The following is a 57,671-nucleotide window of genomic DNA, read 5'->3' as shown; positions in this document are numbered from 1 at the left end:
GAACGATTTATTCAATTGGTGGGCAGTGATATTCAAACTAAGCCCATTAAAGGTACACGTCCAAGGTTTACCGACCCGGTAGAGGATAAAGAGTCGGCAGTAGCGCTGTCCCATTCACCCAAAGATCGCGCAGAAAACCTGATGATCGTCGATCTCCTGCGTAATGACATAGGTAAGGTGGCACAAGCAGGCTCAGTGAATGTGCCTCATCTGTTTAACATTGAAACCTTCCCTGCGGTTCACCATTTGGTCAGTACAATTACAGCGAAACTCGCCTCACCATACCAAGCAAGCGATCTTTTGAAAGCGACATTTCCTGGTGGATCGATCACCGGCGCCCCAAAAATTCGTGCAATGGAGATCATTGAGGAACTTGAACCCTCTCGGCGTAGCCTATACTGTGGTTCTATTGGATACATAAGCCAAGATGGTCAAATGGATACCAGTATCACCATCAGAACGTTAGTGGCGCAATCTAATCGTATCTATTGTTGGGCTGGGGGCGGTATTGTTGCAGACTCTGTCGCGAACGAGGAATATCAGGAAACCTACGATAAAGTGAGCAAAATCCTGCCAATCCTTAAAAATATGTAATTAAAGTCAAACGGGGGAGAAAATTGAATTTACCAGAATTAAGAGTCAGGTATAACTTTCAGCCTTTAGCCGAACTAATCAGTCCGAACATATCGACCAGATTACGTCAGGCAGCCGTATTGATAGCATTTACTCAAGTCGACAACGACACGCATGTTATTTTAACCCGAAGGCCCATGCATCTTCGCAGTCACCCCGGACAGATAAGCTTTCCGGGGGGCAAGGTAGAGAAATCTGATACTGATCTCATCGCCACAGCATTAAGGGAAGCAGAAGAGGAGATCGCACTCAAAATTACCAATGTGGAAGTGATGGGGCAACATCCAAAATATAAAACTTTCACAGGATTTGAAATCACACCAGTATTTGGCATCGTCAAAAACAGTTTTATTCCTGTGCTGGATCCGGGGGAAGTCGACGACCTATTTACTATCCCTCTAGCCTTCTTGCTCAACAAAAATAACCGTCAGCATTATCTCTATCGACGCCAGGGCCAACAACACCCAGTCCACTTTATCCAATACAAGCAACATATGATTTGGGGGGCAACAGCTGCCATCATCGAACAACTCTGTCAGCAGCTTACCCGGCGATGATCACGGCTTTAATATCACTACACCACAAAGCGAACATACAAACCCGCAGCTAATGACGCCATTAATAACAGTGGAATGTTAAACCAATATTCCATTTTACTATGGTTAGCAAAATAGTAATTAAATGCCAAACTAACAAAACTTATCGCAGCACAAGACCAGATAACATACTCGAGCTCAATCGTTTGAGTTTGATCCCAGCCTAAGCGAACCGACTCCCCCTTACTTAAGTAATACCCAACCGCCCTTTCAGGTCTGGCTTTATCAAAAACTAGCAATGCATAGACAGCCAAAGACCATCCACATACCGATAGGAATGACAATAGGAGTTGAAACATCTTGACTCTTTTCATACAACCTCCCCAACAAATTCCCATACATTGGTACAACAATATGATATTGCGCCGCAGGTTTCAGCAACTTCTTGCATTTTATTGATAGAAAAATGACCGTTTTAATCATCTATCTTTTTTAATCTGCAATATATCCGAACTTTTCCCTCTTTTTACACTTGAGAAAAGCCCTCAGCAAGGTAATATAAACATCCAGTTTTTTTATAACAAGTTTCGTTGGAGAACTAAGCAGCAATGAGCATTACATCTGTCGCTTCTGTATTTAAAGGTGAGTTTGCGATCGGTTCGCAAGTTACTGTTCGTGGTTGGGTAAGATCTCGCCGAGATTCTAAGGCCGGCATCTCTTTTCTTGCCGTTTATGACGGTTCCTGCTTTGATCCTATTCAGGGTGTAGTGCCTAATAGCGTCGCTAATTATAATGACGAAATCCTAAAGCTTACTGCTGGTTGTTCAGTTGTGATGACAGGTGAAGTCGTAGAGTCTCCAGGTAAAGGCCAAGCATTTGAACTTCAAGTCACCAATGTTGAAGTTGCTGGTTGGGTTGAAGATCCAGATACTTACCCGATGGCTGCTAAACGTCACTCTATTGAGCATTTAAGAGAGTTAGCCCACTTACGCCCACGTACCAATATCATTGGTGCTGTTGCTCGTGTAAGAAACAGCTTATCTCAAGCTATTCACCGTTTTTACCATGAAGAAGGTTTTATCTGGGTATCGACACCGCTTATCACAGCATCTGACTGTGAAGGTGCGGGTGAGATGTTCCGCGTTTCAACTTTGGACATGGAAAACTTACCGCGCACTGACGCTGGTAAAGTAGACTACAGCGAAGATTTCTTTGGTAAAGAGTCTTTCTTAACCGTGTCAGGTCAGCTTAACGCTGAAACTTACGCTTGTGCATTGTCTAAGGTTTATACTTTTGGTCCGACATTCCGCGCTGAAAACTCTAACACTAGCCGTCACTTAGCTGAGTTTTGGATGGTAGAACCTGAAGTGGCTTTTGCTAACCTTGACGATGTAGCTGGACTTGCAGAGCAGATGCTTAAATTCTGTTTTAAAGCAGTGCTTGAAGAGTGTCGCGATGATCTTGAGTTTTTTGCTCAACGTGTTGATAAGACAGTTATCGATCGTCTTGAATCGTTTGTGAGCAGTGATTTTGCTCAAGTTGATTACACTGATGCCATTGAAATTCTTAAGGCTTGTGACAAGAGTTTCGAGTACAAGGTTGAATGGGGTATTGATTTACATTCAGAGCATGAGCGTTATCTTGCTGAAGAGCACTTTAAAGCCCCTGTCGTAGTGAAAAACTACCCTAAAGACATTAAAGCTTTCTATATGCGCCTTAATGACGATGGTAAAACCGTTGCAGCGATGGATGTCCTTGCGCCAGGCATTGGTGAGATCATCGGTGGTGCGCAGCGTGAAGAGCGGTTAGATGTTCTTGATGCCCGTCTTGCAGAGATGGAGCTTAGCCAAGAAGATTACTGGTGGTATCGTGATCTTCGTCGTTATGGCACCGTCCCTCATTCAGGCTTCGGTTTAGGCTTCGAGCGTTTAGTGTCTTATGTTACTGGTGTTTCAAACATCCGCGACGTGATCCCATTCCCTCGAGCACCAAAATCAGCGAGTTTCTAAAGTAACCAAGCTGTTTAAATGAGCTGATTACTTAAATAAAAAACGCCCTTATGGGCGTTTTTTTATGGCAAAAATAATCTGTAAGCTAGTTCACTGACATCGCTTTGTTATCGTGACGAGTGATCCAAGCGTAACCGAGTCGCTCCAAAATTCGATAGATATTGGATATCTCGTAATTAACCCCAAACGACTCTGAGATATAGCGTTGAATATCACAACCATGTAATGGATCCGTACTGCGACTGCACGTTCGTGCTTTGATAAAATGGGTCAATTGTTCTATCTGTGTGTCATTTAACGCCGCGGGTCTGCCTGTGTGCTTTTTCTCTTTGAGCCCTTCAAGACCAGCAGTTAAGTAGTTGGCAATCCATTTGTTGACACTGGTACGACTGACTTTTAAATATTCTGCAATTTGGTATCTTGATCGTCCCTCCTGAAAATGGAGTAACGCAAGTAACTTTAACCTCATTCGCGCATTAGTCTCTTTGCGAATAAGTCGCATTAAATCCTTTGGCTTACACACATTATCAGCCGTCACGTCGCTCTCCCCATCCCCCCCGATAAACAACAGAAATAGCGAACCAACTCTAATGAAAAACCCTGTATCTCGGTTTCACGACATTTTACAATTTCTGTTCTACTGGGATATTTGTAAATTCTGTACTGAGAAAATTTCTGATTATGATTTATATCAGGTATTTACTCTAAAAATTGCACACCCAACTTAATATGTAGTACAAAATATTCATCGTGACAAACTTATTCACCATAAATGCGCACAAATGACAGTGAATAACCCTAGTTCCCTTTACCAGCCTAGGCACCTAAGGACTAAAAAGTAAAACCAACTTGGGCAATAACGGCATCAACTTGCTCAAACAAAGCTAATTCAGCTAACTGCCCCACTCTTTCTGCACCATTATCTAAGGGTTTATGTTGATATAGCTCCAATCGATAAGAAATATTGAAGCCATCAGGAAGCTTATGACCAAATTTAACGCCAAAGGTATAGGTATCAAGCGCACCTAACCTGCTGTCAGCACTGCCATAAACAGGCTCTTTTGCTGTATCAAGTAGAAAAGTATGATAGAAGTCCGCAGCTGATTGACGGTAATACCGTAAATGGAGCTGCCCATAGAAAGTTGAAGTGAATTGATAACGATAGTGAGTTTCAAATGTATGAGATTTTATGCCCCAATCATCGAGACTATATCGATACGAAAAATCAACAACTCCCGTATCTAACGCACCTTTCGTCAATAGGTACACACTGTTTTTAAGCCGACTATCGGGTCTATGCTCATAACGATAACCTTGAGCTGTTCCCGTGTAATCAACGAGGCTGATGATTTTGTAGGGATCGGTCATGTAGCCATTAAGGTATGAGACACTGTAATTTCCCTGTACTAACCAATATCGATTCAGCAGTTGAGTAAAACCAAAACTGATATCGAGCGTCTGTTTTTCAGCACTTGATTCTTGCCGCGTTTTATCAAATTCATCTTCAAACTCAACTTGCGAGCTAAAATCCTCTCGGTATAACATTGGCGCCCACGCAACGGGTCGGCCTCCAACGGGATCAACAATATCGTAGTAGTACCCCAAAGCGGTATTGACTGAGCTATTACCTCGATTAAAGGAATGTTCAGCGCCAGTGTTCAAACCAAGAGAGGTGTAGTCATACTCTCTTGAAAGGTGAAAACCGAAATTAACTTTATCTGCGCTCGATAGTGTTTCAACCCAACTGCCATTGATCTGCAAACGCGTATCTTTGAAGGTATCGTCCAAGGGTGTGTCACCATTGACAGCATGATACACTCCATTACCAGAAGGACGAGTAAAGGTTTGTTGTTGTAACTGTGGCACCGCGCCATTAGGTGAAGCGCCGCTTAACGTATCAAGAAGTAACTTACCATCCAATACACTTTTATCGCCATATGAGGCTTGTAGATTAACAATTCCCTCAGCAGCAGTGACTCTATTCGGCTCTTGATAATAGAGCAGCGCCATGTCTATTTTTGTCACCTCAAGTTGCTTCCCGCCAAAGCTCTCCGCTGACTTTTTCTTTTCGCTTTCGGTGATGTTATTAACAAGTTCGCTGCCAGAGTTCTCTTGTACCGTATCTCCAGCAAAGGAGGGAGAGGAAAACAGAGCCAAACTCGCTATAGTTAAACTTTTACTGATGTTTTTATAGCGCTTAGGTTTAGCGCATTCCAGTAAACTCGATAATTCAAGGCAAGACGAGTTATCTTGTTTAGCTTGAATTTTAGCGTCTTCAGACATTCGGGTTAATTGCACCCACATCCTCCACCACCCTGTGAACGACCACCACTTGTCCCTTCTTTACTGAAGTAGATGTGGTCATCCAAGGTTAAATCCAGTTTTTCATTATCTAATGCCATATCTTCTCGGGCAAATTGATCTCGCTCCCAGGGTTGCACACCCAAAGTTGAGCAGCCGCTGAGCGTCAGCATCAAAAATAGAGAAGCTATATAAGTAATGCGTGAATCAATGCTCAGTTTCATTTTTTACTCTCATTTAATAAGCGAACCAATTCAGCTTCATATTCCAGCAAGTTTTCGCTAAAAAAACCAACATGGGTATTCACTAGCTCCCCTTCTCGATTAAACAGATAACTCGATGGCATACCGAGTATGCTAAATTCATTGGCCACTTTATGGTCCACATCATAAGCAATGGTGAAATTTGCAGGAGTCTGTTGCAGAAACTGTGTTGCTAACGCAGTATCGAAATCTAAGTTAACTGCGATGACCTTAAGTCCTTGATCAGCATATTTACTGTGCATTTGATCCATCCAAGGAAATGACTTTCGACAGGGACCGCACCAGGAAGCCCAGAAATCAAGATACACCACTTGTCCCTTCAGTTCTGACAGTGAATAAACATTGCCATCGCCGTCCTTAACTTCAACATCCAGTTTAGGCCCAGCCCACGCTACATTCATCCCAAGTAGGAGAGTAGCCATGTACGCCAATCTAATCAAACGATTATAATTAAAGATATTTCTCATCTTATTTAGGCTTTTAAAAATATTGATATAGTTCATTTATACACTGAGAACACCGTCAGTAAAAGAGTTGTTAAACAACTTTGTCATAACAGTTACTAGGACATCGTTTTAAACTCGCATAAACCGATAGAAAGCCAGACTCTCGACAATTAAGTCTGAAATATAGCTTACAAGAAGAGGGACATATTCATTATGATAAACAGTGTTATACTTGCAAAAAAATAATGAGTGAAAGGGATTTTAATGGAGCTAGCAAAGCTTAACAGTATACCAAAAACATCCTCATTATTGTTTCAACTTGCAGGTATCGTGACTGTCGCGATATATGTGCTCTATCGCATCAGTATAGAAGATTATGTGCTCGCAGGATTCTTTGCTGTTTCCATGCTCCCACTCGCACTGTCTATGTATCTTGAATGGCACAACAAGGCTAATCTTGCACAAAAAAAGCTGACTTTAATTTTAATCTGTATTGCTATCAGCTACAGCTGTTTTACCTTAGGTTATAAAGGACTTATCTATCTATTCCCCACTATTTTTGTCATCTATTTCTTATTTAGCCTTAAAGAAGCCGCTGTTTTATCGTTAATTTATTCTGTCATCAGCTTGTTGTTAGCACTTAATATCGAAGAGACATTTGTGGTCACTCGCTTCTCATTAGCCGTAGTAGATTGTCTCATCTTCGGTGCCATTTTTTCCCACGTCATCACCAAACAGAAACTTGCCCTACTCTATTTTGCGAATACAGATGAATTGACCGGAGTATCCAATCGAAAGCGTCTTATGGGCTCATTAACCCATGCACTGCAACATCACATATCTAAAGGAATTCAGTCCACTATCTTGTTACTTGACCTTGATCATTTCAAACAGGTTAATGATAAATATGGCCACCTTACTGGTGATAAGGTACTGCGGCAAGTCGCGCAAATCATTAAAAGCGTGGCACCCAATCAGGCTGAAGTCATTCGATATGGGGGCGAGGAGTTTCTTATCATATTAACTGGGCTTGATACCACTGAGGCTGCTGATATCGCACAGCAATTAATTCACAATATCGCAGCAATGCAGCTTGTGGAGATAGAGGAACCTATCACCTGCAGTATTGGGATTAACTCTCTTCCTGCGGCGAGTATCGATCATTGGCTGGCTGAGTGCGATAAAGCACTCTATAAAGCAAAGCTAGCTGGTAGAAACAGAGCAATTATCGCAACACAGTGTTAAGCCGAATTAAGCTCAGAATTGATATAAAATAGAGCAAGTCAAACTGATTGGTATTACTCATCGATTGCCAAGGGCTGCAGCAGATCCAGCCAATCATTTCCTGTCATCTCTGTGACGGATTGAGCTTCATGATCATAGATACTTTGTGCTAAGTTAAACTTCGACTCCTGCAGTCTTTGTATCCGCTCTTCCACTGTATCTTTACAGATCAATTTATACACGAACACTGATTTGTCCTGACCAATCCGATATGCCCTATCACTAGCTTGTTGCTCCGCCGCTGGATTCCACCAAGGATCCGTGTGGATCACCACATCGGCAGCGGTCAAATTCAAACCAGACCCTCCCGCTTTTAAGCTAATGAGAAAAACGGGCACCTCTTGATCCTGAAAGCGTTTAACTAGGCTTGCCCGATCACGGCTTTTCCCCGTCAGCTCAACGTGTGCAATAGACAACTTATCCAGTAGTTGTGAGATTAAAGTTAACATGCTGGTAAAAGAGGAAAAAATAAGCACCCGTCTGCCCTCTTCAATCATGCTGGGCAACTTATCAGCCAACCAGTTGAGCTTACCTGAACTCGTCACACCCGCATCATTAACTGGCTTATTGCCGATTTTAACAACCAACCTTTCTTTATCGCCAATGGAGTCCATTGACTCAGATGACAGCGAAGTATGTTCGCCGTCTATCGCTTTATCGGCAATAAGATCTAATTTAAGTAACTCTGGGTGACAGCACACTTGGCGTAACTTAAGCAGTGCGTTACTGATCGCTAAACGGTTTCGCTTCATCCCTGACTGAGATACCGCTTTTCTCAATTCATCAGACATGGTTAAACGGATCGTCTCATAGAGATCGCCCTGAACCTGAGTCAAGCTAATGTATTCATTGATCACCGTTTTAGCGGGGAGCTCAGTTGCCACATCAAATTTCATTCGTCGCAATAAAAAAGGGCTGATCCTTTGAACTAAAGCATGGCGTTTTACTTCATCATCCTCTTTCTCTATTGGAGCCTGATATAAACGGTTAAATTGCGTTGAATTACCTAAAAAACCGGGCATTAAAAAATTAAACAGTGACCATAACTCACCTAAGTGATTTTCAAGAGGAGTGCCCGTTAAACATAACTTGTGCGTCGATGTTAGACTGCCGACCACTCTGGCAATACGACTCCGGGCATTTTTAATATTCTGCGCTTCATCAAGCACAATAAGGTGAAAATGGGTATCAGCCCAAAACAGCGCATCTTGTTGCAGCGTGCCATAGCTACTTATCACGACATCAGTGTGTTTAATCTGGTTTGCATTTTTATGGCGTTTACCTCCAGACCACAAGAGTACGTTCAAATCTGGAGTAAAGGATTGTGCTTCGTTCAACCAGTTGGCTAGTAAACTGGTCGGTGCGACAATCAGACACGGTTTATTTAATCGACCAGACTCTTTATCAAGTAGAATACTCGCCAAGGTTTGAATGGTTTTCCCTAACCCCATGTCATCAGCTAATATGCCACAAAAACCTTGTTTTTTAAGAAACTGCAGCCAATTCAATCCTTGCTGTTGATACTCTCTGAGCTCTGCATTAAGGCCAACAGGAGGCTTAACAATATGAGCCTTAGCGCCAGCATGTTCTAAATAGGCGTAAACCTTTTCAGCCTTCTTCCTAAGTAAGCTACTGCCCTGCCACTCGAACTCACCACCAACTTTAATTGATGACAACTCGGCAACTCTCGTGAGCTGATGCAGGGGTAAGCTCACGGTATCGGTGGCTGTCAGAGGCTTTTTCTCATACAACTCAACCAATACCGTTAATATTTTCTTAATCCTAATGGCGGGAAGTGCGAGTCGCTCTCCGCTATCAAGATCCATGAGAATTGTGGTTTGATTATCAATATTTTCCACTAGACCTTGGCGTATTGCTTTGACTAGATAGGGCAACAGGTTCACTTTTTCCCCGTTAACTTCAACACCAATCTCTAGATCGAACCAACTTTTATCACTATCGCTATTATGTACATCCCCATACCAATGTTGAGCATGGATGACTTCGAACCGATTTTTAAGGTCATACGTAATTCCCCACCCCGCAAGTGATAACCGGCGAAGCATGATCATCTGCTCACTTAACTCTTGGGGGAGCAACCGCGTTCCAATGGGGAACATCGACCACACAGTCGATTCAAACATCGAGGTTAGAAGCGGCAAGCCTGCTAGCTGGATATTAAGTTCGGCAACGTGTTTCATCACCTCCGGTGCATCATAGGCAGATGAGAATACCTCGGCTAACTCTATGGTTAGATCAGCATGAATTAATGAGAAATTAGCGACTTCAAGTTCTAAACTGGATTTTTCATCCCATGAAAATTCAATATCATGTCGACTGACAGTAAGCTGAGGCGACCAATCGAGAGTGGAATCAAACAATGGACCGTCAATATCTTCAGAAGAAGGGGCAATGACTAAGCTCATGCTTGCCAAGTCTATGTACCCGTTATCTCCAATTGAAATGAACGCATCAGCATCGATATAATCATGGTGATAGTGAGTCTCAAGCCTAATGGGCGATTTCTCGCAGCTCATCCAAAAGCAGCGCTGAGTCGCACATAAGGTTTTAATAAAATCAAGCGATGTAAAATCAGCAATGTCCAGTGAGATCACTTCTTGTTGGGCTGCTCTTTGCACATCATCTAATGCTAGAGAACACTCTTTGAGCTGATTTAACAGATAAAGGTCTGCCTGAGTAACGTATTTAGGTTGGGAGGATTTAGTTGAAAAACCAAAGCCAATATCCTGCTTAATCGAATATTTGCCCTTTTTACTGATATAACCTTTATGAGCGGTTAAATGTAAACCTTGCTCACCTTTAGACAGCAGATAAACAATGCGGTGACGAGCCATATTTGGATAAGGATCAAAACGCTGATTAAATTCAGTTTTAAGCAATCTAATTGCAGTATCTGCGCGTTTATTTTCACTCAAGTAAGGAGTAATTGGATCTTGCTTTGCAATGTAATCAATCGCCAGAGCGGCTAAATGCTCACAAGGCGAGTCTGCATGACATGAGCAAAAACAGTGTTCAGATCCAACCACGGGACCTGCTGTCCAATCGAGTCGAACATGCACTTCATTTTTGACACTATCTTGAGCATTCTGATGACTTTGTGATTCAAACTTCCCACTCAATAACCAAGTGGAATAATCACAGTGAATTAACTCACCAGCAAACAGCAACTGCATTGCATTAAAGATTGTTGCTTGACTAAAATATGCTTCTAGCTTGACCAATGATTACGCCTTTCGCTGACTAAGTTAACTGATCTTATGCTGCCGATACTCAGACCATAAGCATTAAACCGAAAGCGAGAACTATAGCATTCTTACCCCATCACATCAGTTCTTTTAATGCGGTAATAAATCAAAAAATAATCAAGCGAGTCAAACATCTAATCAATGGCGCATTTTAAGAACAATCCAAGCGCATCATCACGTCTGTAATTGCTTTACAGAATAACGGATGAAGAATTAAAGACAAAAAAAAGAGAGCCATACTGTGGCTCTCTTTTTTGTACGTGGTGCCTACTCCTTATCTTGAGTTGGCCCAGTGATTCTTTTAATCCCCGAAAACATAGCAGAAATAATGCCAGGTTGATGTTTGCGTTCAGCCTGTATCACCGCTATAACATGAAACAAAATCAGTAAAAGTAAGAAGTAAGCGCCATAAAGATGAACTTGTCCTGCAACGCTTTTATAGGGTTTCACCTCATCTAGTTTTTGCTTATCAACGCCGGTTTCATCATAAGGTTTAATGCTACTTGCATCGACACCATCTTGGGCAATATACTCGGCCACCGCATGACCAAATGGGGGGTAATAAATATCAGTACCTGCCCGAAATAGACCTGTCACCAACATCACGGTTAACGTGAGCATGATGACGAACACTGCCAGTTTTCCGATAGGATTGTGTCCAATATATTGTGGGTTTTCACCTCGGTCTAATGCAGACTTATATCCCTTTATCGCACTAAAGCTGGGAATATTATTGGCAAATCTAGCGAAGTGACTACCGATAAAGCCCCATAAAATTCTGAATAGTAGATTAGCAGCAAAAAGATAACCAATGACCACATGCAGCTCTTTCAACTTAATTTTTGCTTCAAGCCCGGTAATGCCTAAATCTCTGCGAAACAACATCAATAACCCGACAAATACCAAACTCAATACCAACAACACATTGATCCAGTGAAATAGTCGACTCGGTTTGTCCCAAACCCGATAGTTTGTCGTCTCATTAGCCTGCTCATTAGCTAACTTCATATTCATCCCCTTGCATCTTAATCTATTACTGAAGGGTTATAGACTACTCCTTTTAAGCTTATTTTCAGTTAAGATTGCTTCATTCTGCCAAGTTGATGATTAATGACTCAATCCAATAACCGTAATAAGGATGCTTTGGTCATAGGTCGATAAAAATAAAATCCCTGCACCGCTTCAATTTCTGCCGTCCTGACAAACTCAAGCTCTTCTACTGACTCAACCCCTTCAGCAACAACATTGAGATCCAGCGCATGACTTAAGGTCGTTATGGCTTTCACTAATGCCTGTTGTTTTATTGAATGATCTGAATTTTGAATAAAGCTCTTATCTATCTTTATTTGATCTATGGGGAAGTGACTTAAATAAGAGAGAGAAGAATAACCAGTCCCGAAGTCATCAACCGCAATCTTAATTCCCATATTTCTGAGTTTTTGTAATGAAGCGATTAAATGGTTATGTTGTTTCATCAAAAGAGACTCTGTGATTTCGATGGTGAGCATGTCAAAAGGAAAAGGTTCAGCAGTCAAATTAAGTGCGATATTTAAAATGGAATTAATCAAATTATCTTGCAAAGAATGAGACCAAAACTCATACATAGAAACATTGATTGACAATCCAATATCCGGCGAGGTTTCTTGAAGTGTTAATAGAAATGACATCGACTCTTGTCGCACCCAATGACCCAAGTCAACAATTAACCCACTGCTTTCCGCTAAAGGAATAAACTCTTCAGGAGAAACGAATTTGCCCTCATGTTCCCATCTCAATAACACCTCTGCCCGTATTATTTTATTGGTTGTTAGGCAGATAATGGGCTGAAAGTAGAGTTCAAAAGCATGAGAGTCTAACGCTAACTTAAGCGCTGCATGTAAGTTAGCGGTACGTTCTGCGTTTTGCTGCATCTGCTCAGTGAAAAAATGAAAGCAATCTCTACCCTCATCTTTTGAGATATACATCGCCTGATCAGCACAGTTCAATACTTGCTCTAGCGTCATTGCATCTTCAGGAAAGCGCGTGATACCAATACTAACGCTGGTTAACACTTTTTTATTTCCACTTAACTTAATCGGTTGAGATACTGCATCATTGATTTTACTGGCTATAGCGACGAGCTCCCTCTCCTCCACTATTCCAGGTAAAAACAGCGCAAACTCATCACCACCCAATCTCGACAATAACGAGTTATCCACTATGCAGCCTTGGAGTCTTGTGGACACGGCCTGCAATAACTGGTCGCCTTTATCATGTCCGAAGGTATCGTTGACTTGTTTAAAGTTATCTAAATCCATCAACATAAACGCGAAACCACGGGTCTGGTTATCAGATTCAATTTCTGACTCCATGACCCTGAACAGATGATTTCGATTCGCAAGCCCTGTCAGTGAGTCATAGTTTGCTTGAAAGTAAATAAGCTCACTCGCCTTTTTACGTTCACTAATATCACTGAACAACCAAGATGAATATTGCTCATCTGAACCTTGCTCTTTAAATATGGATACTGTGAGTTCAAGATGGAAATACTCCCCACCGACTCTTCTACCAATGAGTTCTCCTTGCCAAGCTTGATTGGACTGCAATTGGCGACACATCAAAGTTAACTGTTGCCCTGAAGGCTGAAAAACAATCTGAGGATCGAACAAAACATAATCTGTTGGCTGGCACTGCAAATAACGATAAAAAGTGGGGTTTGCATCCAATATCGTTCCATGTGCGTCAGTCACAACCATCGCAATAGGAAGGTGTTTGAAGATATTTGCCGTGAGACGTTGAAATTGCAGTGCACTGCTACGTTCTATCGCTAAACTGGCAAGGCGTGCCGCTTCACTTATCAGAGCTAAGTCGATATCAGTGGGAGATTGAACTGAGTCATAGTACATGGCAAATGTTCCGAGTACTTTCCCTTGACTGTCTTTGATTGGCTCCGACCAACAAGCGTGTAAACCTGCGGATAATGGTAGCGCTTTATAGGGTTCCCAATAAGGGTGAGTACTAACATCTTCGACAATAACACGTTGGCCCGTAAAAGCCGCAGTACCACAAGATCCAACACCATCACCGATCTCGATTCCATGTATGGCTTGGTTATAACTATCGGGTAAATTTGGTGCTGCGCCAGTCAGTAGACGTTTACCATCATCGCTCAGTAACAGTATTGAGCCTATGGTGCCTAACTTTTCCTCTTCAATCAGTAACACCAGAGAGTGTAGAATATCTTTAAGAGGAGATGCATCGAGTAACATGGTCAGAATCGCGCCATAGCGCTTAATGCTAATATTTGAATGTGCCAGACTTGGCAGCTTAGCAACAATTGAGTCATGCTTTGGATTCATATAACGTCACACCCTTTATATATTGAATAATATATAACCATTTTACCTACATTATCTAATCACTTCTACATAATAACCATATGTCAAAAACTGGCATTCTCCATAAATTTTGCACAAAAAAAAGCAAGGCTAATAGCCTTGCTCGTATTCTTAATGTCTAATGCCTGTTATCTAAACAGGTTAGTTACTCAGCAATTCGCTCAAGTCTTGCCATGTAAAATCCATCAAAGCCAGAATCAGCAACGCTGATGGTCTCATCTTCTAAGAATTTAAAATGTTCATTTTCAGCTAAAAATGCATCCACCTGATCACGATTCTCTTCAGGCATGATTGAGCAAGTGGCATAGATCAAAATCCCGCCCACTTTCACCATACGACTATAGCTCTGTAAAATATGCTTTTGCAGTTCAACCAGTACAGGTAAACGCTCAGGAGTATCACGCCATTTCGCATCAGGATTACGTTTAAGTACACCAAGGCCTGAACAAGGCACATCAAGGAGTACTCTGTCAGCACTTAACTTAAGACGTTTAATCGTTTTGCTACTTGCGATAATACGCGTTTCAACATTACTGGCACTTGCACGACGTGCGCGCTGCTTAAGGCTGTCCAGTTTCCATTGCTCCACATCCATCGCCAGTAAACGACCTTTACCTTGCATTTGTGCAGCAATTGACAGAGTTTTACCACCTGCCCCCGCACAGGCATCAATGACGCGCATACCTGGTTTAGCATCGACTGCTGCGGCAACGAGTTGAGACCCTGCATCTTGCTGTTCAAACCAGCCTTTTTTAAAGCTTTCGGTGCGAAATAGTGCAGAGTCAGAAACAACTTCTAACGCAGTATCTACGCCTTCAACTTCTTTAGTTTGCACTTGCTCATTACGCAGTTTTTTGCCCAACTCTTCGCGCGTACATTTCAAAAGATTTGTACGAATAAAACGCTTAGGTTGAGTATTTAGCGCGGCACGTTCTTTAGGCCAGTTATCACCCAGTTGTGCCTGTCCCATGGTGTCTAACCATTCTGGACAACCATCCCAAAGCGCTGGCTGCTGCTTAGCTTCTTCAAGACGGGTAAAATATTCAGTTTCAACTAATGGCAAAGAGTACTGTAACGTTGGCAGCTCAAGCTCATGGAACAAGTGCCATGCATTTAGCAAACGCGTCCCCAGACGAGACATCTCCTCAGGCTTTACGTCAGACAGGAAACAGTACAAATTGAGTCGGCGTAATATATCTCCGGCAACCTTAGTAATACGGGCTTGTTCAGATGGTGGCAGTTGAAGACCTGAAAAGTGAACTGAATACGCTCTATCTAAAGGTTTCCCTTCAGATAAAACCATTTCTAAAACACTAATAACCAATTCTGTTGAGCTAGGGGAAAGCGGAGAGTTAAGCATGATATTGCCTGTTGTAGATGTATGGAGTAAAAACGATTGGATAATAAGAGTTAAGCCCGCAATAGGCAAGACATCTCTTACCTCTGCCTTCAATATTTGACCATGGTTTTGCCTCAGAAACAAAAAAGCGACCCAAAGGCCGCTTTAACACACTATTTCTGTGCCCTTAAACGAAGTTGTTCAAGGGTTTTTAAGTCTGGTGTCTATCCACGAATAAAATAGGGAATGGCGACTAAAACAACACCCACAATGAGCAGCATGGTCACACCGGTCATAAAATAGGGAAAAATGCACAGTGCAATGCCGATACACAAGGGCACTAACTTACTCTGCCGTTTACCGTAGATAAAATATCCCATGCCAATGGAACCGAATAGCACAACCCACAACATCATAGATGCACTATCCATAATCTCTTCTACCTTTATTATCTACACATTCCACGGATTTGGTGGCAGCTTCTTACTGTCGCTACTTTTTGAAGAGCGGTTAGACGAGGTATCAGACTTTTTCGATCGACTCTCAAAGTTTGGTTTAGTCCGTGACGATGAAGACTCACGCTTACTTTTGCCACTCGGAGCCGAACTCTTCTCGTCATTGCTACCACGAACTGGCTTATTTTTAGGCTCGAAATTTAACACTGAGATAGGCACTTCTTTGCTCGGCTCAAACCCTTCTATCGCTTTACGGGTAATAAGGTGTCCTAAACGGCGCTCAATCATACACAGGTTTTTGAAATCATCTCTTGATACCAATGAAATAGCTTCACCTGATGCACCGGCACGGCCTGTACGACCTATACGGTGTACATATTCGTCTGCAGGAAAAGGCAAGTCGTAGTTAATCACTAACGGAAGAACATCGATGTCTATTCCGCGCGCTGACACGCCAGTCGAGATTAAATACTTAATGTTCCCAGCTTTGAAATCGGCTAATATTTTCTCACGAATGGCTTGAGTACGACCACTATGAATACATTCTGATTCAATACCACGCTTTTCAAGCTGACTCACTAACTTACCTGCACCATGCTTGGTTTCAATAAAAATGAGTGCTTGCTGCCAGTTATTCTCATTAATAAGGTGGCTCAATAGTGCCGACTTCTTATCTTTATCGACAGTAATAAGCCACTGATCAATATTTGGCTTACCCTCGCCTTCTTTGTTAAACGATAACTGAATGGCATTAGCAACCGTGTCTTTAGCCAGTTCTCTTACCTGTCTTGAAAGCGTGGCTGAAAACAGTAAATTCTGTCTCTGCTCTGGCAGAGTATCAATAATCTTAGTGATATCTTCGATAAAGCCCATATCAAGCATTCTATCGGCTTCATCGAGTACGAGTATTTCAATTTCATCGAAGTGAATTGCACGTTGAGTATAAAGATCACGTAAGCGTCCAGGGGTCGCAACAACAATATCAACGCCATCGATTAGCGCTTGCTTTTGTGGTTCATAATCGACACCACCATAGATAGCAATAGATTTGAGTGCTAGATGCTTACCATAAGCCTCTATGCTCTTACACACTTGCAGTGCAAGTTCTCTTGTTGGCGTTAATATCAGCGCACGCGCACGTTTCTTCTTTTGTGTCTCGCCCTTTGAAAGCATTTCAAGAATAGGCAATACAAAAGTGGCCGTTTTACCACTACCTGTTTGCGCAGCGGCAATTAAGTTTTTACCTTTAAGGGCGAGTGGGATCGCCTCTGCTTGAATAGGGGTTGGCGCAGTGTAACCCAATTCGGTTACGGCATTTAAAATCGGTTCGCTTAATCCAAGTTTAGAGAATGGCATTGGAGATCTCAGGTAAAAGAAAATAATCACCCTGTTTCGCTTACTGCAAAACAGAAGTGCTAAAAAAGTATGGGAGTGATTATAACAGAAAATGGATATTCTTAAGGCTCTACAAGCTTAATACTTTTATGTCGCTCTTTTCAGCAATAAAATACAACTTAAGTTTGAATGGTTAACATAACATCAACGAGCGGTAAGTAGGTTTCAGCTTAATACCGCCGCGACAAAGGTCATTTCGACTAAATAACTAGGATCGACTAACTCCGCCTTCACACAAGCTCGGCTCGGTGCACAACCTTCGGGGAACCATACATCCCACTGCGCATTAAGGGTTGCAAGATAGGCAAAATCGGTCACATAAATAGTCACGGATAAAATACGTGATTTATTGCTATTAACCAGAGCTAATGTGGCTTCTGCCTGAGTCAGTATCTGTTGGACTTGACCGCTGATGTCTGCGCTCGTGTCCTCTGCAATCTCAACAAAATGTGCCATATTATTAAACACGGTTGCATCTGACCAACGAACTGTAGGGTTTATTCGTTTAATATCCATTATTTCTATCCTGATAAATAAAAGGAATATAATACAGAAGTTTTTCAATATCAGAAACAGCATCTGGTAAGTTGAAGAGCTGCACAACTTAGTTTAATCACATTTTGTGAACTGAAATGCTTTATAGAAAGGAATGATTGAAACTCTTAGAATATTCAACACATATATAAATCGAGTATTACTGACTAAGTAAGCCAACAGTAATAAAGGTTAGATAATTAAGTGAATAAATAGTTATATTTTATCATTTAAATGTGTAAGCAAGATAGCTACTGTGTGAATAAAGAGTGTTGTTTTTAGTCATGTGATTCATCATTAAGATTAGTCAATGTTATCTTAGTAATAGCAAGCTAGCAGGCATTTTTGATTGATAAAGGCGGTAAAGCATGACTCCGCCACGATATATTGTTAATTCAACCAACAAGATCCAGCAACTCTTGCTTTACAAGAACTAAAAGCCCTGTGACAAGCTGAAGGAGAATTACTGCCGCTTGATATACATTCATTAAATTGAGAATTACACTGAGCACAAGATGCTGCATAGGCTGATGTTGCAAAGCCTATTCCTAAACCTATCAGTAATACTTTAGCTGTTTTTGCTATATTCATATTAAACTCCATTCAATATTTATTGGTGAGCAGAATTGCACAAAACATACTAGTTCTAAATTTACTTTTTACTCAATAACTCTAAAGCGCTATATTAATCAGCACTAAAGTACTACGTTTTATTTCATTAATTACAACTGTATTCAACACAGCGTATTAATTAAAAGTAACAAGGCAAAAAAACATTAACTTAAGCAGTAGACGTCATATTAAAATGTGTTAGGTTAACAATGCTATGAAATAAAATTTATTTTAAAGGACTAGGATTATCATGACGGCAAAAGAGATAATAAAATCGACATTGAGTTATTCATTTGTACTTGCTCTTGGGCTAGGGCTAGGTTTTGGCGCATTACAAGGCTATACATGGCTAACGACACCAGCGACAGTTGTGATGGACGACTTTTCGTCGCATTTTTCACTGACAGATAAACCAGTAATCATGTATGGCGTTGATTGGTGTCCGAGTTGTAAGAATACAAGAGCCTATTTTTCAAAGAATAATATTGAATATGTTGAATTTAACCCTGAAAAAGATCCTGAAGCATTAGAAAGATTTAATCAATTAGGTGTAAATGCATATCCCGTGATCATAATTGGCAACAAAAGAATTATTGGGCTGGATGTTGAAGAGATAAATTTAGCTTTATCAGAAAACAATATTCAACTATGACCGACAACTCACTGCAAACGGATGAGTTAGTAGATTACTTAATCTGAAGTTTCTTTTTAAATCATCAACTTAATTATTTTTTATTTCTCATCTATCTGACAGTTTTGCTTGATGCCAAGAATATTGTTTATATCAAGGCGAGAGTTCGTACGTAATAGCTGGCTATTACTAGAAAACTCAACACAGATAGGGGCATGAGCAGCTCAGTTTATCCCGAATTAGGGTTACTTATTACCGTCCCGGATGTCCTCTAAAGCTTCGTTAATGAGCGTACTTGATGTTCCCTTTGTATAGGGAAAGTAGATAACCTCGCAATCAACTTCTGCTAACTGTTTTTCAAAGTCTTTCCATTTCGGAGTATCGTACCAATCGTCACCAACAAACAAATACCTAGCATGATTTTTTAACGCAGCGGCAGCCTTATCCATATTGTTTTGCGGGATAGCCACATCCACATACTTACATGCTCTTACTACTTCAATACGGTCGGAATATGGGATCACAGACTGCTTTCCTTTATACATGACTAATTCATCAACCGTCACCCCAACCACAAGTTTGTCACACATTGATTTAGCATTCCTAAGTAGGTTAACGTGACCAACATGAAATAGGTCATACACTCCACTCGTATATCCAATGATCATTTAATTATCCTTAAATTTTCTTTGAACCAGATTTCATAAGAGTTTTCATCATCGTATTGATCAAAAATTTCGGTCAAATCGACAGGGAACCCCACTTTTTTTTCAAATGCAAAATCATGTCCTTTATAGGGAGAGATTAATTCTCTAAGAGGGGTTTTACCCAACACTTGACCCATTAATGCTGCTGGGGACATTTTAGCTGCGAGCTGAAAAGTGTGCATATTGGCGATAGGCTCTCGACCTTCTATTCCCGCTGCCATTAGGGAGAAATCTAAACGACGAAACAAAATGGGCATGTGATAGCGAATAAAAAACCACCTTACCGTTTCAAAAGGACTTACAAAGGTCAACCCATCAAAAATAGATAACATGCGAACGTAGAGTTGGCTCCCCTTTATTGGCGTTATGTAGCAATACATCTCAAGGAAAACATCAAAATCAAACTGGCTGGCATCGCTGGCCCATTTAAAAATACGATCGTAGCCAGCGAAAAACTCATCAGCTCCCTCGCCAGATAACAGTACTTTCACCCCTTCTGCAGCGGCTGTTTTAGCAATAATGGAGAGTAAAACTTCATTAGGAACAGACATTGGCTCACCACGAAGGGATAAGAGATGATTAAATTCAGCTCGATATGTTTCAGGATCGCACTCGAATATACTGAGATTATCGATATTCTGCTCTCTCAAATACTCTAAATCTTCATCTCCCCTAAACCCTATGGTGTAATATTTATCGAATTCACCTAACTCCTTTAGTAAGTTACTGTCTATACCCCTACTCAATAGTAAACCAATCGGTGCATCGGATACCTGACGTGTCTTGATCCCTTTTTCCATCGCGACTTTCAGTGAGGCAATGTCGATATTTTCATACTCGCCATCAAGATGTGCCAGTAGATTGAAATACTCGCCATTAATCAAACAAGTACTTGGGGCAACTTCATCAATCCCGGTGAAAAATGATCCACTCAATATTGGTGCCCTAACTGCACGGTACTCTTCAATGGCATGGTCATTAACAGATAGATTAAACAATTTTTTTAGGGTGTTGGGTTCTGAGGAAAAACTAATAAACCCATCTCTTTTATGATAGAAAAGTGGCTTCACCCCAAAGCGATCCCGTGCACAGTGTTTTAATTCTCCAGTGGGTGAGATATAGATAAAGGCAAAGAAACCATCGAGCTCCGCGAGATCTAAATATCCACTTTGTGCTAGATCGCCCAGCAGTACAGTGTCACTTTTGTACCGGGTATTAAAATACTTTTCACCAAGCTCTACAAAATTTAGGATTTCACCATTGAAAACCAGTAAGCCACCATCATCAAGGATCAAAGGCTGGTTTACACCGCTTTCAACATCAATGATGGCTAAACGGGAGTGGTATGCTTTCCAGCCATTGTGCTCTATTAAGCCAGATGAGCAGTCCGGACCTCGAAACCTAAGTGTCTTTTCAATGGTTTCCTGCATATCTTGGTTGATAAGAGGATCGTTAGTGACAAAAATACCGCACATATAATAAAACCCTTCTTTTATGACTGATGCATCTGTTGAGGTTTCTTCATATAGATTCTAGTGAGTCACGGCCCTTAATCTCTATATAGGTTTGGCAGCATTAATAGAAAAACAATATTGATGGATATTGCAACTTTACTGATTGCGTCGATTAGCGTTCCGACCAATATTGACACTTATTAATTTATGTCCATATAAATCATTACGTTCATCTCGCTATACTTTTCTCAGACCATGCTTTTTTGCCCTTGATTAGAGTGTAGGACAGTCTTTTAGAAGTTACCAAAAGTTGATGTTAGCTTATTAAAAAATCACCAGACTACATCACAAAGAAACACGATTCTCTCCGTATGCAGTTGCACTGACTAAGATGCATTGCACCGAATAACCGAATTCAAACCAAAGCTTGTCATCAATGGAAATATCCGTCAGAAGCAGAGTTCCTTCAATCTGGTTTTTTGCATCCTCTATTGCTTTATAAGTGGCCGCGGACTCTCCATAGGGAATGAAGTAAAGAACAGATGTCTGGCAACTTTCACCTCCCACAACACCGAGTTTCGACATTGGTTGGTCTTGAGTCGCAGTAATTAAATCTGTGTCAGCTAGGTAAGTTTGGGTAATAAACGAACCATGAGTTGCCAAGTTGCAACCAGTTAATAGAAGCAGTGACACAAGTAGTGTGTAAATCTTATCATTCAAAGGACACATCTCCGGTCGGATACATCAGAGTAAGTAAGTCGTATCAATACAGATTAACCATTAATAATCGTGATAAGTCTATTGATGAAACGTTTAACCGCCTCTTTATCCGAAAACTTAAACGCTAAACCATAATGAATGCCATTAAGGCTTTTTTGCACTCGCTTTGGAAATCGAGTCATCTCATTATTATGGAAGTAGCCTTCTTTGTGCTTTACCCCTTTGAGCTCAGAAAGATCGGCTAAAAACACCTCATAAGCCGGTCTAATAACCAGCTGACAATCTTTATCAGCGCCATGAAGATAAATAGGTTCTTTGAGCTCTGGTAACATATATTCGGTTATTTTCTTTATCGTAAAGTTTGTTCTGCAATTGAGTGAACTTAACGCTGTCATCAATTCGCTGTGTTCTATTGTCATGAGTATTCCTAGTCGGTTGATTCGGGCTGAAAAATAGCCGCTGCAACGAATGCTATTATTATCGGGACTCTAGCAAAAATACGCGGCTCATGCTTCATAAAAGATATTTAATTGTCTTGCTTCGTTACATCCGGTCATGGCTGCTCATCTGCACCATGGCAGCAACATTTCTTCATTGTAGAGGAGTGATTAAGTCACTAACGAGACAGGGGGACATTAATGGAGACTGGTTGGAAAAATGACTGTTCGTTGCCTACGCACTCAATGGCGTAGGTCAACGGCTCAACACGTGGTCAATGAGGATAAATGCAAAATAAAAAATGGCGCCAATATGGGCGCCGTTTTATTCCATCTAGTATTATATCTTATCGATACCGAGCTTAAACTTCTTCAAAATACCAGAAGCCACGATTAACCCATTCAGTTAACTGTCCCACAAAGACTTCATTAGATAGCCACTCTGCTAAGCTGTTCTCACTCAAAAATTGGTTATCACATAATGCAGGAATAACAGCAACAAGCTCGCGAGGTAAACTGACTTGTTCACCATTAATGTAAAAAACACCTTGTTTAACTGATGCATCAAAATAGAGCGCCTTAAGTCCTCCAAGACGAGTTAACACCTGCTCTTTTAGCATGTCTATTACATCGACAGCGTGAAAACCTAAGTTCTCTTCAGGCAGATCCAATTCACACTTTGAACTCGTCAAATATCGGCCTGAAAACTCACTAATCAACTGTTCATCAAGCGTATTTAATAATTGCGTTTTAATCCGTGCTAAATCTGTTGCATCAACACGACCACTTTGATCGCTCAAAGCTCTGTCAGGATCTTCAATCTGCTCACACGCTAATTCATTATCGATTAAATGATCAGCCAAGGCACTGACCATGTCTTTGGCACTTGCTGTTCTATAACCAACAGAAAAACTCATCGACGCTTCCAATGTGACACCGTCATGAGGGTAGCCAGGTGGAAGATACAAAATATCACCGGGTAATAACTCGACATCGATAATGGGGTCAAACGCTTCAGTGTGAAGTAATGCTGGATGCGCTGCAAATTGCTTGTGCGGACCTCGGTCGCCTACACGCCAGCGACGTCGTCCAGAACCTTGACAAATAAACACATCATACAGATCAATATGAGGACCAACTCCACCACCAGGCGTGGCATAACTCACCATGACATCATCAAAACGCCAGCGAGGAATGAAGTCAAAACATTGAATTAATTTTTCCGCATCGGGAAGCCAATTATTTAACGCCTGAACCACAAGCGTCCAATCAGACTCACCTAAATGTTCATAACTATCAAAGGGACCGAACTCAGCTTGCCATTCGCCTTCACTTTTATATATACGACGTGATTCAACCATCTCATCACACGCTAAACCTGCCATCTCTTCTGGCGAAAGCAGATCGCTGAAGTTGCGAAAGCCTTGTCGAATCACTAATGGCTTTTTCTGCCAATAATCTTTCAGGAATATCTCAGGGGTAAGCTCACCCAGCTCAAGTTGCATATCTGTATTAACCAGCAAAAAATTTTGGCGATGCTAGCAACAAATAGCGGTTTAAAAACTCGATGAGATCATAAAAATATCAACTTATATCGATTTAATATTGATGAAAGACGAAATAGTAATGTACCGAGTTCACATTTGGGAAAAATGATATAAGTAAAATAGAAGGGAAAAAAATAGACCACAACACGGATAAATCACGGGTGAATCAAGGTTGTAGAGCAGATGCAATGATGGCATATACTGATTGACTTAGCTTATTTAATCAAAAAAGTGGGATTTTAATAAAAATCTATAAAACAATTCTGAAAGTATTGATATACTTCCCCCCGAATTTTAGAACGTAACTCCAATTAGAGTAGAAAAATGACTGATTTATCAAAGTACAGAAACATTGGTATCTTTGCTCACGTTGACGCGGGCAAGACCACCACAACAGAGCGTATTCTTAAACTTACCGGTAAGATCCATAAAATCGGTGAAGTTCATGATGGTGAATCTACAACAGATTTCATGGAACAGGAAGCTGAGCGCGGTATTACCATTCAGTCTGCTGCTGTAAGTTGTTTCTGGAAAGAGCACCGTTTTAACGTTATTGACACCCCTGGCCACGTTGACTTCACAGTTGAAGTATATCGTTCGCTTAAAGTGCTTGACGGTGGCATCGGTGTATTCTGTGGTTCAGGTGGTGTTGAGCCACAATCAGAGACTAACTGGCGTTACGCGAACGACTCAGAAGTAGCTCGTATCATCTTCGTTAACAAGCTAGACCGTATGGGTGCTGACTTCTTACGTGTTGTTAAGCAAACTAAAGACGTACTAGCTGCTAACCCACTTGTTATGGTTCTTCCTATCGGTATCGAAGACGAGTTCTGTGGTGTTGTTGACCTACTATCTCGTAAAGCATACGTGTGGGATGAAACTGGCGAAGCTGAAAACTACGAAGTTAAAGATGTCCCAGAGGACATGGTTGAACTAGTTGAAGAATACCGTGAAATGCTAATCGAAACTGCTCTTGAGCAAGACGATGATCTACTAGAAGCATACATGGAAGGCGAAGAGCCATCTATCGACGAAATCAAGCGTTGTATCCGTAAGGGTACTCGTACAATGGAAGTTTTCCCAACATACTGTGGTTCTGCATTTAAGAACAAAGGTATGCAACTTCTTCTTGATGCTGTTGTTGATTACCTACCTAACCCAGTTGAAGTTGATCCACAGCCTCTTACTGATGAAGATGGTGTTGAAAACGGCGAGTTCGCAATCGTTTCAGTTGATGCTCCACTAAAAGCACTAGCATTCAAAATCATGGATGACCGTTTTGGTGCACTAACCTTCGTACGTATTTACTCAGGTAAATTGAACAAAGGTGACACCATCCTTAACTCGTTCACAGGTAAAACTGAGCGTGTTGGTCGTATGGTTGAGATGCAAGCTGATGAGCGTAACGAGCTAGACTACGCACAAGCAGGCGACATTATCGCTATCGTTGGTATGAAGAACGTGCAAACTGGTCACACTTTATGTGATGTTAAGCACCCTTGTACTCTAGAAGCAATGGTATTCCCTGAGCCAGTTATCTCTATCTCTGTTACACCGAAAGATAAAGGTGGATCTGAGAAGATGGGTATCGCTATCGGTAAGATGATCGCTGAAGATCCATCATTCCGTGTAGAAACTGACATCGATTCAGGCGAAACAATTCTTAAAGGTATGGGTGAACTTCACCTAGACATTAAGGTTGATATCCTTAAGCGTACTTACGGTGTTGATCTTATCGTTGGTGAGCCACAAGTTGCATACCGTGAAACTATCACTAAGTTAGTTGAAGATAGCTACACGCATAAGAAGCAATCTGGTGGTTCAGGACAGTTTGGTAAGATTGATTACGTTATCAAGCCAGGTGAAGCAAACACTGGTTTCGTATTCACCTCTAAAGTTGTTGGTGGTAACGTTCCTAAGGAATTCTGGCCTGCAGTTGAGAAAGGTTTCAAGAGCTTGATGGATACAGGTACCCTTGCTGGTTTCCCTGTACTTGACGTTGAATTTGAACTTCTTGATGGTGCTTTCCACGCAGTTGACTCGTCAGCTATCGCGTTCGAAATCGCTGCTAAAGGCGCTTTCCGTCAGTCAATTCCAAAGGCTGATCCTAAGCTTCTTGAGCCTATCATGAACGTTGACGTATTCAGCCCAGATGATAACGTTGGTGATGTAATTGGTGACCTTAACCGTCGTCGTGGCATGATCAAAGATCAATCTGCTGGTGTTACTGGTGTTCGTATCAAGGCTGACGTACCGTTATCAGAAATGTTCGGTTACATCGGTTCACTACGTACAATGACATCTGGTCGTGGTCAATTCTCTATGGAATTTGCTCACTACAGCCTTTGTCCTAACAGTGTTTCTGAAAAAGTTATCGCTCAAGTTAAAGAGAGAAAAGCAGCAGAAGCAGCAGCTAAGAAGTAATATTCTTCTTAACTAAGCATTTGTACTCGCTTTTAAACCCCGCTGATGAAAATCAGCGGGGTTTTTATTTATGTTAAACATAATTTATAGGCAATGATCAATGAACCATAGTTCGGCCAATTCTGTCATTATCTTTGATTTCGAGACCACAGGTTTATCACCTAACCAAGGCGATCGTGCCATTGAGATTGGTGCAGTAAAATTACTAAACGGTGTTGTCGTTGACACATTTCAAGAACTGATGAATCCTGGATTTAACGTGAGTAGTTTTATCGAGAATTACACAGGGATCAGTAATGCAATGCTCTACTCTGCTCCAAGCTGCGCAGAAGTCATGAACAGATTTGCAGATTTTATTGGTGATGATAATCTAGTTGCGCATAATGCATCGTTTGATAAACGCTTTCTCGAAGCTGAATTCGCATTAATTAACCGTAAATACAAAGGTCAGTTTGCCTGTTCTATGCTGATTGCCAGACGACTCTATCAAGAAGCGCCAAATCATAAACTGGGTGGATTGGTTGAGTTCAAACAGATTGAAAACGACGGGACATTTCACAGAGCTTTAGCTGACTCAGAGATGACCGCTAAACTCTGGCTTAAGATGCTTGAAGATATGCATGATAGCTATTCTATTGCGGATCCAAGCTTTAAATTAATGCAGCAAATATCACAAAAAACTAAGTCAGGCGTAAAAGATTTTTTAGACAGTCTTTAATATCGCGTTTTACCTACCTGACTACAGCCTTGATACCCACTCTTAGAATTAAATACCTAGCTCATTAAGAAGGTCATCTGCATCATCTGAACTATCTGCTTTAGATGCTGCTTTTGTCCGAGATGAAGCTTCTTGCCCACCACCTTTAGAACTGTGTTGCTCCAAAAGCTCATCAGGATCAAAATCACCAGCCTTCTCATCAAACTCATTTAACTGAATAAATTCAGTTTTATCCATAGCGAATTCAAGATAGAAAATATGATTATTGTGGGTTCTAAACGACACTCTACGTGCAACAGCGTCATCTAGATTTGTATCTACAGAGATCATCAACTGCTTGTTAATCGTCAACATCTTTGGCTGACTCTGGTTAATCGACGTTTGCAGCTGTTTGCTCACTTTACTAATGAAGTCACCCAAAATCTGATTCATCAATTCACCCATGATGTCTCCAACTTCATCTGAAGTATGTGAAATAGCCAGTTCCTCTTCCGGCATCCCCATATGAGTCATGTAACCTCGATATACTTCAAGCGCTGCTTCGGCGGAGAAATTGATGACAACTAGACCTGAAAACCCGCCATCAAAAATAGAGAAACACCCTAAATCAGGCTTTAAACAAGTTCGCGTTATGCTCTGTACCATCGCTGCATGGGATACTTGGCTATCAGTAGTTTGCGACAAAACGGTGACTACCGAGCCGCATAACTTCATTAAAATATCGTCTGAGTTAACTATTTTAGGTGTTTTATCCATGCTCAAAACCAAAATGAAATAATAGTTAATTCTGCGCGTAAATGTGAAATAAATCAAAGTGAAAGAAACAACTTTAACCAGTTAAGTAACAAATAATAATAAATTCGACTGCAAGATACTGAAAAACATAATATTAACAGATTGATTATTTTCACTTTTACAGATGAGTAAGTGAATACACTGATGATTTACTGGAAACTTTAGCCTATTTATTGTTTAAATATGCATAGAGTGAGTTAGATCTAGGTTTTGGATATAAGTTTGTAAAAATCGTGTTATATCATTCAATTAATGATTCTAGCAGCGTATATTTCACACTATCATTATCCAGTTTTAACAGAGAGTTCTATGATATCTGTATTGCGTCGATTCACCATACTTCAGCGATTGTTCTTAATGCTTATCCTTGCCGCTATTGGCACCTTATTCTTCGCAAGTTTCTCCATTAATGAACAACGTAATAACTTGATAAAGCAAAAATGGGTTCAAATTGACGCACAACTGTCAACGGTACTCAGTGTGATTGACGCACATAGGAATCAAGTTAATCAAGGCAGAATCACTCTCGATGAAGCAAAAAATGAAGCTGCCAAACTGGTCAGTGAAATACGTTTCGGTAATGATGGCTACTTTATTCTAATCAATGACGATAACACCATCATCTCACATGGCAGCTCACCCCATCAGATTGGAGAAAGTGGCGATACAATTCGCGCATTAGATAGAAAGCTCTCCCTTTTAGACATGGCACAAGAAGCCAGATCCGAGAATATCTCTAAACAACAATTCATCACCAACAATTCCAAAAGTGGCGTAAGTGAAGAGAAACTAGTCGAGGCCAGATATTATCCCGCATGGAAGTGGACATTAATCACTGGCTCTTACATGAGTGATATTAACGAAGCGACCTATGATGTCATGCTTAACTATCTCATTATTATGATATTGATATCAGCGCCTATTTTTGCGTTTTTCTTAATACTAAACCACTCGATCAGTTCTCCTCTAAAACAAGCCATCGCAGCAATGAAAGATATTGCACAGGGTCAAGGCGATCTCACTAAGCGCCTCCCGACCGAGGGAAAAGATGAAGTCGTTGAGCTGGCGATCGCCTTTAACCTCTTTGTTGAAAAAATTAATAACATGGTGGCTCACCTTAAACCACTGGGTAACAGCTTAAACCAAGATGCCAATCAGTTACTGACTGCCGTTGAGGAATCTAACGCCTGTGTTGAGCATCTCCATCAAGAGACCAGTAGTGTTGCAACGGCCATCAATGAGATGCTATCCACCACCCATGAGATGGCAAACAACACCCAACAAGCTGCAGATGCCGCTAACGGCGTTCAGCATCAAGCTGAACAAAGTCAAACCTTGATGGCGAATACCTTAGGTAACGCTGAAAATCTAGTCATCGAATTGAAAAATACAGAGTCGGTCACTCAAAACCTAGCCCATTCATCAGATCAAATAGGCAGTATTTTGGATGTAATACGTGGTATTGCAGATCAAACCAATCTGTTAGCACTTAATGCAGCCATAGAAGCCGCAAGAGCTGGCGTCCATGGTCGTGGTTTTGCTGTCGTGGCTGATGAGGTACGGGCCTTGGCAACCAGAACACAGGAATCAACCAGTCAGATACAAAAAATCATTTCAGAGATCCAATCTGGTGTCACTTGTGTCATGAGTAACAACAACGACACTCAAAAGAGATCAATACAACTACAAAATCAAGCTAGAGAGGTAAGTGATTCACTCAACGATATTTTATCTCTCGTTGCCCATATCAGTGATATGAATACGCAACTTGCCAGTGCTACAGAGGAGCAATCCTTAGTGACAGAAGAGATTAATCGCAATGTCTGTAGCATCACCGAACTCACAGAGGTCACCGTTAAAGCGAATGACAGCAATAAAAGCGCTGCAATCTCTTTGCAAGATTTAAGTAAAGACACCGCTTTAACTTTATCCCAGTTTAAGGTCTGACTCTCAATCAGCAAAACACATTCACGATATAAAGTATTGGTATAAGCTAAGGGGGCTATTCGCTCCCTTTTTAGTTACTGAAATTATGTTAATATGCTGGAATATATTCTTAACACTACATTTAGGTGAATTATAACCATGTCAAGAATGACTCTTGCCGTTCATTCTCAACTTTATAGCATTCACAGCTTTAGCCCTGATGCTGAGATCCCCCCTGCCGTATTTACTCAAGAGATGTTTTTTGTCAGTAAAACAAAAGATGAACTGTCAGTCGTTGTGCCTGCGGAACTCAAATTAAACAGCATTGAAGAGGAAAGTAATTGGCGCTGCCTTGAAGTCGTTGGCCCCTTGGGCTTCTCCATGACAGGAATTCTCTCCAGTGTCTCAGGCGCATTAGCGATAGCAGATATTAGTATTTTTGCGATTTCAACTTTCGACACTGACTATATTCTCGTCAAAAAAGACAAGTTAACAGAAGCCATCACGGCATTGAAAAAGAAACAGTTCCAAATCACTGAATATTGATTTAGTGCCTATCAAATGAGTTTAATTTATGTATGAGAAATCGGTCACAATCACCTCTAAGCACGGTATACACACCCGTCCAGCAGCTTTACTTGTAAAAGAAGCGAAAAAGTATGATTGTGATGTACTCGTTGAGTGTAACGGGAAACAAGCCAGTGCTAAAAGCCTATTTAAACTGCAAACTTTAGGCCTTTACCATGGCGTAACAGTGAAGGTCTTTGCTGAAGGTCCACAAGCTGAATTAGCAGTAAAAAATGTATCCGAGCTCATCATTACCTTGAGTTAATCACATTAGGAACACTTAATTTACGTATTCAACTAATAGGGAATTAGTATGTCGACTCCGGGGATAGTGGTTTCATCAGGGATCGCATTTGGTCACTCAAGAATACTGAAGCAACATGATCGCGAATTAGACTATCGCGTTCTTCCCCTAGCGGAAGTCGAGTCTGAACAAACCAAACTAAAAGATGCAATAGCGCAATTTGTTCAGTTATTAAGTGTTGGATTAAGCAAACTCGAGCCAGATAGCGAGCATTACCTTTTAATCGAAGCCGATATCCTCTTTCTTGAAGATGAGGAGTTACTCACACAACTTCTCAATACTATCCGTGAACAACAGTTTGCAGCTTGCGTTGCGGTTGAACGGGTCTTTGCTCAACAAGTTAACTTGCTAAATGCAATGGAAGATCCCTATTTAGCCAACAGAGCACAAGATGTAAACTGCCTCCGCAATCGTTTAATCGCTGCCATTCATGGTTCAATCAGCCACGATCTTGAAAATGTCACCAAGCCTACTATTTTACTGGCTAAAGATTTAACTCCAGCAGAGTTCGCACTCCTTCCTTTAGACAAGATTGTAGGTATCGTGCTCAAGACTGGCGGCTTAACCAGCCACACCGCCATTTTAGCCCGCAGTGCTGGGATCCCCGCACTGCTTAGCTGTGACTTTGACGATTCATTGCAAAATAATCAAGTGATGGTCATTGATGCACTATCAGGTTGTTTGCACGTTGAACCCAACACACACGATCTTGAAACCTTAGAACGCTTAAAAGCAGATGACCAGCTACGCAAACAGCAACTACAAAAATTTAAGCACCTGCCTGCTACCACCCGTGACAATGTCATCATTCCTTTATTGGCGAACGTGGGTAGTCTGAGTGAGTTTAGCTTACTCTCTGATGTGGGTGCAGATGGAATAGGCCTGTTTCGCACCGAATTTATGCTAATGAATGTCAGTGTCATGCCAACGGAGAATACGCAATATGGTCTCTATTGTGATGCCCTTCAGTTACTCGACGGTAAAACACTTACCATCCGAACCTTGGATATAGGTGCGGATAAAGAAGTGCCCTGCTTAACCTTGCCAACTGAAGATAATCCAGCATTAGGCGTACGTGGGACTCGTTATTTTTTAGCACATCCTCAACTACTAAAAACTCAGTTAAGAGCGATACTGCGCGCCGCCAATCACGGCAAAATTAGGTTGATGTTTCCCATGATTAACCAAGTCGAAGAACTCGATTGCCTATTTGATCTCATTGAAGAATGTAAGCGTGAACTCGACAATGAAGAACGTGGTTTCGGAGAGTTGGATTATGGCATTGTAGTTGAGACTCCAGCTGCAGTGATGAACTTAGCCTCCATGCTACCTAGATTACACTTTATCAGTATTGGGACTAATGACTTGACTCAATATGCGATGGCAGCGGATAGAACCAATCCCAGTTTAACGAAGGCATATCCCTCTTTGTCACCTGCAATACTGAAACTGATCATGATGACAATCGCTGAATCAAAGCAGCATGGCGTGCCGGTTTCAGTCTGTGGCGAGCTTGCCAGTAATCCTAAGGTGGCCCCTATTTTAATAGGAATGGGGATCGATGAACTCAGTGTTAACGTTAACTCGCTACTCGAGCTAAAATCCTCGTTTTGTAGTCAAGATTTATCGACCTATAAAAAATGGGCACAAGATGTGCTGCGATTACAGCGTATAGAAGAGTTGAATCATTACATATCGCACTGTTCCTAACTCAGATTATTCAGTATGCTACACAGAGATTGGCATCATAAGAATGAAAAATATATGTGTACTAGGGGAATATAAATGGGATTTTTAAGCCGAATTAGACGATTAATGTCAGGACAAACCAATCCCATTGGCGGAATTGAAGTGTTTGCCCCGGTATCCGGCGAGCTCGTTGCGATAGAAAAGGTACCTGATGTCGTGTTTGCCGAAAAAATTGTGGGTGATGGTTTGGCCATTAACCCGAAAGGCAACCAAATCCTCGCCCCCATAGACGGTACGATTGGAAAAATATTTGAAACAAATCATGCCTTCAGCATTGAATCACACCAAGGACTAGAGCTTTTTGTTCATTTTGGTGTCGGCACGGTAGAACTTAGGGGCAATGGCTTTAAACGCCTTGCCGAAGAGGGGCAGACCGTCAATAAGGGCGATCCGATCCTAGAATTCGATTTAGCCTACCTTAAAGAGCATGCGGAAAGCCTACTCACACCGGTTGTGTTAGCGAATATGGAAGACGTTAAATCGTTGAACAAATCACATGGCTATGTTGAAGCAGGTAAAGATGTCATATTTACCGTTGATCTCTAATCCGACTCATTTCACGATTAGTGTAAACAGCCAATCCTCTCAAGTTAATGGCTTCTTATCTTGAGACATATCTAGGGTAATGACACAATATCCTCAGAAAGCGAACGACAATAACTAACACACATAAAAAATATATATAATCAGCAATGGAGAAATCATCTTGACTCTTTTCGGAATCAAAAATTGTGATACTGTCAAAAAAGCACGCAAATGGACCGAAGCAAACGATCTTAATATTCCTTTCCATGATTTTCGTGTTGATGGGCTCACCAAAGAACAGATTGAAACTTGGGCTGGTGCCATAGGTTGGGAAACCTTATTTAACAAGCGTAGCACCAGTTTTAGAAACCTTAGTGATGATGACAAAGCAGGAATAGACCAAGCTAAAGCCGTTGAGCTAATGTTGACTCACCCAACACTGATAAAAAGACCCGTATTAGCCACAGATGGCAAAGTTCTTGTTGGCTTTAAAGAAGCTGAGTATAAAGCGTGGTTCAAGCTATGAGCCAAGATGTCTTAACTCTTGCACAAGATCTCATCTCCCGCCCTTCAGTCACTCCGCTTGATGAAGGCTGTCAAACCTTAATGGCTGAGAGGCTCGCCGCTCAAGGTTTTGACATCGAGCCTATGGTCTTTGAAGACACCACCAACATGTGGGCACGTCGAGGTAAAGAGGGGCCACTTTTTTGTTTTGCAGGACACACAGATGTGGTACCTGTAGGTGATCTTAATCGCTGGCATACACCGCCATTCGATCCTGTGGTTATCGATGGATATCTGCACGGACGCGGCGCAGCAGACATGAAAGGTTCTTTAGCCGCGATGGTGGTGGCGACTGAGCGATTTGTCGAGAAACACCCTGATCATAACGGTTCTATCGCCTTTCTCATCACCAGTGACGAAGAGGGGCCTTTTATCAACGGCACTACTCGTGTCATCGATACCTTAGAAGCCCGAAACGAGAAGATCACTTGGTCACTTGTTGGAGAGCCTTCATCGACCCATAAGTTGGGTGATATCGTCAAGAACGGTCGTCGTGGCAGCCTAACAGGTAACCTCACTGTCAATGGCGTGCAAGGACATGTCGCCTACCCTCACCTTGCTGACAATCCCATTCATAAAGCTGCGCCAGTACTTGATGAATTAGCACGGATGAAGTGGGACAATGGTAATGAGTTTTTTCCACCCACCAGCTTTCAAATAGCCAACATCAATGGTGGAACAGGCGCCTCAAACGTCATTCCAGGCGCCCTTGAAGTGATGTTCAACTTCCGTTATTCCACTGAAGTGACAGCTGAAATTCTTATCCAACGTGTGCTCAATATCTTAGATGCTCACGGACTTGATTACGAAATAAACTGGATCTATAACGGCCTTCCTTTTCTCACCGGTGATGGCCCCTTGCTTGACGCCACTCGCGCAGCTATTAAGCAAGTCACAGGCACAGATACCGACCCACAAACCACTGGGGGCACATCAGATGGTCGCTTTATTGCGCCAACGGGGGCTCATGTTATCGAACTTGGTCCCGTCAATGCGACGATACACAAGGTCAATGAATGTGTGAAAGTGTCTGATCTTGAGTTGCTTGCTCAGTGTTATGAAGTTATTTTGGAAAAACTACTTTGCTAATCGATAGCGCTGCGATCTATGGTCTTGAGAGTTCACACCTGGTGGATTATCAAGGCCATAAACTTGAACAAGACACAGCAAAAGCATTAACGGCCATGACACAAGCAGCTAAACTGCACGGGATAGATATTGCAGTTTGCTCGGCTCACCGAAGTTTTGATAAACAACTGCAGATCTGGAATGGCAAAGCACTGGGTAAACGTACGCTATTGGATATTAATTCAAAACCCGTGTCGATAACCGATAAAAGCGAGCAAGAGCTGATCGACTTAATCCTTTTATGGTCTGCGCTTCCAGGAACCTCGCGGCATCACTGGGGCACTGATGTGGATCTTTATGATGCTAATGCTATTACACGCAGTGAATTGGCATTAATCTCTGCTGAATATGAAGAGCAAGGCCCCTGCGCACGCCTGCACACTTGGCTTGTTCAACACAGTCATGAATTTGGTTTCTACTTTCCGTTTCAACTCGGTCTAAGCGGTGTCAGTCCTGAACCTTGGCACTTAAGTTATTTTCCTGTCGCCAATAAACTTCTCAGCGCGTTTAAGCTAGGAAAAATAGAATCTGTGTTGCACAATGCCGACATTGAACTTAAAAGTGAGTTGATGGCTAGACTTCCTCATATCGTGAACGAATATGTGCTCAGAGTAGCACCGAGCCCTGACCCTGTTTAGGGCCCTACAACAATGTTAAATTTTGATTAAGATATCTTACAGCAGGCAATATGAACTTTATCTCCAATAGAAAAACATTAACGATAGATAACAAAACATTAAGTTATATTGATATCGGTACAGGCCCAGCGCTTCTTTTTGGTCACAGCTACCTGTGGGACGCCAAGATGTGGGCACCTCAAATCGAAATGTTAAGCCAACACTATCGCTGTATTGTGCCAGACCTTTGGGGACATGGTGATTCAGAGTCCCTACCAGAAGCGTGTCATTCATTGCAGGATATCGCAGAACATATGCTGTATCTGATGGATCACCTCGCCATCGAAGAGTTTTCTGTTGTCGGTTTATCTGTTGGCGGAATGTGGGGAGCTGAATTAGCATTAAAAGCCCCTGAGCGCGTTAAGACCTTGGTGATGTTGGGATGTTTTGTGGGTTTCGAACCTGAAGTCGCACGCGCTAAGTATTACACCATGCTTGATATCATCAAGAATACTCAAACCGTACCGGATGGTTTAATTGAGCAAATAGCACCGCTGTTTTTTGCTAACGAAACTGAAACGAACACACCTGAACTGTTTAATGGCTTTAAACAAGCTTTAAGGGACATTAAGCCTGAGCAAATAGACACTATCTGTCGCTTAGGCAAGATAATTTTTGGCAGGCGCGACACATTAGAAGAGATTGAAGGGTTAACAGCCTCTTGTTTAATTATGACTGGCGTCGAAGATAAAGTACGTCCTGTGCTTGAAGGTTATCTAATGCATGATGCAATCAGAGGCAGTGAGTTTATTCATATTCCTCAAGCAGGCCATATTTCAACACTGGAACAAGCTGAATTTGTCAATAATCAGCTCACGCTATTTCTAAACAAACACTACGCTTGATCGTTTGATTTTTATACCTTTTTAGCACTCAACATGCAGGGAGTCCAACTCCTGTATGTTGACATCCAACTTTGTTCTAAGCCTATTTATCATCAACCCAACCACCAATGCGTTACATCAGCAACCAAAGCTCAACGTAAAACACACCTAAAAAACCTATCGATAACAAATATGCTTAATCATTAATTAATATTAATTGTGTATATTACTGAATAGACCAGATACCCTAGATTTAGGTGATAGTATTCACTTGAATTTAATCAGATACCTACCCTAATTATATATTTTTGAGAATCATGAAAATACTAAAACCACTTTTTGAAAACAATCGTCGTTGGGCAAAACGTATCGTACAAGAGAAGCCTGATTTTTTTGAACAGCTGGCGACACAGCAAAATCCGGAGTACCTATGGATCGGCTGTTCAGATAGTCGTGTTCCCTCAAACCAAATCATTGATCTTATGCCTGGTGAAGTGTTCGTTCACCGAAATATCGCCAACATGGTGATACACACTGATCTTAACTGTTTGTCAGTACTCCAATATGCTGTTGAAGTGCTTAAAGTAAAACATATTATGGTCGTTGGTCATTATGGCTGTGGTGGCGTCAAGGCAGCGATGGGGAAAGAACGACTCGGTTTAATCGACAACTGGCTCGGCCATATCAGAGACATTCACCGCCTGCACAGTACCGAACTGAATCAACTCGATGGGAAAGAAAAGTTTGATCGTCTTTGCGAACTGAACGTCATTGAGCAAGTGGGCAACGTCAGTAGCACTAATATCGTGCAAGACGCGTGGTCACGAGGCCAAAATGTGTCCGTTCACGGCTGGATATACGGTATCGACAATGGCCTATTATCCGATCTGAATGTGACCGTCGACAACGATAAATTTAGAGCAGAATAATTTTCCCTAAAATACGGTTAAATTAGACATTCAGTTTCAAACAACCGTTACTGCTATTTTAGTGTTCTCACAGCCTTTAAATACTGATGATTTAAGGGCTGCTGATAACATTGTGCTATTTGATCGCTTTTCTCGTAAAAAATATTGATAAATATCGCAGTTTACCCGCCAACCCAGTTATAATCTCTCGCAATTACACTTTTTCTCCCGTAAAAAACAGCACACAAGAAGGAAATTTACATGCCCGGCTTTGAATTATTTGGCCCTGAAGAGAAGCAAGAAGTTGCAGATGTATTGGAGAACGGTTTTACCTTTCGCTATAACTTCGATCATATGCGTAATGATCGCTGGAAAACTCGAGAGATGGAGCAACTACTTTGCCAAAAGATGAATGTAAAACATGCTCATCTTCTTTCTAGTGGTACTGCCGCACTGCAAACCGCTTTGGCTGCAGCTGGTATAGGCGCAGGCGATGAGGTCATCGTGCCTCCTTTTACGTTTGTCGCCTCAGTTGAAGCAGTATTTATGGCAGGCGCTATTCCCATTTTTGCTGAAATAGACGAGACATTATGCTTGTCACCTGAAGGCATTGAAGCTGCCATCACACCGCGTACCAAAGCTGTTAACTTGGTCCACATGTGTGGTTCTATGGGTAAACTGGATGAAATTAAAGCGGTTTGTGAGAAACACGATCTTGTCCTAATTGAAGATGCTTGTCAGGCCATTGGCGGCACATATAAAGGCCAAGCTCTTGGTACTATCGGTGATGTGGGCTGTTATTCATTTGATTCAGTAAAAACCATCACCTGTGGTGAAGGTGGTGCTGTGATCACGAACAGTGACACCATCTACAAAAATTCCCACATGTTCTCAGATCATGGTCATGACCATGTCGGTAACGACCGTGGTGCTGAAGATCACCCAATCATGGGTTTGAACTTCCGTATCTCTGAAATGAACTCCGCCATGGGTCTTGCTCAGCTACGTAAACTCGATACCATTATCGACATTCAGCGTAAGAATAAAAACACCATCAAACGTGCTATCGCCGATATTCAAGACATCACTTTCCGTGAACTTCCCGATATTGAAGGTGATTCAGCTGGTTTCTTAACGTTTATGATGCCAACAGAAGCTCGCACCATTGAGATCAATAAAAAGTTAGCTGAAAACGGCGTCGATGGCTGCTTTTACTGGTATGTGAACAACTGGCACTACCTAAGTAACTGGAAGCATATTCAAGAGCTTAAGTCTTGCTCTGCCCTGCCGATCACATTAATTGAAGATCGTCCTGATTATACTCAAGTCTCTGTGCCAAAGTCTGATGCAATTATGAGCCGCACTATCTCTATGTTGATCAAACTCTCTTGGACTGAAGATGAGATCGCACAACGTATCGAAAACATCAAACGTGCTTTCGCTTAAGCTACATACTTCTATTGCGCCTTACATTTAGGCGCAATGTCACTTCTTACAGTAAAAATCTCAACGGAGAATGTTGAATGAGTTTTAAAAATTTCAAATGCGTCCCTAAAATGATTTTTGGTCGCGGTTCATTTATTGAACTCGATACCGTATTAAATGAAGAACGTAAAGAAACAGATGATTTCGTTGTATTTCTTGTTGATGATGTCCATCAAAATAAGCCATTAGCTGAGCGCGTACCGGTAAAATCTCATGATCTTCTTATTTACGTTAACGTCGATGATGAACCTACGACTCAACAAGTTGATGCGTTAACGGAACAAGTACAAGCCTTCGCTGGTAAGCTTCCTGTTAGTGTGATTGGTCTCGGCGGTGGTTCAACACTTGATTTAGCAAAAGCCGTGTCGCTAATGCTAACCAATCCGGGCGGTAGCGCGATGTACCAAGGTTGGGATCTGATTAAGAACCCAGCTATTCATCACATCGGTATCCCTACGGTTTCGGGCACAGGCGCAGAAGCTTCTCGTACAGCGGTACTTTGCGGCCCAGTACGTAAGTTAGGTCTTAACTCTGACTACACGGTTTTTGACCAGATCATCATGGATTCAGAGTTGATTGCTGGTGTTCCTACCGACCAATGGTTCTACACTGGTATGGATTGCTTTATCCACTGTGTTGAGTCACTTGAAGGGACTTACCTCAATGAATTTGCTAAAGCCTTTGCTGAAAAATCAATGGATCTTTGCCGTGAAGTCTTCATCGAAGATCATATCGAAAAAGATGACAAGTTGATGATGGCATCCTACATGGGTGGCATGAGCATCGCCTATAGCCAAGTTGGTGCCTGCCATGCAGTCTCTTACGGTTTAGGTTACGTGCTGGGTTATCACCACGGAATTGGTAATTGTTTAGCGTTTGATGTTCTTGAAGAGTTCTATCCTCAGGGCGTAGCTGAATTTCGTGAAATGAAAGCCAAACACAACATCGTGCTTCCAAAGGGGATCTGTAAAGACCTTCCCGATGAGACTATCGCGAAGATGGTTGCCGTGACTAAGAGCATGGGCCCGCTTTGGGATAACGTCTATGGTGAAGGTTGGGAAGAAAAAGTCACTGATGAGATGTTAACTGGCCTATTCCGCCGCATCTAATTACAGCTTATAATAAGGGACTCAAACTGAGTCCCTTTTCTATTAGTAAATATAGGTATGACCAATGAACGTAACTCTGTTAATCCCTGCTCGCTATGGCTCAAGCCGTTTTCCTGGCAAGCCTTTGGCGCCGATTAACGGTAAACCAATGATCCAACACGTCTATGAGCGTGCATCATTGGCAAAAGGCTTAGACGCTGTCTATGTCGCAACCGATGACGTCCGTATCAAGGATGCTGTTGAATCCTTCGGCGGAAAAGTCGTCATGACAGATCCTGAAGCAGCATCTGGAACCGATCGCATCGATGATGCTATTAAGCAGCTAGGCCTTAACGATGACGATATCGTCATTAATGTGCAGGGCGATCAACCTTTGATCGATCCAATCGCAGTAGAGCAACTTATCAGTCTGTTTGAGCGTCACCCTGGTGAATTTAGCATGGCGACACTTGCTGTCGAAATTACCAATAAGTCTGAGCTCGACAACCCAAACCATGTGAAAGTTGTGTTTGATAATAACTTTAATGCCCTTTACTTTTCACGTGCCCGTATTCCTTTTGGCCGTGATAGTAACGATCATCCTGTTTATAAGCATTTAGGCCTCTATGCCTATACACGTAGTTTTGTCTCTGCGTTTGCAAAATTACCCATGGGTCGTTTAGAAGAGTTAGAAAAGCTAGAGCAGCTTAGGGCGCTAGAACATGGTCACAAAATTAAAATAGCCATCAGTGCTTTTGACTTTCCTGAAGTCGATACACCAGAAGACATTCGTATTTGTGAAGCGCGTTTAGCCGTCGACTAATCAAGTCTACAATCCTACGATAAGAATATTAAACTAAAGGACTGCCCATGACCGATCTCGAAACCTGGCTCATTATCATATTAGTGCTCGGAGTTATCGTGAGTAACCTTGCGGTCCTTAAATACAGTGCCAAATTCAAGATGACACAATTTGGTAAAGGCGGTAAGAAACCCACTAACAATAGTGATAATTCAGATCAGCCGGATAAACTATCAGACGAAGAAAAACAGACGAGTCAGAGCCAAACAAATGCTGAAAAAAATCAAACATCAACACCTCCTAAAAAGGATGACGATAAAGACTCTGATGGATTTTGGTAAAACAGTGTTCTAACTTTATCTGCTAGTTTAATATTCAGATCAAAAATGGCCAAAAGATACGCTCTTTTGGCCATTTTTATTAGCTCAAATTTACACTAACAATTGGTGAATTTCGTCCCGTTCATCCAAAGCAAATAGCAATACGACATCACCAGCTCGTATTTTTGTCAGTGCATATTTAGCGCCCGCTAATGGGCTATTGCTAATAGCGATTTGATCTTCAGAAATATCGATGTCTGAAAGATGCTTTTTAACTAAAGTGGGGATCTCACCTAACTCTCGTCCTCGTAAATAGGACTCTAGTTCTGCAATGATATATTCATCAGCTGCAAACTTAGCAACCTCATCAGTGAGTTCAATCATCTCTTGATTACTTCTGTCACCAGCATGACTAAACATAACCAGTCGACGCTTAGCGGGGATCTTTTTAGCCATTTCAATCACGGCGCTCATGCTGTGTTGATTATGAGCAAAATCAACAATCACCTCAGCACCATGGTACTGATAACGATTGCCTCTCCCAGGATTATCATAGGGATCACTGCCAAACGCTTTTAACCCTTTCAATATGGCATCTTCACCCAACTTGAGCGCACGGCATAAACCGATAACACCCATAGCATTGCGAACATTATAGGCAGCAGTCCCATTGAACGTCATTGCAATATCATTCACAGCCACTGAAAACGCGTACTCTCCATCCACAAAATGAATATGTTGCTCATGAAAAAATACAACTGCTGCGCCATTAGACAAACTCGTTTGAATAAGTGAATTGTGCTTATCCATGCTAAACCAGCAAATAGTGTGCTCAGTCGTCGCACTTAATCTGACCAACTCATTATCATCGGCATTCAATACTAAAACACCAGAATCGGTTAATCCTTTATCGACAATGAACTTAGCCTCAGCTAATTCAGGCACGGTATTAATGCCATATTGGCCTAAATGATCCGCGGCGATGTTGGTGATTAAAGCCGCTTGATTATCACTAACAGGTAATCCACGTCTTAACAGTCCTCCACGAGCGACTTCTAGAAAGGCTATTTCAGTGTCAGGATGTCGCAATAATATGCGCGCACCACCTGGACCTGAATAGTCACCCGTGTCTAAAATCGTCTCCCCCACTCTGATGAAGTCAGTGGAGGTGACTCCAGCACGCAAACCTGCACATCGAGCGATTGTCGATGCCAAACGGACACTGGTTGACTTGCCATTAGTGCCAGTAATAAACGCCGCTGGGACTTTTTGGTAACTCGACCACTGAATATTCTTGCTCAAAGGCAATTCAGTCACAGGCCATACCTGACATGTTCCCCCGGTCCCTAGAGAAAAATAATCATCGTCAACTAAATAGCTAACTCCCTTGTCATTGGCCATGGCGATTAACGCCATGAGTTCAGGATTAACTTCGTCAGAAAGGTGAGTTTTTAACTCATTAAACCTATATTTTTTATCAGAGAATGGACGTGAGAGTAATTGTGCCTCACTTAAAAGCCACCCTAACTCCACAGCTTGGCAGGCTGTGTATAAAGCATCGATAGGGGCCGAAATCGATAGGCTAATCCCACCGCTAAAATGCCGATAATAAAGGCTCTCTTGCTGCCAATCTAACCACTCAAATATGTCTGACATATTTTTTTGCCAGCATTGCCAAACCACTTCATGGCTAACACCTTCGATATAAGCATCGACGAGGGCGCCTGGCTTTTGAGATAATAAATTGGGTCCAGTAATGCGACGCACTTCTTCAAAATTGAGTGTTATCATAAGCTTATTTCTATTGTCGTTAGCACAAAGTTAATCGTAAAATACCGATATCGAAAGACGTTTTCTATTCGGTACCCTACGCTAGCGTCTTCTTCTTTTTCTAGTCAGCTTCTTCGTCATGTTCAATGACAATTCGCACACCACGTTCATCTTTCACCAATCTTTGGCCTTCCTCTAAATGGAAAGCATGTTCAACTGGTTCAAATAATATTTCGGCATAGTCAGATGACGGTTTTTCATTAACATTGCGCTTTTGTCCATCATCACCAAAATGAACAATTTGTTTCCAGCAACGGGTAATATTGTCACCTAATACGATGACCAAATCATCCGCCTCGCTGACGCTAAGTGCGTACTCTATCGCTTCAACTTCACTCGGAATAATCTCAATTCGGTCCGAAGTCACCCCTGCTGCCAACAAACTTTGCTCTAACATTTTTGGCACTTCGTCAAAGCCTCTTCGACGACGATCGTCATCTGCTTTACAGATAAACTCATCAAAGCCTGTTGCACATATCCTCGCCGCTTCAACAATATCTTCGTCTCGGCGATCTCCAGGCATTGCCATGACTATGCGGCGCTTACCTTTCACATCAAGTCGCACCGCTAAGTCTGTTATCGCTTTTATCGCTGCGGGGTTATGTGCATAATCCAAAATAACTTTAAATGGATGCTCGTCAAACACATTCATTCGGCCTGGGGCTTGATAGAATGAAGTTGTAAATGTCCGTAATCCTTGGCTAATATGCTCCAATGAGATATTAAATGCATAGGCCATCGCAGCCGCAAACATGGCATTTTGAACGTTATGAAGTGCTTTCCCTTCCATGGTAGAAGGGATTAAATGCGTCCAAAGCAAAGGAATATGAGCACCATTATCATAGAAGGTGATCATATCGCCGTTGATGCCTTTTTCAAGTACCACTGCCTTACCACCACTTCGAATATGTTCTCTCACTAATCCGTGGCCAGAATCCATGGTGACATAGCAAATGTGCTTAGCTTTACAATGATCAGCCATCTCTAAACAGTATTTATCGTCAGCATTTAACACTGCGGTATCTTTAGCGACTTCCACAACAATTCTTTTAACGGTAGCAAGTTGCTGAACAGTATCGACGCCACGAGAGCCAAGATGATCCGCTGTTACATTGATACAACAGGAGACATCTGACTCGTGGTAGCCTAATCCACGTTTAACGATGCCACCACGGGCGGTTTCTAACACAGCAAAATCGACACTTGGGTCACGTAATACTATTTGGGCTGATTTAGGGCCAGTCATGTCGCCCTTCACACTCAGAAGCCCATCGATGTAAACACCGTCAGTTGAAGTCATTCCGGTGGTGTAACCCGCAACTTTAGCAATATTGGCTAACATTCGTGACGTGGTTGTTTTTCCGTTTGTTCCGGTAATAGCCGCCACAGGGATACGAGATTTTTGCCCTGCAGGAAACAGCATGTCCATCACTTTGCCAGAAACATCACGAGACTTTCCTTCGCTTGGCGCCACGTGCATTCTAAAACCTGGTGCAGCATTACATTCAACAATGGCGCCGCCAATGTCTTTATATGATTTGCTGATATCGTCAGTTAAGAAGTCAACACCACCGACATCTAGACCGATAGCTTTAATGGCTCTAACAGCCATTTCACGGTTGTCTGGGTGCACAATATCGGTAACATCGATTGCTGTTCCACCGGTAGATAGGTTGGCGGTAGAACGTAAGAAGAAGATTTGATCCTTTTCTAAAATAGTTTCAGATGTATAACCTGATTTTTCAATCAAGCCATTAGCTTGTAAATCGAGCTCTAATCGTGTCAGCACTTTCTCATGACCGATACCGCGAAGAGGATCTTCATTAACTTGATCAACGAGTTGGCTAATGGTCAATTCACCATCACCTTTAACATGGCCTGGAACGCGCTTTGCTACTGCCACTAACTCATTGTTTACCACCAGCATACGGTGATCAAAACCAGTAACAAAACTTTCAACTAATACCGCCCGACTCGTACCATGCTCACTTGCATGAATGAAGCCTTTCTCAACTTCGCTCTCACTGTTCAAATTAATGCTAACCCCACGACCGTGATTAGCATTCAATGGTTTTAACACCACGGGATACCCAATGCGTTTTGCCGCTCTAATGGCCTGCGCTTTACCATAGATCATCATTTGCTGAGGAACTGGTAAACCAAGATCATTTAATAAATTGTGCGTGTCCTCTTTGTCACAAGATAACTCAACAGAAATATGTTTAGTTTCACTGGTTATTGTTGCTTGTATTCGTTGTTGATGCTTACCGTGACCTAATTGCACTAAGCTATATTGATTCAAGCGCAACCAAGGTATATCTCGCTCTTCTGCAGCCTTAATCAGCGAACCAGTACTAGGACCAAACTCTTTTCTTTGCGCCATTCTAACGAAAGACTCAAGCTCTTCTTTAAAATCAAAATCTGTCTCAATCTGTGTGGCTAATTCTCGTTGTAACGATGTAGGAAGGAGTGAAATCAAAAGAGTTTGAGCCAGTATTCCTGCTTCTCTACCAACATCTTTATGTTTATATTCATATACAACCCAATAATGGCCAGCATCGGGTAATGAACGTGTTTTACCAAAACTAACATCTGAGCCCGCTAGATTTTGTAATTCGATCGCCACATGCTCCCAAATATGGCCCATCCATGTACCATCATCCTCTCTCAAGCGTCGAATAAATCCGCCTTCTTCTCCATATGAACAACCATGAGACTGCAATGTAGGAATAGCCTCCAGTAACGAAGATATAAATTGTTCACCCAATTTCATCGAGGGCCAATTTTCCAAACAGCCTAAATTTATTTCATACCGCATAACAGGAAAATTGGCATAAACATTGGGGCCGACAAATATATTGGTCGTAGATATTTTCATTATTATTTCCTACATAGAAAAAAGAGACAGATAATTATCCCACTAAGATTTAATCACGCTAACCATCATGGTAAAAATATACATTTTGGAGGGTCAGTGTTTTATTGTTAGATAACTAAATTAGCGCAGAAAATTGGATTTGCAAACAACTAATTAACCACACATTAGTATGCATTAAAAGATTATCCACATCAATAAGTTACGCAATACTACTTTACGTTGCCACTTATAGGTAACGCACCATAAATACTGTTTGTCAGCAACAAAACTCAAAACTTGTATCAGTCTAATGTTCCTCAAAGGAGTTTAAAACTTTGTTATTGAAATAAGATAAATAGAAATTTGAGGGTTAACTTGTGAAGGTATTTCAGAAACAGTAGAAATAAAGATAAGCTAATAAATCAATTTAAAAGCTTACCTTAGTATTGAATTAATCTAAGTTGGCCACTTTATTATTGATATCAAAATGCGATCCTGCTGATAAGATATGCAACTTCAAATTAACGATGGTGATCGCATCGCCTCTTCTCGCTTCAGCCATAGAGGAATGATCACAATCAGATGGATCAATGACCGTGACAGAGCCACTACCAACCACTTCAAAAACATTATCTGCATTAATGAAAGCCGCAGTATCTTCGTCTAAACCAATGCCTATCAAGAAAGGGTTATACGACACAGCACTTAACAAACGAGATAATCGATTTCTTTGATTAAAATGTTGATCGATCACTAACTGGTTGTTTAAGCCTAATCCAGGCGCAAGATTCACACCGTCTTCAGTTGGTACTATCCCAGTACTGCCACCAATAATCATATGCTGAGAAATAATCGCAGCACCAGCAGAAGTCCCTGCAACATGGGTTCCCTGAGCATTTTGCCTGCGTATTGTTTGTGCAACAGGCGTACCTCCAAGGATGGTTGATAATCTTAACTGATTACCACCTGTGATAAAGATACCTGTGGCCTCTTCCAAATGTTGCAGTAAATCTTCATTTTTCGCGTCCGTTCTTTTGGTAATAGGAAGTGAATAGGTATAACCAGCTCCCAACTCTTCAAACAATTTCTCATATCGCTCACCAGTATCTTCCAACTTAGACGCGGTTGGAATAATGACGATATTGGCATCTTTTCCGCCACATAATTCAACAAACTTTTTTAATATATCTGGATTATTTATTTTTTCTTCGGCACCGCCGATCGGGATCACATAGCCTCGAGAATGACCGTGATTAGTAGGGGAAGGACACATAGTTATATTGTTCTCTACTTATATTTATAGTTATTGGTAACCTTTATCTTGGTCACGGTTATAAAAACAACAATTAAATGTTATTCAAACATCCCCTTTCGGCAAAGTATGGTTTCAAAAATATGCCAATTTCCCTTTGCCATCACATGGCTAACTGACAAGTTATCATTAAATACTACTATATCCGCATCCATACCTTGCGCAAGCATTCCTTTGTTTGTGAACTGTAAAAGCTGGGCAACATTGGAGGTGAAAAATGGCAATACTTTCTCAGGTGAATAACCAGACAAAAGCAACTTTCTAAATACATCTGTCATCGAAGAAGACTTACCAAAATCTAATTTAACGAGATGACCATGACAATCAAAGTCAGGTAAACAACCGCCACCATCAGAACTAATAGTGAGTTTATCTTGTGGATAGTCACTTTCAATATAGCGTGTTAGCGCAGCTTCAGGCTCATAGCCAACATCGCCAGTTTCAAATGCAGTCACGTCAATCCAACACCCGCGTATCGCTAATTCACAGGCCTCTTCAAAGAGGTCTTTCTTACGGTTAACATGGGTTGGATTAAACGTACGAGCGGGTATTTCTGATCCCGTTAAAGCATCTCGTACCATCGACAACCCTCGCTCTCCATCACCTAAATGTAGATGCAAGACACCGGCTTTATTCGTCATTAATCTTGCAACATGCGCATCAGCAGCCACTTTCAATAACTCGTTCAAAGTAGGCTGACTTGAGCGGTGATCGCTAATGGCAAGCTCTCCTACACCAATAACAGGTTCAATATATACAATATCTGACTTTACCGAGCCTGTTAGTGTTGTTGGCGGCAGATGGTAGCCTCCGGTATAACAATAGGCAGAAAGCCCTTCTTCTCTTAACCCATATACTTGTGAAACTAATGACTCAGTAGAGCGGCTGAGATCATCTGTACCTAGCAGCCCCACAACAGTGGTAACACCTGCCAAGGTAAATTCAGACAAAGGCACCGGAGGAACTCGAGTGGAAAAACCTGACTCCCCGCCGCCGCCACAGATATGTGCATGGCCATCAATAAAACCTGGCACTAACATTCTGCCTTCTAAATCAACCTCATTTATTCCTAAATGATGACTTAAAACTGGGATCTCTTTGCCGATGTAAAGTATTTGACCTCCACCAATCAGTAGGCACATGATTCCTTGGGGTTTAGGGGTATAAACATTGGCATTTTTGATGAGAGTAAGTGGAGCCTGCTCAATAGGAGGAGTCATAGATTTTTATAATAATTAAAATTAAATGGAATAATGTGAAGAATAACATATTAAATATGTAAATTATTAACAAATTAGCATTATCTGCTAAGCATTCAATAGCCAGCCCAGTATATAAAATAGAACAGAGTCATGTAGTTTAAAGCTAAAAAGAATCAAAAGAGCAGAGACCACACAAAAATACTGTTCAGTCTTTGCTCTTTAGTTAACTTAGAAAGGGTTGCCCGCGCGACTTTAAACCTACTTGTTTAGCTCCTTTTCTAACGCCTGAGCAACCGCGTCGGGTGATCCCGAATGACGGGCAAACGTAGCATAGGCAACAGGGATAATAAATATGGTAAAAAACGTCGCCAATACGATGCCTGAAAGCACAACCACCCCGATAACAAAGCGGGTTTCAGCACCTGCACCTTGGGCTAACACCAGCGGTATTGCACCAGCTGCCGTGGTAATGCCTGTCATCAAAATAGGTCTTAGGCGTTGAGATGAAGCCTGAATGATCGCTTGCTCAAACTCAACCCCCTTATCTCTAAGTTGATTAGCAAACTCCACGATTAAGATCCCGTTTTTCGCCGCCAAGCCCACCAGCATAATAATCCCTATCTGGCTGTAAATATTCAAACTTTGCCCAGTTACCCACAAACCCAATAATGCGCCAAGGGTTGCCAACGGCACAGTCAACATGATCACTATCGGATGAACATAACTCTCAAATTGCGCCGCTAATACCAAGAATACAATGCCAAGCGCAAGCACAAAGACAAAGTACATCGAACTCCCCGACTCTTGGTAATCCAGTGATTGCCCCTTATAACTGATCACAGCCTCAGCAGGGAGATAAGTCGCCGAGAGATCATTAAGATAAGTCAGTGCCTCGCCTAAACTGTATCCGTCGGCTAAGTTCGCTTCGAGTGTGATCGCGCGCATTCTATTGTATCGGTTAAGCTGACTGGCATCGGCAAACTCCTCCACATGTACTAAATTAGACAGTGGGATCAAAGCCTGACTTCTGTCAGAGCGCACATAAATATTTTCAAGATCCGTAGCTGTATTCTGATTTTCACGGTTCCCTTCAATGATCACATCATACTCTTCACCATCACGCATAAACGTGGTGACGAGACGGGAGCCAAGCATCGTCTCAAGTGTACGCCCGATATGGGATATTGATACGCCAAGATCGGCCGCTCTATCTTTATCGATCACAACCCTAAGTTGAGGTTTTGTTTCTTTATAATCATGATCTAAGCCAATCAAGTTAGGGTTATCTTTGGCTTTTTCAATAATAATGTCACGCCACTTGGCAAGCTCTTCATAACTTGGACCGCCAAGCACAAATTGAACAGGTTTACCGACGCCACGTCCAAATGCCTGCCTCATGACAGGAAAAGCTCTCACGCCAGCTAAATCGGCCAGCCTGCCACGTATATCCCCAGTAATTTCAGCTGCACTTCTTCTTACAGACCAATCTTCAAGTACAATAATCGCCATGCCATTAGAGAAGTTAGCGATTCTACCAAACCCCCTTGGCGCACGGATCAATAAGCGTTTTATCTCTCCCGCTTCCACCAAGGGCATCAATCGGTTTTCAATCTCATCCATATAGGATTCTATGTATTCAAAACTGGCCCCTTGCGGACCATTAACAATAAGGAACATAGATCCCCTATCCTCTTTGGGTGCAAACTCTTGTGGCACCTCTTTGAGCAGTAGAGCACTGCACCCCAACGCAATCACCACAAATGAACCAATAAGATAAGGATGAGACATTGCTCTCGTCAGCAAGCGTTTGTATTGCGCCGTCACAAAGCTCATTCCAGCATCCACTTTGCGCACTAGCCAAGGATCGTCTCCTGCAGGTTTAAGCAATTTTGAGCACATCATCGGGCTTAACGTCAGTGCCACGATACTTGAGAAAATAACGGCGGCGCTCATGGCTACGGCAAACTCTTTAAATAATTTACCTAAATCGCCTTCAAGAAACGTGATCGGCATAAATACCGCCACGAGCACGAGGGTAGTTGCGACAACAGCAAACGCCACCTCTCTGGAACCCAAGTAAGCAGCTTTAAGAGGAGAGTCTCCCTCTTCAATACGCCTATGTATATTTTCAAGTACCACAATCGCATCATCAACCACCATGCCGATGGCTAATATCATTGCGAGTAGTGTCAACAAGTTAATCGTATAACCTAAGGCATACAACACAATGAACGTGGCCATCAGTGACACTGGCACAGTGATCGCTGGAATGAGCATGGCGCGCACACTGCCAAGAAAAAGATAGATAACGATAATCACCAGTGTCATGGCAATAAATAGGGTTTGATACACCTCTTTCACCGAGGCTTCAATAAAGATTGAACTGTCGTAGGAGCGTTTAATCTCCATCCCCGCTGGTAGTGTTGGATTGATAATATCAACTAAGGCATTAGCAGCCCTTGCCACCTCTAGCGTATTAGCAGTAGATTGCTTTGAGATCCCGAGACCAATCATGGCCTCACGGTTGCCTCTAAAGGTGATCCGATCCTCTTCTGATCCAATACTGACTTTAGCCACATCACCAAGCTTAATCAGATACCCATCCTCACCTTCGCTTAGTACGAGATTGGCAAAGTCATCGGGATTACGAAAACTGCGTTCAACTCGAACGGTGAAATGTCGCTCTTTTGATTCAACTGAGCCTGCTGGTAACTCGACATTTTCAGAGCGTAATACTCGCTCAACGTCTGCAACCGTCAATTTCCGCGCAGCTAACGCTTGTCGATCTATCCAGACACGCATGGCATACACTTTACCACCACCAATGCGAATATTGGCGACTCCGTCAATCACTGATAAACGGTCGGTTAAGTAACGCCTTGCATAATCAGTTAGTTGCAGAGTGGTCATCTGGTCTGAAACTAAGTTCAGCCACATGATCACTTCATCACCACCATTGGCTTTTTGCACCTCAGGTGGCTCAGCTTCTTCAGGTAAATTATTGAGTAAGCCAGAGACGCGGTCTCTAACATCATTCGCCGCAGCTTCGATGTCTCTGCCAACATCAAACTCTAATGTGACTGTTGAGCGACCATCACTGCTCGATGAGTTAATGTGACGTATTCCTTCAACGCCACTTATCCTATCTTCAACAAGCTGTGTGATCCGACTTTCCACTACCGATGCGCTAGCACCACGATAGTTAGTTTGTATCGACACAACAGGCGGATCGATATTGGGGTATTCTCTTAAGGGAAGTTTATCGAAGGCAACCAGGCCAAATACAATTAACAGTATGCTAATAACAGAAGCAAATACCGGTCGCTTTACCGACAGATCAGTCAATATCATACAGTTGGCCCAGCCTTAGCGTTTTCTAGAAAACTAAAGTTTTCACTAAATTGGACTTTAACCTTATCACCGGGTCTCACTTTTAATATTCCGCGGATCACCACTTGTTCACCCGCAACAACCCCGTCTAATACTTCTACCCAACCCCGTTTACGTAACCCAAGTTGAACTTGCTTTTTAACCACTTGGTTGTCACCGTCAATTAAGTAAACGTAGTGTCTGTCTTGCGTAGGGATAATGGCTGACTCAGGTAAAATAAGTGCATCTCTGCTCTCTTTGATCAACTTAACCTTCATTAACATGCCCGGCAGCAGTCTATGCTTTGAATTTGGAATTTCAGCGCGCACAATCACAGCTCGTGTTACTGGGTTTACTCGGCTATCAATTGAGATCACTTTGCCATTAAAAAGTTGATCGGGGAAAGCCATTGCAGTGGCCTCAACATTTTTACCAATGGCAAGTGACGTAAGAAAACGTTCAGGAATAGAAAAATCAAGTTTGATAACAGAGATATCATCTAAGGTTGTAATCACTGTACCTGGTGAAACTAAACTGCCGACACTTATCTGACGTAAGCCCAGCCGTCCTTGAAATGGCGCTTTGATGGCTCTATCTTTGAGTGCTGAACTGGCTTGAGCAAGCTCAGCTTTTGCAGTGTCAATTAAGGTTTGTAACCTATCACGCTCTAACTCTGCAATGGTTTGGCTAGTGACCAACGCACGTATTCTGTCTAGCTCACGTCGATGCTCACTGACTCGCACTTTTGCAGCGGTCACTCGTGCAACTTGTTCGCTATCTTGCAGTTGAACCAATAAACGTTCTTTTTCAACCACATCACCATCATCAAAATGAATTTGTGTTACCACCTCTGTCACCTTAGGTGTCACAGTGATCGATTCATTCGCTTTCGTGGTGCCTAACGCTTCAACTTCATCCCTTATGGCCTGTATCTCGGCTTTAGCCACAACAACATTGGCGATTGGCCTTGATTTTTGTACCGCTTTGTCAGTATTGAGATAAGTTTTTTGATATGCCAAAAAGGCAAGAGTAAGAAGGATTAACGTTATTATTATTTTTTTCATTAATATTCCGTAAGTTTGTATTACACAGCCCATAATCCAATGGTGCATACTTTATGTCATACAGTTTACCTACCGAGTATATTTCATCAAGAGATTTTACCATTGCTTACAAAATACACACAATATTAACATGTTGTTATTCATCAAAATTTGGGCACAAAAAAGGAGGCAAAATGCCTCCTTTTATACTCAAAGATGTTAAGTCAATTAACGAACCTTTCGGTCCTCTTTCATCAACTCAGCCAAACCTTCATAGACAGCTTCAACCACAGCATTATCTAACGGTATGTCTTGAGCATCATGCAGATAGATCTCTGTTGTGTCATCAGTATCTTTTAGCTGTAGACGATATGAACCTTCCTTGATAGGCAGATCCTTCTCGTTCCACAAAGAGCTCCAGAAACCTGAATCATCATTAACATTGACGTAATAAAGGCCTTTGCCAATATCCATATCAATGATTTCAAATCCTAGCTCAGGTAAAACAATACGTAGACGTTCCCACGTACGTTTAAATGGTGCATCAGCAAGCCAATATGATTGAACGACATCATCGCCTTCAACATCTGGACCCGTGCCTTTAACCACGGAAACATAAATACCTAGACTCTCTTTAATACGCTTAGCTTTAATCGACTGAGCACGTTTAATACTCATGTACGCTACGGCATTATTGAGCATATCAATGGTGTAACGACGTTTATCTTCACCACTTAAAATAATATCTTGTGCTTCGCCATTGAAGCTCTCAGCATGATCGATCAAATCGATAGAGATATTACCGCTACGACCATGGGGACGAACATCTACATGGAACTGATAACGTTGACGAAGAAGATATATCTCGTCGCTACCCCATAGGTTTGAATCGATGACTTCTTTACTTTCTAGCCAATCGGTTTCGATGATCCCTTTCTCGTAATCTTCGCTCATAATGGCGATTGATTTACTCGACAAGTAAGATTTTAATACGTCAAAAAGCTCTTGCTTCAGATCAATGTTATTATCGATAGACTCGACAACGATTTTAATATTGTCACTGCCCTCTTCGACCCGAGTTCCTTCAGCCATAGGTAAAACTTGTAATGGCGGACGAATATCTAACCTTTTACCGACCAATTCCACATCACTTTTAGAACCAAACTGAGGGATTTGATACTCTTTACTGTAAACGGGTGTAATTAAACCATCAGGAATGATCAGTGCTGGTTCTATCTCGGCGTTAATGTAGGCATCGCCATCATTAGCTTGTCTTCGATCAACTGGCGAGCTACAAGCTGTAACTGCTGCGATCAAAATTAAGGGAGTCACTTTCTTTAACATCTATTAATTAACCTCTATTCGGGCATTTCTCATTGCATCTAATAACAGACCATGGAACTCAGTAGAAAGTTCCGTTAAAGGTAATCTAATCTCTTCTTGGCTTATCAAGCCCATACGGTAAGCAGCCCATTTCACAGGAATAGGATTTGCTTCACAAAATAGTGCGGTGAAAAGCCCTTTGATCACATTTTCAGCTTCGATAGCTGTTTTCATGTCACCCGATGCTGCTGCATCGCACATGATCTTAAACTGTCTTGGGACGATATTATTAGCAACCGAGATAACACCATTACCGCCAAGAGACAAAAACTCTCTGGCAGTGGCATCATCACCGCTATAAAGTAAGAAGTCATCGCCACATAATTCACGTAAGCGCTTCACACGACTCAAATCACCAGTCGCTTCCTTTACGCCAATGATATTAGGAACGTTGACCAATTCAGCGATGGTCTCAGGCAACATATCAACAGCGGTTCGTCCCGGAACATTATAAAGAATTTGCGGGATATCAGTACTGGCCGCAACCGCTTTATAATGAGCAATAATGCCTTTAGGACTCGGTTTATTGTAATAAGGCGTAACACCTAACATGGCTGCGACGCCAAGCTTTGATTGCGCTTTAGTTAACTCAATGGCTTCTGCTGTCGCATTACCGCCGTTACCGCCGATCACCGGTAATCGACCGGCAGCAAATCTAACCGTATGCGATACGACTTCAATATGCTCTGGAATTGGCAGAGTGGCAGACTCACCAGTGGTACCAACCGCAACAATGGCGTCAGTACCTTCAGTTACATGGAACTCAACTAACTGTTCAAGACTTTTGTAATCTACTGAGCCATCACTATTCATTGGTGTGATTAAGGCTACGATGCTTCCATTTATCATGTGACTTTCCCCAGAATTCAGGACTGGCTATGGTACTGATGCTAAGCACTAAAAACAAGCACTTCAGTACTTCTCTAACGTTAAAACGTTTTCATTATGAATAGTATTCATTTTCAACGTCCATATAACAGACAAAGATCGCATATTAAGTAACTTGTGGTAGCATTACGCCACTAAAAAACGTACAGAGTATATATACGTTTAGATTAAATAAGGAGAATTCATGTCCAACCATCTTGTTGTTACTGCTATGGGATCTGACCGCCCAGGAATTGTCAGTAAATTTGCAAGACTTGCAAGTGAATGTGACTGCGATATCGTCGACAGTCGAATGGCTTTATTTGGCAATGAGTTCACTTTTATTATGATGCTTGCGGGCTCTTGGGCTTCCATTACCAAAATGGAGTCAACACTGCCAACTCTGAGTGTTGAACTTGAGCTGATGACCGTGATGAAACGCACCTCTAAGCACACTGCACTGCATTACGCTTCTCGCCTTGAAGTGACTTTCAATGGTAAAGATCAACGTGGCACAATGAGAAAAATAACTCAATTTCTCGCTGACCGTTCATTAGATCTTGCAGCGGTGAGATCCCACGCCGAAGAAGACAGCAACGGAGAGCCAACTCAAGCTGTATTTTTGACCATCAATGTGCCTGAAAAAGTTGAACTCGAAAAACTCGAGATTAGCATTAATGAACTCGCACAAGAGATGTCCCTCGATTGCACCATTGAACGTATGCGCGAAATTACCACTGCCTAGTTAGGAAAATAAATGAAAACATTAATCTCAGGTGAGCAAGCTCCATCGTTCACTCTACAAAACCAACAAGATGAGTCTATTTCATTAGCAACATGTCTAAGCAAAGGTCCTGTACTTGTCTATTTCTACCCTAAAGCGTCTACACCAGGCTGTACGGTTCAAGCCTGTGGATTAAGAGACAGTCAAGTTGAACTCGACAATCTAGATGTTACCGTTTTAGGGATCAGCCCAGATCCTGTTGCCAAACTGGCACGATTTTCCGATAAACAAGCATTGAACTTTTCCCTACTTAGCGATGAAGACCATGCTATTGCCGATGCTTTTGGCGTGTGGGGAGAGAAGAAGTTTATGGGTAAGATCTACGATGGCATACACAGATTGAGCTTTCTCATCGGTCAAGATGGCAAAGTCGCACATGTATTTGACAAGTTTAAGACCAAAAATCACCATGAAGTCGTGCTCAATTACATTAAAGAAGCATAATACTTCGAGCTAGATAGAAACAGAAATGCCCGCTAATGCGGGCATTTTTATGTCAGACAACAACATTTCTAGAATAAATAAGGCCAAATGAGCACACCAGCAATACTCCACATGGTGGCACAAATAAAGCGATCCAGATAACTCCAGGCTTTAGGCTTTTGAAACAGCGGGCTTAAGTATCGAGCCCCGAAGCTCAAACTGAAAAACCAGACAAATGAAGCCAACACAGCTCCGGCACCAAACATTGGACGGTCAGCCCCTTCAAACTGTGCACTAATACTGCCTAAAAGCACTACGGTGTCTAAATAAAGGTGCGGATTAAGCAAACTAATGCCTAATGTGGTTAGCACTGCTGCTTTTAATGTGTCAGTGCCTTTTGCGGCCTCAGCCCCCATACTGTGAGGGGTAAAGGATGACTGCAATGCTTTGGCACCGTAAACCAGTAGGAAAATAGCCCCACCTATGCTGGCAATATCCTTGATCAAAGGAAAAGCAAGAATAAGGTGACCTAAACCAGCCACACCAGCAGTGATCATCAAGGTATCAATTAAAGAACATAAACCTGCAATCGGCAATGAGTGTGACCGTTTTAGTCCCTGCTTTAAAACAAAAGCATTTTGTGCACCAACCGCCATTATCAGGCTTCCGCCTATTCCCACACCTTGAATGAATGCTTGCATCTCTTTACCCTTAACTTCATAGATAATCACATATTGAAGCTGATTATATATAAGGCACAAAAATAAATATAACTAATGTTTTTTATGCTGTATAAGTAAATCTTATACACAAAGCGATTAATATAGGGCGACTTCATATGCTTGATTATGCTCATTTGCGGGCTTTAGCCGTGGTGATATCTGAAGGTGGATTTGAAAGAGCCGCCAAAGTCCTCTTCATCTCCCAGCCTGCAGTATCACAGAGAATAAAACTGTTAGAAGAAAAGGTGGGGCAAGCTTTAGTTATCCGCTCGACACCTGTTGAAGCCACTCCCACCGGAAAACGCCTGCTACGCCACTACTCTCAAGTTCAGCTGCTAGAAAGTGAACTCAGGGTAGAGATGGATGCTGACGACCCTAAACTACCAACTATTGTCAAAATCGCTGTTAACGCTGACAGTTTAGCGACCTGGTTTTTACCTGCGCTCGCAGAGATCTTTAAACGCCATCATTGGTTGTTAGAACTCATAGTTGATGATGAATCCTATACACATAACTTATTAAAAAATGGCGAAGCGGTGGGTTGTGTCACCACAACGAAAGAGCCTTTAGCAGGCTGTAGTAGTGAATATCTGGGAGAGATGAAATACCTGTGTGTGGCAACACCTGAGTTTATCGAGCAATACTTCCCTATCAATATCACTCCAACATCACTGGAAAGAGCCCCTGCGGTGGTCTTCTCAACCAAAGATAAACTGCACGAAAAATACCTGACTAAGTATTTCAAAATGAAAGTAGGCAGTTGGCGAGAGCATAAAATCCCCTCCTCCGAGAGTTTTCTTGAAGCGATCATTCAGGGAATGGGATATGGCTTAGTGGGGCACCTTCAAGCGGAGCCTTTGATCGAAAAAGGCATATTAGTTGAATTAACCCCTGATAAACGAAAACATGTGCCACTCTATTGGCAACATTGGAATATTAAAGCCAAACAAACCACTATCGTTTACCGCTCTCTTGCGGTGACGGCAAAGCAATCCCTGTGTAATAGTTAACCAAAACTCGGAAATAAGCCCTGATATTTCAGTTTGAACTGAACACTCTTTATCCCAAGTTTTGATTAGTTCACTGCGGTTAATAAATAAAAATGGGGCTAACTGCCCCATTTTTTATT

General features: G+C 41.9%; 52 protein-coding genes (1 of these 52 only partly in view). 24 read left to right on the top strand and 28 right to left on the bottom strand.

Annotation, left to right across the window (positions count from 1 at the left end; genetic code table 11):
- Both pabB and FN961_RS13500 read left to right on the top strand, forming a co-directional pair.
- Nucleotides 1-594, top strand: partial view of an aminodeoxychorismate synthase component I gene (gene pabB, locus FN961_RS13505; RefSeq protein ID WP_144040700.1) — the 3' portion only. Its footprint begins 810 nt before the window's first position; only the last 594 of its 1,404 coding nucleotides appear in the window; its start codon lies beyond the left edge, outside the window; the stop codon is at nt 592-594.
- Nucleotides 595-617: 23 nt separating this feature from the next.
- Complete coding sequence (locus FN961_RS13500; RefSeq protein WP_144040699.1) at nt 618-1,190, top strand: CoA pyrophosphatase; 573 nt, start codon at nt 618-620, stop codon at nt 1,188-1,190.
- Nucleotides 1,191-1,207: 17 nt separating this feature from the next.
- On the opposite strand, the gene FN961_RS13495 is transcribed toward FN961_RS13500, so the two are convergent.
- Entirely contained in the window at nt 1,208-1,543 is a 336-nt protein-coding gene (locus FN961_RS13495; protein WP_144040698.1) for a hypothetical protein, read from the bottom strand.
- Between the two features lie 234 nt (nt 1,544-1,777).
- Between FN961_RS13495 and asnS the strand changes: the two genes are divergently transcribed.
- Nucleotides 1,778-3,178, top strand: coding sequence for an asparagine--tRNA ligase (asnS, locus tag FN961_RS13485; RefSeq protein WP_144040697.1), 1,401 nt, complete (start codon nt 1,778-1,780; stop codon nt 3,176-3,178).
- A gap of 85 nt (nt 3,179-3,263) precedes the next feature.
- Here the strand turns inward: asnS and FN961_RS13480 are convergent, their stop codons facing one another.
- The 4 genes from FN961_RS13480 to FN961_RS13465 form a co-directional block, all read right to left on the bottom strand.
- Nucleotides 3,264-3,716: a helix-turn-helix domain-containing protein gene (locus FN961_RS13480; protein WP_144040696.1), complete on the bottom strand. Its 453-nt coding sequence runs from the start codon at nt 3,714-3,716 to the stop codon at nt 3,264-3,266.
- Between the two features lie 293 nt (nt 3,717-4,009).
- Nucleotides 4,010-5,476: a DUF3570 domain-containing protein gene (locus tag FN961_RS13475; RefSeq protein WP_229814703.1), complete on the bottom strand. Its 1,467-nt coding sequence runs from the start codon at nt 5,474-5,476 to the stop codon at nt 4,010-4,012.
- The gene (locus FN961_RS13470; protein WP_144040694.1) at nt 5,467-5,703 is read right to left on the bottom strand and encodes a DUF4266 domain-containing protein; all 237 of its coding nucleotides are present in this window, start codon (nt 5,701-5,703) and stop codon (nt 5,467-5,469) included. The genes FN961_RS13475 and FN961_RS13470 overlap by 10 nt, the downstream gene beginning before the upstream one ends.
- Nucleotides 5,700-6,164, bottom strand: coding sequence for a TlpA disulfide reductase family protein (locus tag FN961_RS13465; RefSeq protein ID WP_144040693.1), 465 nt, complete (start codon nt 6,162-6,164; stop codon nt 5,700-5,702). The genes FN961_RS13470 and FN961_RS13465 overlap by 4 nt, the downstream gene beginning before the upstream one ends.
- Before the next feature lie 288 nt (nt 6,165-6,452).
- Here FN961_RS13465 and FN961_RS13460 point away from each other — a divergent pair, with 288 nt between their 5' ends.
- Complete coding sequence (locus FN961_RS13460) at nt 6,453-7,433, top strand: GGDEF domain-containing protein (protein WP_144040692.1); 981 nt, start codon at nt 6,453-6,455, stop codon at nt 7,431-7,433.
- Between the two features lie 53 nt (nt 7,434-7,486).
- Here the strand turns inward: FN961_RS13460 and FN961_RS13455 are convergent, their stop codons facing one another.
- The 8 genes from FN961_RS13455 to FN961_RS13420 form a co-directional block, all read right to left on the bottom strand.
- Nucleotides 7,487-10,714 (bottom strand): DEAD/DEAH box helicase, encoded by a 3,228-nt coding sequence (locus tag FN961_RS13455; RefSeq protein ID WP_373293417.1) that lies wholly within the window; start codon nt 10,712-10,714, stop codon nt 7,487-7,489.
- A gap of 291 nt (nt 10,715-11,005) precedes the next feature.
- The gene (locus FN961_RS13450) at nt 11,006-11,746 is read right to left on the bottom strand and encodes a cytochrome b/b6 domain-containing protein (RefSeq protein WP_144040691.1); all 741 of its coding nucleotides are present in this window, start codon (nt 11,744-11,746) and stop codon (nt 11,006-11,008) included.
- Between the two features lie 107 nt (nt 11,747-11,853).
- Nucleotides 11,854-14,076 carry a bifunctional diguanylate cyclase/phosphodiesterase gene (locus FN961_RS13445; protein WP_144040690.1) on the bottom strand — a complete coding sequence of 741 codons (2,223 nt, stop codon included), beginning with the start codon at nt 14,074-14,076 and terminating at the stop codon, nt 11,854-11,856.
- A gap of 184 nt (nt 14,077-14,260) precedes the next feature.
- Complete coding sequence (locus FN961_RS13440) at nt 14,261-15,475, bottom strand: RsmB/NOP family class I SAM-dependent RNA methyltransferase (RefSeq protein WP_144040689.1); 1,215 nt, start codon at nt 15,473-15,475, stop codon at nt 14,261-14,263.
- Nucleotides 15,476-15,678: 203 nt separating this feature from the next.
- The gene (locus tag FN961_RS13435; RefSeq protein WP_144040688.1) at nt 15,679-15,885 is read right to left on the bottom strand and encodes a hypothetical protein; all 207 of its coding nucleotides are present in this window, start codon (nt 15,883-15,885) and stop codon (nt 15,679-15,681) included.
- Nucleotides 15,886-15,906: 21 nt separating this feature from the next.
- A complete protein-coding gene (locus tag FN961_RS13430) occupies nt 15,907-17,265 on the bottom strand; it encodes a DEAD/DEAH box helicase (RefSeq protein WP_144040687.1) in 1,359 nt (452 codons plus the stop codon).
- Between the two features lie 204 nt (nt 17,266-17,469).
- Nucleotides 17,470-17,820 carry a RidA family protein gene (locus FN961_RS13425; RefSeq protein WP_144040686.1) on the bottom strand — a complete coding sequence of 117 codons (351 nt, stop codon included), beginning with the start codon at nt 17,818-17,820 and terminating at the stop codon, nt 17,470-17,472.
- Nucleotides 17,821-18,228: 408 nt separating this feature from the next.
- Nucleotides 18,229-18,429 carry a hypothetical protein gene (locus tag FN961_RS13420; RefSeq protein ID WP_144040685.1) on the bottom strand — a complete coding sequence of 67 codons (201 nt, stop codon included), beginning with the start codon at nt 18,427-18,429 and terminating at the stop codon, nt 18,229-18,231.
- 271 nt (nt 18,430-18,700) lie between these two features.
- On the opposite strand from FN961_RS13420, the gene FN961_RS13415 reads away from it, so the two are divergent.
- A complete protein-coding gene (locus tag FN961_RS13415; protein WP_144040684.1) occupies nt 18,701-19,102 on the top strand; it encodes a glutaredoxin family protein in 402 nt (133 codons plus the stop codon).
- Between the two features lie 224 nt (nt 19,103-19,326).
- Here FN961_RS13415 and FN961_RS13410 read toward each other — a convergent pair whose 3' ends face one another.
- From FN961_RS13410 to FN961_RS13390, 5 genes are all read right to left on the bottom strand, one after another.
- Entirely contained in the window at nt 19,327-19,749 is a 423-nt protein-coding gene (locus FN961_RS13410; RefSeq protein WP_144040683.1) for an FAD synthase family protein, read from the bottom strand.
- Nucleotides 19,746-21,263, bottom strand: coding sequence for an asparagine synthetase B family protein (locus tag FN961_RS13405; RefSeq protein ID WP_144040682.1), 1,518 nt, complete (start codon nt 21,261-21,263; stop codon nt 19,746-19,748). The genes FN961_RS13410 and FN961_RS13405 overlap by 4 nt, the downstream gene beginning before the upstream one ends.
- Before the next feature lie 324 nt (nt 21,264-21,587).
- Nucleotides 21,588-21,962 (bottom strand): hypothetical protein, encoded by a 375-nt coding sequence (locus FN961_RS26065; RefSeq protein ID WP_229814702.1) that lies wholly within the window; start codon nt 21,960-21,962, stop codon nt 21,588-21,590.
- Nucleotides 21,963-22,015: 53 nt separating this feature from the next.
- Nucleotides 22,016-22,381: a hypothetical protein gene (locus FN961_RS13395; RefSeq protein WP_144040681.1), complete on the bottom strand. Its 366-nt coding sequence runs from the start codon at nt 22,379-22,381 to the stop codon at nt 22,016-22,018.
- A gap of 380 nt (nt 22,382-22,761) precedes the next feature.
- On the bottom strand, nt 22,762-23,904 hold the full coding sequence (locus FN961_RS13390) for a ribosomal protein uL16 3-hydroxylase (RefSeq protein WP_144040680.1): 1,143 nt from the start codon (nt 23,902-23,904) through the stop codon (nt 22,762-22,764).
- Nucleotides 23,905-24,270: 366 nt separating this feature from the next.
- Between FN961_RS13390 and fusA the strand changes: the two genes are divergently transcribed.
- Nucleotides 24,271-26,370 carry an elongation factor G gene (gene fusA, locus FN961_RS13385; RefSeq protein WP_144040679.1) on the top strand — a complete coding sequence of 700 codons (2,100 nt, stop codon included), beginning with the start codon at nt 24,271-24,273 and terminating at the stop codon, nt 26,368-26,370.
- A 100-nt stretch (nt 26,371-26,470) separates the two neighbouring features.
- Entirely contained in the window at nt 26,471-27,088 is a 618-nt protein-coding gene (locus tag FN961_RS13380) for a 3'-5' exonuclease (protein WP_144040678.1), read from the top strand.
- A gap of 48 nt (nt 27,089-27,136) precedes the next feature.
- Here FN961_RS13380 and FN961_RS13375 read toward each other — a convergent pair whose 3' ends face one another.
- A complete protein-coding gene (locus tag FN961_RS13375) occupies nt 27,137-27,844 on the bottom strand; it encodes a DUF3334 family protein (protein ID WP_144040677.1) in 708 nt (235 codons plus the stop codon).
- Nucleotides 27,845-28,192: 348 nt separating this feature from the next.
- Here FN961_RS13375 and FN961_RS13370 point away from each other — a divergent pair, with 348 nt between their 5' ends.
- The 14 genes from FN961_RS13370 to FN961_RS13305 all read left to right on the top strand — a co-directional run bounded on the left by FN961_RS13370 (nt 28,193) and on the right by FN961_RS13305 (nt 40,771).
- The gene (locus tag FN961_RS13370) at nt 28,193-29,830 is read left to right on the top strand and encodes a methyl-accepting chemotaxis protein (RefSeq protein ID WP_144040676.1); all 1,638 of its coding nucleotides are present in this window, start codon (nt 28,193-28,195) and stop codon (nt 29,828-29,830) included.
- Nucleotides 29,831-29,968: 138 nt separating this feature from the next.
- Nucleotides 29,969-30,355 carry an ACT domain-containing protein gene (locus tag FN961_RS13365; RefSeq protein WP_144040675.1) on the top strand — a complete coding sequence of 129 codons (387 nt, stop codon included), beginning with the start codon at nt 29,969-29,971 and terminating at the stop codon, nt 30,353-30,355.
- 28 nt (nt 30,356-30,383) lie between these two features.
- Nucleotides 30,384-30,641, top strand: coding sequence for an HPr family phosphocarrier protein (locus tag FN961_RS13360; RefSeq protein ID WP_144040674.1), 258 nt, complete (start codon nt 30,384-30,386; stop codon nt 30,639-30,641).
- Nucleotides 30,642-30,689: 48 nt separating this feature from the next.
- Complete coding sequence (ptsP, locus tag FN961_RS13355; RefSeq protein ID WP_144040673.1) at nt 30,690-32,390, top strand: phosphoenolpyruvate--protein phosphotransferase; 1,701 nt, start codon at nt 30,690-30,692, stop codon at nt 32,388-32,390.
- Between the two features lie 75 nt (nt 32,391-32,465).
- Nucleotides 32,466-32,975, top strand: a complete 510-nt coding sequence (crr, locus tag FN961_RS13350) for a PTS glucose transporter subunit IIA (RefSeq protein ID WP_144040672.1) — start codon at nt 32,466-32,468, stop codon at nt 32,973-32,975.
- A 160-nt stretch (nt 32,976-33,135) separates the two neighbouring features.
- Nucleotides 33,136-33,480, top strand: coding sequence for an ArsC family reductase (locus FN961_RS13345; RefSeq protein WP_144040671.1), 345 nt, complete (start codon nt 33,136-33,138; stop codon nt 33,478-33,480).
- Nucleotides 33,477-34,607: a succinyl-diaminopimelate desuccinylase gene (gene dapE, locus FN961_RS13340; RefSeq protein ID WP_144040670.1), complete on the top strand. Its 1,131-nt coding sequence runs from the start codon at nt 33,477-33,479 to the stop codon at nt 34,605-34,607. The genes FN961_RS13345 and dapE overlap by 4 nt, the downstream gene beginning before the upstream one ends.
- On the top strand, nt 34,601-35,284 hold the full coding sequence (locus tag FN961_RS13335) for a M15 family metallopeptidase (protein WP_144040669.1): 684 nt from the start codon (nt 34,601-34,603) through the stop codon (nt 35,282-35,284). Before dapE ends, FN961_RS13335 begins: the two co-directional genes overlap by 7 nt.
- 50 nt (nt 35,285-35,334) lie before the next feature.
- A complete protein-coding gene (locus FN961_RS13330; RefSeq protein WP_144040668.1) occupies nt 35,335-36,168 on the top strand; it encodes an alpha/beta fold hydrolase in 834 nt (277 codons plus the stop codon).
- Nucleotides 36,169-36,464: 296 nt separating this feature from the next.
- On the top strand, nt 36,465-37,076 hold the full coding sequence (can, locus tag FN961_RS13325) for a carbonate dehydratase (protein WP_144040667.1): 612 nt from the start codon (nt 36,465-36,467) through the stop codon (nt 37,074-37,076).
- Between the two features lie 240 nt (nt 37,077-37,316).
- Nucleotides 37,317-38,501, top strand: coding sequence for an 8-amino-3,8-dideoxy-alpha-D-manno-octulosonate transaminase KdnA (kdnA, locus tag FN961_RS13320; protein ID WP_144040666.1), 1,185 nt, complete (start codon nt 37,317-37,319; stop codon nt 38,499-38,501).
- Nucleotides 38,502-38,578: 77 nt separating this feature from the next.
- A complete protein-coding gene (gene kdnB, locus FN961_RS13315; RefSeq protein ID WP_144040665.1) occupies nt 38,579-39,649 on the top strand; it encodes a 3-deoxy-alpha-D-manno-octulosonate 8-oxidase KdnB in 1,071 nt (356 codons plus the stop codon).
- Nucleotides 39,650-39,713: 64 nt separating this feature from the next.
- On the top strand, nt 39,714-40,451 hold the full coding sequence (kdsB, locus tag FN961_RS13310; RefSeq protein WP_144040664.1) for a 3-deoxy-manno-octulosonate cytidylyltransferase: 738 nt from the start codon (nt 39,714-39,716) through the stop codon (nt 40,449-40,451).
- Nucleotides 40,452-40,498: 47 nt separating this feature from the next.
- Complete coding sequence (locus FN961_RS13305) at nt 40,499-40,771, top strand: DUF2897 family protein (protein ID WP_144040663.1); 273 nt, start codon at nt 40,499-40,501, stop codon at nt 40,769-40,771.
- Nucleotides 40,772-40,861: 90 nt separating this feature from the next.
- On the opposite strand, the gene FN961_RS13300 is transcribed toward FN961_RS13305, so the two are convergent.
- The 8 genes from FN961_RS13300 to dapA form a co-directional block, all read right to left on the bottom strand.
- On the bottom strand, nt 40,862-42,541 hold the full coding sequence (locus FN961_RS13300) for a Mur ligase family protein (protein WP_229814701.1): 1,680 nt from the start codon (nt 42,539-42,541) through the stop codon (nt 40,862-40,864).
- A 100-nt stretch (nt 42,542-42,641) separates the two neighbouring features.
- A complete protein-coding gene (gene cphA / locus FN961_RS13295) occupies nt 42,642-45,458 on the bottom strand; it encodes a cyanophycin synthetase (RefSeq protein ID WP_144040662.1) in 2,817 nt (938 codons plus the stop codon).
- Nucleotides 45,459-45,888: 430 nt separating this feature from the next.
- Nucleotides 45,889-46,710, bottom strand: a complete 822-nt coding sequence (locus FN961_RS13290; protein WP_144040661.1) for a cyanophycinase — start codon at nt 46,708-46,710, stop codon at nt 45,889-45,891.
- Nucleotides 46,711-46,790: 80 nt separating this feature from the next.
- On the bottom strand, nt 46,791-47,969 hold the full coding sequence (gene iadA / locus FN961_RS13285; protein ID WP_144040660.1) for a beta-aspartyl-peptidase: 1,179 nt from the start codon (nt 47,967-47,969) through the stop codon (nt 46,791-46,793).
- Nucleotides 47,970-48,209: 240 nt separating this feature from the next.
- Nucleotides 48,210-51,302 (bottom strand): efflux RND transporter permease subunit, encoded by a 3,093-nt coding sequence (locus tag FN961_RS13280; RefSeq protein ID WP_144040659.1) that lies wholly within the window; start codon nt 51,300-51,302, stop codon nt 48,210-48,212.
- Nucleotides 51,299-52,384 (bottom strand): efflux RND transporter periplasmic adaptor subunit, encoded by a 1,086-nt coding sequence (locus FN961_RS13275; protein ID WP_144040658.1) that lies wholly within the window; start codon nt 52,382-52,384, stop codon nt 51,299-51,301. The genes FN961_RS13280 and FN961_RS13275 overlap by 4 nt, the downstream gene beginning before the upstream one ends.
- A 207-nt stretch (nt 52,385-52,591) precedes the next feature.
- Nucleotides 52,592-53,707 (bottom strand): outer membrane protein assembly factor BamC, encoded by a 1,116-nt coding sequence (gene bamC / locus FN961_RS13270; protein ID WP_144040657.1) that lies wholly within the window; start codon nt 53,705-53,707, stop codon nt 52,592-52,594.
- 3 nt (nt 53,708-53,710) lie between these two features.
- Nucleotides 53,711-54,595, bottom strand: a complete 885-nt coding sequence (gene dapA, locus FN961_RS13265; protein WP_144040656.1) for a 4-hydroxy-tetrahydrodipicolinate synthase — start codon at nt 54,593-54,595, stop codon at nt 53,711-53,713.
- A gap of 223 nt (nt 54,596-54,818) precedes the next feature.
- Here dapA and FN961_RS13260 point away from each other — a divergent pair, with 223 nt between their 5' ends.
- Both FN961_RS13260 and bcp read left to right on the top strand, forming a co-directional pair.
- Complete coding sequence (locus FN961_RS13260) at nt 54,819-55,358, top strand: glycine cleavage system transcriptional repressor (RefSeq protein WP_144040655.1); 540 nt, start codon at nt 54,819-54,821, stop codon at nt 55,356-55,358.
- Nucleotides 55,359-55,370: 12 nt separating this feature from the next.
- On the top strand, nt 55,371-55,841 hold the full coding sequence (gene bcp / locus FN961_RS13255) for a thioredoxin-dependent thiol peroxidase (RefSeq protein ID WP_144040654.1): 471 nt from the start codon (nt 55,371-55,373) through the stop codon (nt 55,839-55,841).
- Between the two features lie 68 nt (nt 55,842-55,909).
- Here bcp and FN961_RS13250 read toward each other — a convergent pair whose 3' ends face one another.
- Nucleotides 55,910-56,521: a LysE/ArgO family amino acid transporter gene (locus FN961_RS13250; RefSeq protein WP_144040653.1), complete on the bottom strand. Its 612-nt coding sequence runs from the start codon at nt 56,519-56,521 to the stop codon at nt 55,910-55,912.
- Nucleotides 56,522-56,658: 137 nt separating this feature from the next.
- Here FN961_RS13250 and FN961_RS13245 point away from each other — a divergent pair, with 137 nt between their 5' ends.
- Nucleotides 56,659-57,552: a LysR family transcriptional regulator ArgP gene (locus tag FN961_RS13245; protein ID WP_144040652.1), complete on the top strand. Its 894-nt coding sequence runs from the start codon at nt 56,659-56,661 to the stop codon at nt 57,550-57,552.
- Nucleotides 57,553-57,671: the final 119 nt, after the last annotated feature.

The sequence above is a fragment of the Shewanella hanedai genome (assembly GCF_007197645.1).
GTDB classification, from domain to species: Bacteria; Pseudomonadota; Gammaproteobacteria; order Enterobacterales; family Shewanellaceae; genus Shewanella; species Shewanella hanedai.
This window is presented reverse-complemented; position numbering and strand designations above follow the sequence as displayed.

What these genes read in the sequence shown, in the direction of transcription:
- FN961_RS13460 (WP_144040692.1), top strand. Translation starts at nt 6,453, where the DNA reads ATGGAGCTAGCAAAGCTTAACAGTATACCAAAAACATCCTCATTATTG.
- FN961_RS13370 (WP_144040676.1), top strand. Translation starts at nt 28,193, where the DNA reads ATGATATCTGTATTGCGTCGATTCACCATACTTCAGCGATTGTTCTTA.
- bamC (WP_144040657.1), bottom strand. Translation starts at nt 53,707, where the DNA reads ATGTTAAAGAAAGTGACTCCCTTAATTTTGATCGCAGCAGTTACAGCT.
- FN961_RS13365 (WP_144040675.1), top strand. Translation starts at nt 29,969, where the DNA reads ATGTCAAGAATGACTCTTGCCGTTCATTCTCAACTTTATAGCATTCAC.
- cphA (WP_144040662.1), bottom strand. Translation starts at nt 45,458, where the DNA reads ATGAAAATATCTACGACCAATATATTTGTCGGCCCCAATGTTTATGCC.
- FN961_RS13300 (WP_229814701.1), bottom strand. Translation starts at nt 42,541, where the DNA reads ATGATAACACTCAATTTTGAAGAAGTGCGTCGCATTACTGGACCCAAT.
- FN961_RS13430 (WP_144040687.1), bottom strand. Translation starts at nt 17,265, where the DNA reads ATGCCATTCTCTAAACTTGGATTAAGCGAACCGATTTTAAATGCCGTA.
- FN961_RS13425 (WP_144040686.1), bottom strand. Translation starts at nt 17,820, where the DNA reads ATGGATATTAAACGAATAAACCCTACAGTTCGTTGGTCAGATGCAACC.
- FN961_RS13415 (WP_144040684.1), top strand. Translation starts at nt 18,701, where the DNA reads ATGACGGCAAAAGAGATAATAAAATCGACATTGAGTTATTCATTTGTA.
- FN961_RS13290 (WP_144040661.1), bottom strand. Translation starts at nt 46,710, where the DNA reads ATGTGTCCTTCCCCTACTAATCACGGTCATTCTCGAGGCTATGTGATC.
- bcp (WP_144040654.1), top strand. Translation starts at nt 55,371, where the DNA reads ATGAAAACATTAATCTCAGGTGAGCAAGCTCCATCGTTCACTCTACAA.
- FN961_RS13380 (WP_144040678.1), top strand. Translation starts at nt 26,471, where the DNA reads ATGAACCATAGTTCGGCCAATTCTGTCATTATCTTTGATTTCGAGACC.
- FN961_RS13410 (WP_144040683.1), bottom strand. Translation starts at nt 19,749, where the DNA reads ATGATCATTGGATATACGAGTGGAGTGTATGACCTATTTCATGTTGGT.
- FN961_RS13465 (WP_144040693.1), bottom strand. Translation starts at nt 6,164, where the DNA reads ATGGCTACTCTCCTACTTGGGATGAATGTAGCGTGGGCTGGGCCTAAA.
- FN961_RS13275 (WP_144040658.1), bottom strand. Translation starts at nt 52,384, where the DNA reads ATGAAAAAAATAATAATAACGTTAATCCTTCTTACTCTTGCCTTTTTG.
- FN961_RS13305 (WP_144040663.1), top strand. Translation starts at nt 40,499, where the DNA reads ATGACCGATCTCGAAACCTGGCTCATTATCATATTAGTGCTCGGAGTT.
- FN961_RS13470 (WP_144040694.1), bottom strand. Translation starts at nt 5,703, where the DNA reads ATGAAACTGAGCATTGATTCACGCATTACTTATATAGCTTCTCTATTT.
- ptsP (WP_144040673.1), top strand. Translation starts at nt 30,690, where the DNA reads ATGTCGACTCCGGGGATAGTGGTTTCATCAGGGATCGCATTTGGTCAC.
- FN961_RS13445 (WP_144040690.1), bottom strand. Translation starts at nt 14,076, where the DNA reads ATGAATCCAAAGCATGACTCAATTGTTGCTAAGCTGCCAAGTCTGGCA.
- FN961_RS13395 (WP_144040681.1), bottom strand. Translation starts at nt 22,381, where the DNA reads ATGACAATAGAACACAGCGAATTGATGACAGCGTTAAGTTCACTCAAT.
- FN961_RS13440 (WP_144040689.1), bottom strand. Translation starts at nt 15,475, where the DNA reads ATGCTTAACTCTCCGCTTTCCCCTAGCTCAACAGAATTGGTTATTAGT.
- fusA (WP_144040679.1), top strand. Translation starts at nt 24,271, where the DNA reads ATGACTGATTTATCAAAGTACAGAAACATTGGTATCTTTGCTCACGTT.
- crr (WP_144040672.1), top strand. Translation starts at nt 32,466, where the DNA reads ATGGGATTTTTAAGCCGAATTAGACGATTAATGTCAGGACAAACCAAT.
- iadA (WP_144040660.1), bottom strand. Translation starts at nt 47,969, where the DNA reads ATGACTCCTCCTATTGAGCAGGCTCCACTTACTCTCATCAAAAATGCC.
- FN961_RS13495 (WP_144040698.1), bottom strand. Translation starts at nt 1,543, where the DNA reads ATGAAAAGAGTCAAGATGTTTCAACTCCTATTGTCATTCCTATCGGTA.
- FN961_RS13250 (WP_144040653.1), bottom strand. Translation starts at nt 56,521, where the DNA reads ATGCAAGCATTCATTCAAGGTGTGGGAATAGGCGGAAGCCTGATAATG.
- dapE (WP_144040670.1), top strand. Translation starts at nt 33,477, where the DNA reads ATGAGCCAAGATGTCTTAACTCTTGCACAAGATCTCATCTCCCGCCCT.
- FN961_RS13330 (WP_144040668.1), top strand. Translation starts at nt 35,335, where the DNA reads ATGAACTTTATCTCCAATAGAAAAACATTAACGATAGATAACAAAACA.
- FN961_RS13245 (WP_144040652.1), top strand. Translation starts at nt 56,659, where the DNA reads ATGCTTGATTATGCTCATTTGCGGGCTTTAGCCGTGGTGATATCTGAA.
- FN961_RS13405 (WP_144040682.1), bottom strand. Translation starts at nt 21,263, where the DNA reads ATGTGCGGTATTTTTGTCACTAACGATCCTCTTATCAACCAAGATATG.
- FN961_RS13450 (WP_144040691.1), bottom strand. Translation starts at nt 11,746, where the DNA reads ATGAAGTTAGCTAATGAGCAGGCTAATGAGACGACAAACTATCGGGTT.
- FN961_RS13435 (WP_144040688.1), bottom strand. Translation starts at nt 15,885, where the DNA reads ATGGATAGTGCATCTATGATGTTGTGGGTTGTGCTATTCGGTTCCATT.
- FN961_RS13260 (WP_144040655.1), top strand. Translation starts at nt 54,819, where the DNA reads ATGTCCAACCATCTTGTTGTTACTGCTATGGGATCTGACCGCCCAGGA.
- FN961_RS13280 (WP_144040659.1), bottom strand. Translation starts at nt 51,302, where the DNA reads ATGATATTGACTGATCTGTCGGTAAAGCGACCGGTATTTGCTTCTGTT.
- FN961_RS13375 (WP_144040677.1), bottom strand. Translation starts at nt 27,844, where the DNA reads ATGGATAAAACACCTAAAATAGTTAACTCAGACGATATTTTAATGAAG.
- kdsB (WP_144040664.1), top strand. Translation starts at nt 39,714, where the DNA reads ATGAACGTAACTCTGTTAATCCCTGCTCGCTATGGCTCAAGCCGTTTT.
- FN961_RS13390 (WP_144040680.1), bottom strand. Translation starts at nt 23,904, where the DNA reads ATGCAACTTGAGCTGGGTGAGCTTACCCCTGAGATATTCCTGAAAGAT.
- FN961_RS13360 (WP_144040674.1), top strand. Translation starts at nt 30,384, where the DNA reads ATGTATGAGAAATCGGTCACAATCACCTCTAAGCACGGTATACACACC.
- kdnB (WP_144040665.1), top strand. Translation starts at nt 38,579, where the DNA reads ATGAGTTTTAAAAATTTCAAATGCGTCCCTAAAATGATTTTTGGTCGC.
- FN961_RS13420 (WP_144040685.1), bottom strand. Translation starts at nt 18,429, where the DNA reads ATGAATATAGCAAAAACAGCTAAAGTATTACTGATAGGTTTAGGAATA.
- asnS (WP_144040697.1), top strand. Translation starts at nt 1,778, where the DNA reads ATGAGCATTACATCTGTCGCTTCTGTATTTAAAGGTGAGTTTGCGATC.
- kdnA (WP_144040666.1), top strand. Translation starts at nt 37,317, where the DNA reads ATGCCCGGCTTTGAATTATTTGGCCCTGAAGAGAAGCAAGAAGTTGCA.
- dapA (WP_144040656.1), bottom strand. Translation starts at nt 54,595, where the DNA reads ATGATAAATGGAAGCATCGTAGCCTTAATCACACCAATGAATAGTGAT.
- can (WP_144040667.1), top strand. Translation starts at nt 36,465, where the DNA reads ATGAAAATACTAAAACCACTTTTTGAAAACAATCGTCGTTGGGCAAAA.